Source organism: Actinomadura darangshiensis (assembly GCF_004349235.1).
Lineage (GTDB): Bacteria > Actinomycetota > Actinomycetes > Streptosporangiales > Streptosporangiaceae > Spirillospora > Spirillospora darangshiensis.
Map to the genome: position 1 here is coordinate 1 of NZ_SMKY01000016.1, position 56,289 is coordinate 56,289.

Sequence of the window (56,289 nt, forward strand, 5' to 3'; positions counted from 1 at the left end):
GGCTCCGGGGGGCGCGTCCTCGCGGCGGTGGGCGTGCTCGTGCAGCAGGCGGATGTAGGCCTCGAAGAACTCCGCCAGGCCCTCCTCCGTCATGTGGGCGAAGCCGCGGGACAGCAGCGCCCAGGCCCGGTCCCGCTCGTACTCGCCGGGCAGCCGCCGGAGCAGGTCCATGTCCTCGGCGTGCCGGATCCGGAGCAGCTCGGTGAGGACGGGCCGGTCCTCGGGCGCCAGGGCCTGCGGGGCGGGCGTCCGGACGTCGCGCGGCCCCTCGGCCACCCGCCACCAGCGCTCCCGTCCCGCGGAGCGCTCCGGGATCTCCTCGATGAACCGGTACTTCTCCAGCTGCCGCAGGTGGTAGCTGGTCGTGCCGGTTTTGGCGCCGAGCGCCTCGCCGATCGTCGTGGACGTCGCCGGGCCGTCCACCCGCAGCCGGTGCAGGATCCGGCGCCGCAGCGGGTGGCTCAGCGCCTTGATCCGGCCGGGGTCGTCCAGGATCACGGGCTCCTCGTCCTTCATGGGGAGCAGCCTAGTACTCCAGACGTATCTTTGCAGAGAACTCTTTGCAGAGACTTCTCTGTAGTTCTAGGGTCGCCGCCATGAAGACAGCGATGACCCTCCTCGTGGCGCTGCTGCTCGGCGCCCTGTGCGCGGCGCCCGCGAGCGCCGCCTCCCCCGGGCGGGGGCCGGTCCCCGCGCCGCCCGGCCTGAAGGCGACGGAAGTGAGCTTCAAGGGATCCGGCGGCCTGACGCTGCACGGCACGGTCCTGGCGCGGCCGGAGAAGGGCGCGCCGCGGCCCGGCGTCGTCCTCGTCACCGGTTCCGGCTCCGGCGTCCCGCGCGACCACCTGCTCACCGAGGCGGTCGAGTTCGCGCGGCGGGGCCTCGCCGTGCTGATCTACGACAAGCGGTCGGAGGGCTACACCGACTTCCACCGCGACTACTCCGTGCTGGCCGGCGACGCGCTCGGCGGCCTGCGGGCCCTGCGCGCGCAGCCGGGCGTCGACCCCGGGAAGGTGGGCATGTGGGGGCTGAGCGAGGGCGGCTGGGTCGTGCCGCTGGCGGCGTCCCGGTCCCCCGAGGTGGCCTTCGCGATCGTGGTCGGCGGCAACGCGATGCCGCCGATCCGCCAGCAGAACTGGAACGAGGTCTCCGACCTGCGCCGGGTGGGCGTGTCCGGCTCGCTGATCGACCGCGGCAAGCCCGCCCTCGCGCGGTTCGCCGGCGACGCCGGCCTGTTCGCCGAGGCCTACTTCGACGCGCAGGACGTCCTGGAGCGCGTCCGGCAGCCCCTGCTCGGCGTCTGGGGCGGGTACGACCTGCAGACGCCGCCCGGGGACAATCCCCCGCTGTTCGCGAAGGCGCTGCGGAAGGGCGGCAACACCCACTACACGTTCCGGTTCTTCCCCGACGCGGACCACGCCGCGCACCGGACACCGGACGGCGGCATCACCCGCGGCCCCGAACTCGCCCCCGGCTACGCCGACCTCGTCGGCACATGGGTGCACGACGTCACGAGCGGGAAGCTGCCCGAGGCGGACACCGCGGCGCCCCCGCACCAGGAGCACGCCAGCACCGAGGTGCCGCCGCTGCCGTGGTGGGAGTCCCTCTGGGTGCACCTCGGTGCGGCCGTGCTGTTCCTCGTGGCCTTCACCGCGTACCCGCTCGTGGCGCTGGCGCGCAGGCTGCGCGGGCGGAGGGTGCGCCCGGCGACCCGCTGGGCCCGGTTGCTGGCCGGCGCCGGGTTCGTCGCCGCGTTCGGGCCGTTCTTCTACCTCTTCTACCTGGTGGCGGGCAGTCAGCCCGACCCCGGTCCCGTCCTCGGCGGCAGGCCGCTGCCCTGGCTGATCCTGCAGGCGCTCGCCGTGGCGACCGTCGTCGCGGCGATCGGGACGGCGGTGGAGTGGCGGCGCGCCGCGGCGGCGGTCGCCCGGACCGAGCGCGTCCGGCTCGGCCTGCTGGTCGCCGCCGGCGTCGTGTTCGTCCCGTGGGCCGTGCACTGGGGCGTCCTGATGCCGTGACCGCGGCCCCGGAGCCTGCTTGCATGACCGGTGACACCCTCTCGCGAGTCACCGAGGAGCCCGAATGCGACGTCCCCTGATGGCCGCGCTCGCCGGCGCCGCCGCCGCGTCGGTCCTGTGGTCGGTGCCGGGCGCGGCCGCCGCCCGCCCGGCGCACGGCCCGTCCGACCCCGGCCCGCTCTACGCGCGGGTCAAGGACCGGGACACCCGGCTCCAGCTGCAGGTGCTCGGGCGGCCGGACGGCAAGGACATGCTGTACCGGATCTCCGGGTCGGTGTACGTGGACGCGCCGGGCGACACGCTCGCGCCGGAGCTGCGGCACGGGACGAGGCTGTTCGGTTTCGAGGGCTACAACATCCGGCGCCTGTACCGCGAGCCCGGCACGAACAGGCTGTACCAGCTCAGCCGCGAGGTCGTCTTCTACACCGACCCGCAGGATCCGGAGAAGGTGCTGCGGGAATGGCGCGACCCGCTGGACGGCAAGACCTATCCGCTGGTCCCCGTCAACAACGACGACGTGGACTTCGGGCCGTTCCCGATCACGCCGGAGTTCAGGCTCGGGCCGCTGAAGGACATCGGGCGCAACCTCGCCCAGGTGTCCGACATCCCGCCGCGCACCGACCTGAAGGCGCTGACCGGGGACGGCTTCGGGCTGCCCGGCGGCATCTACACCTCCTGGGAGATGTTCGACTTCTACATCGGCAAGGGGGAGGCGGCGAAGCGGGCGCACGGCATTCCGAAGGGCGCCATGGAGGTGACCAGCAGCTGGACGCGGACCAGCCCGTTCGTCCCGTCGATGTGCGTTTCGGAGCAGGACACGCGGGCCCGGCTGATGTACCACGCGCGGAGCTGGACCCTGGACTCCTGGGACGATCTGGAGCCGTGGCTGAAGACCGAGGTCGAACGGAACTACCCCGCCTACAAGAAGGCGCCCGCGGCACCGGCGCCGTCGGAGACCTCGTGGACGTCCTTCTACCGCAAGCAGCTCGGCGGAGGCGCCCTGAAATGGGCTGAATGGTGCGCGAAGAACGGCCGGTGACAGCGGCGGCCCGTGCTCTGGCGGCAGAGCACGGGCCGTGTTCGTGTCCGGTGCCGTCAGTCGCCCTTTCCCCAGAGGTAGACGCCCAGGCTCATGGCGAGGACGCTGATCCAGCCGGACACGGCCCGCACGTTGTTCCAGGCCGTCCAGCGGCCGGAGTAGTCCGACCAGAGCTTCGCCGCCTCCGCCGCGCTCCCCGGGATCGCGACACCGTCCAGGTCGTTGTTCATCGGGATGTTCACGGCGAAGCTCGGGACGAGCGCACCCGCGAAGTACACGGCCGCCGCGACGAAGAACAGGACGGCCGCCGGCTTCTGGTCCAGGGTCAGCAGCAGGACGCCGGCCGCGATGGCGACGAGCGGGACCAGGATGAACATCGCCACGAACAGCGGGTTCTGGATCTTCTGGTTGATGCCCTGCATGGCGTCGATCGCCGAGCCCGGCTTCGCCGCGTTCAGGCCCGGCATCACGCCGGTCGAGAAGCCGAAGAAGGCCCCGGCCATGCCGGCCGCCATGATGATGGAAAGGGTCACCGAGACGCCCGCTAGAGAGAACTTCATTGCCGGCTCCGATCGTTCGAATGAGGTCAGGCGTTCCAGATGCCGCTGGCGGCGGTGTCGCGCGCGTAGCCGGCGAAGTCGCGGGGCTCGCGGCCGAGTGCGCGCCGGACGCCGTCGGCGGGCCGGGCGTTGCGGCCGTCCAGGACGGTCGTGAACAGGTAGGTCAGGAGGCCGACGACCTCCTCGGGCAGGCCGTGCCGCGTGAGGGCGGCCGCGTAGTCGTCCGCGGCGACCGGGACGAAGGCGATCCCGCGGCCGGCCGCGCGGCCGATCTCGGCGACGGCCTCGGCGAAGGTGAGCGCCCGCGGGCCGGTCACCTCGTAGACCTCGCCGGCGTGCCCGTCCCGGGTGAGCGCCGCGACGGCGACGTCCGCGATGTCGTCGGCGTCCACGAACGGCTCGGGCACGTCGCCCGCCGGGAGGACGACCTCGCCGGCGCGGACGGGGTCGAGCAGGTAGTCCTCGCTGAAGTTCTGCGCGAACCAGCTCGACCGCACGACCGTCCAGGCGAGACCCGACTCCCGGACGATCCGCTCGCACTCCTGCGCCTCGGGCTCTCCGCGCCCCGAGAGCATGACCACGCGGCGGACGCCCGCCCCGGCCGCCGCGCTCGTGAACGCGCGGATGGCGTCGGGCGCACCGGGCGCGGCCACGTCCGGGTAGTAGGAGAGGTACACGTTCTCGACGTCCCGCAGGACCGGTGCCCAGGTGGCGGCGTCCTCCCAGTCGAAGGCCGGGGAGGCCGACCGCGACCCCATCCGGACCGGGACGTCCAGGGCCTCCAGCCGCTCGACGACCCGGCGGCCGGTCTTGCCGGTCCCGCCGAGGACGAGGGTGAGGCCGTTCTCGATGGTGTTCGCTGCGCTGTTCGTCATGCCCTTAAGTCAACGGCGTGGCGACCCCGACGACCATCGTTGAGAAGCTCGCCTCCATACGCGAGCGTCTACGCTGGCCTCATGGACGCTCTGGCGGATCTCCTGGACGGGCCGCGCGCGCGGGGAGCGTTCATGCTCCGCTCGACCCTGAGTCCGCCCTGGTCGATCCGGATCCAGGACGAGGCGCCGCTGACCCTGGTCTCCATGGTCGGCGACGAGGCCTGGCTGATCCCCGACGGCGGCGAGCCGCAGCGCGCCGGCCCCGGCGACATGGTGATCTTCCGCGGGCCGGACCCGTACACCGTGAGCGACGACCCGGCGACCGAGCCGCAGATCGTCATCCATCCGGGGCAGGTCTGCACGACCCCCGACGGTACGAGCCTGTCGGAGGCGATGGACCTCGGCGTCCGCGCCTGGGGCAACGACCCGGACGGCACGGCGGTCATGCTGATCGGCGCCTACCAGCTCAAGGGCGCCGTCACGCGGCGGCTGCTGTCCGCGCTGCCGGCCATGGCGGTCGTCCGCGGCGACACCTGGCGGTCACCGCTCGTCGACGTCCTCCAGGACGAGATCGGCAGGGACGAGCCCGGTCAGGACGTCGTCCTCGACCGGCTGCTCGACCTGCTGCTCATCGCGACGCTGCGCGCCTGGTTCTCCCGCCCGGACGCCGAGGCGCCCGGCTGGTACCGCGCCCACGGCGACCCGGTGGTCGGCCCCGCGCTGCGGCTCCTGCACGACGACCTGACGCACCCGTGGACGGTCGCCGGCCTGGCGGCCGGGACCGGCGTGTCCCGCGCGGCGCTCGCGCAGCGGTTCACGAAGCTGATCGGCGAGCCGCCCATGGCGTACCTGACCGGCATCCGCCTCGCGCAGGCGGCCGACCTGCTCCGCGAGAGCGACGCGACCCTCGACGCCGTGGCGCGGCAGGTCGGCTACGGCACCGCGTTCGCGCTGAGCACGGCGTTCAAGCGCGAGCACGGCGTCAGCCCGCAGGAGTACCGCACCGCCCGCCCGGCCGCCACGGCCTGACCGGGTCCTACTCGGGAACGTACAGGCGGATGTCGTCGACCTGCGCCTTTCCCTCGTAGAAGTTCATGTGCGGGTCACCGATCATGAACCGGTCCGGATAGGCGGACCCGGCGGGCCAGGTGTCGTGGTCGACGAGGGTGCCGCCCGGCCCCTCCCAGGTCCAGTCGGCGTTGAACCGGCCGTCGTACTCGTCCGGCTTCTGGTTGTAGTGCCAGATCGGCTCGCCGTCCTCGACGAACGGCCGCGTGTACCGGAACGTCGCGCGGCCCACGTGCGCGAACACGCCGGACATCTCCATCGTGTAGGCGCCGCCGCGCCGCTCGACGGCGAAGGTGTAGGGCTCCTTAGGCAGCAGCTCGGGCTTCAGGTCGACGGTCGAGACGATCGCGCCGCCCTTGCGGAACCCGCACTCGCTCTCCATCAGGTACTCGGTGCCCGGCATGGTCGGGTACCGGCGGTCGTCGGTCATGAAGATCGCGTTGACGCCGTTGCCCGTGCCGGCCGGGTACGGCTCGTACTCCCCGGTCGCCGGGTTGCAGTACAGCAGGCCGCTCCCGGTGTACTTGTAGCGGTTGTAGCCGTCCATGGCGACCTTGCGGTGGCCGTGGACGAACACGTTGTTGTGCGGGGCCACCTGCCGGTAGTCCATGATCGACATGTAGTAGAAGCCGTTGGAGTCGGTCCGGACGTCGGCCCACTCGCACTCCGGCCTGGAGTAGTCGCCGCCCGAGGCCCACGGGAAGTTGGTCTTGCAGCCCTCGGGCGAGTACCCGTTGACGCGCCCGTCCGGGTAGTCCCAGAGCCCGTTGCGCTGACCGCCGAAGTCCAGGCCGCGCAGCGTCATCTCGACGCGGTACTCGGCGGGCAGGTCGCGGGTCGAGCGGATGACGACGCCCGCCTGGTGGCCCGGCTCGTCCAGCTTCGCGACGCCCTTCCCGGACGTGAGCGACGGCGCCGCGTCGGGCCTGCCGTCCCCGTCGGCGTCGCGGGCGGCCAGCTCGGCGGTCAGCCAGCCGCGCTTCCCGAACGCGAACGACTTGCGGTAGGTCTTCATCTTCGCGAGCTGCTCGCGGAACGCGGGCCCTCCCACCGTGTCGAAGTAGGCGCCGTCGTTGTCGTAGATGTCGACGTTGTAGGGGCTGGACGGGCCGTCGCCGTCCGGCTTCCACGGCACCTTCGCGCCGTCGAGGGGCCGGTCGAACGGCTCCGCCGCGACCAGGCTCCATCCGTCGCGGGCGCCGGGCCGGGCGTCCGCCTTCGCCGGTGCCGCGGTCAACGCCGCCGGCATGAGCATCGGCAGTGCCAGCGCCACGGCGCCCCGCACGAGCTTCCTCATCTCGCCGCCTTCCTCGCCGCGCGCTCCCACGCGGCCTAGACACGGGCAGGACGATCTTCCGCGACGGTAGGCCGGACCACCCCGCCGTGACCACGGCAAACATCGCCAAAGTGGTATTGACCAGTCGCCACAATGGGACATACCGTGTGCCACGACAGGAACAGCGTCGCAGGAGGTGACAGGCGTGCCATCCGCCGGTGAGGCCCGCTCCGGGAGCACGAAACGGCAGGCGGTCCGCCGGGAGCTGCTCGCGATGCTGGACGGGCTGGACGTCGGCGACGCCCTGCCGTCCGAGCGCCGGCTGGCCGCCGAACTCGGCGTGTCCAGGCCGACGCTGCGCCAGGCCATCGACGGCCTCGTCGCCGAGGGCCTGCTCGACCGGCGGCACGGGAGCGGCACCTACGTGGCCGAACCCCGGATCGCGGTGTCGCTGACCATGACCTCGTTCACCGAGGACATGATCAGGCGCGGGATGAAGCCGGGCGGCCGGGTGCTGTCGTTCCGCACCGAGGCCGCGGGGGCGCGGATCGGGCGGCGGCTGGCCCTGTCACCGGCCGAAGAGGTATTTACCATTCGCCGGCTCCGGCTGGCGGACGGGACCACCATGGCCATCGAGACCCTCTACCTGCCGCGCTCGCTGCTGCCGGGCCTGCGCCGCCACGACCTGGAGGGCGGGTCGTTCTACGACCTGCTGCGAGGCGGTGGCGTCGAGATCGCGTCGGGCACCGAGACGATCGAGCCGACCGTCACCACCGCCGAGGAGGCCGCCGAGCTGGACGTGCCGGTGCACACGCCGGCGTTCCTGTTCGAGCGGGTCACCAAGGACGTGGACGGGCGGCCCCTGGAGTACGTCCGGTCCGTCTACCGCGGCGACCGGTACCGGCTGGAACTGGACCTTCGACCACCCACCCACTGACCGCGCACGACCGTCCATCCGCGCTGACGGGGGCGACAGCGCACGACCCATCCCCCGGAGATGTGAGGCGACTTCACCATGGACGTCATCAAGGACATCCTCACGTTCCTGGCCGACAACGTGTTCGGCCAGGTCCCCATCCTCATCGGGCTCATCACCCTGATCGGGCTGATCCTCCAGCGCAAGCGGTTCGAGGACGTCTTCGCCGGCGCGCTGCGCGCCACGATCGGCGTCGTCATCCTGTTCATCGGCGTGGAGGTCTTCACCGGCGGGCTGACGAGCTTCCAGACGGTGCTCGCCAGCGCGATGGGGACCACGCCGCCGAAGGCGGACAACACCCTCGCCGACTTCCTCACCGACCAGGGCGGGACGATCGCGCTCGTGATCACGGTCGCGTTCCTCGTCCACGTGCTGGTGGTGCGGCTCTTCCCGGCGGCCCGGTACCTGTACCTGACCGGGCACCTGATGTTCTGGATCAGCACCGTCACCGTCGCGTCGCTGGTGACGATCGCACCGGGCGCCGACCAGCTCACGCTCGTGCTGTGCGGGGCCGGGTTCGTCGCCGCGTACTGGACGCTCCAGCCGCTGTGGATGCGGCCGCTGATGCGCCGCGTCATGCCGGACGACCGGTTCGGGTTCGCCCACACCAGCTCCCTCGCCTGCCTGATCACCGGGTACGCGGCCCGCCCGCTCGGCAGCCGGGACAAGCACGACACCGAGAAGCTGAAGCTGCCCCGCCAGCTGTCGTTCTTCAAGGACGTCAACGTCAGCACCGCGCTGATCATCACCGTGATCATGCTGATCGGGGTCGCCCTCGCCGACGACGGCGTGGTGGCCAAGGCCGCGGCCGAGATGGACGACAAACTGTCCCCGTGGGTGTGGGCGGTCCTGGTCGGCCTCCGGTTCGCGGGCGGCATCGCGATCCTGCTGTTCGGCGTGCGGATGTTCCTCGGCGAGATCGTCCCGGCGTTCAAGGGGTTCAGCGACCGCGTCATCCCCGGCACCCGCCCCGCGCTGGACGCGCCGACCGTGTTCCCGGTCGCGCCGACCGCCGTCATGGTCGGGTTCGTCTCCTCCACCGCGGTGTTCCTGATCTGCCTGGGGGTGTTCGCCTGGCGGGACTGGTTCACCCTCGCCCCGCCCATGATCATGCTGTTCTTCGTGGGCGGCGCGGCGGCGCTGTTCGGCAACGTGGTGGCGGGCTGGCGCGGCGCCGTCCTCGGCGGCGTGATCTCCGGGCTGGTGCTCGCGGTCGGGCAGGCCGTCACCTGGGACCTGTACGAGAAGACCGCGCCCGAGCTGGCCACCCTCGCCGACCCCGACTGGTACGCGATCGCGTGGCTGCTGAAGGCCGCGGACCCGGTCGTCGGCGGCAACTCGATCTGGCTCGTGCCCGCCGTCGCGATCGCCGCGATGATCGCCTCCCTGCTGCTGCTCGGCCGCGCCGAGAAGCGCAGGGCCGCGGTGGACGAGGACACGGCGCCCGACGGCAAGGCCGTCGCGAAGGCCTGAACCGACAACCGACGAAGAGAGAAGAACCGACATGGCACTGGACCGGCAACTGGAGATCCTCGCGGTCTGCGGCGTCGGCATGGGCTCCAGCCTGATGCTCAAGATGACCGCCGAGGACGCGCTGCGCTCGCTCGGCATCGAGGCGCGGGTGGAGAACACCGACGTGTCCACGGCGCGCGGGATGACGCCCGACGTGGTGATCGGCCAGGGCATGCACACGAGCGAGATCGCCGACCTCGCGCCCGTGGTGATCACGATCAGCGACTTCCTGGACAAGGACGGCCTGGAGGCCCAGCTCAGGGAGCGCCTGACCGAGCAGGGCTGGCTTTCATGACGGTCGTCACCGCTGCGGACGATGTCACCGCGGGCGACTGGCGGGAGGCCGTCCGCAAGGCGGCCTCCGCGCTGGTCGACGCGGGCGCGGCGGGCGGCGGCTACCCGGAGGCGTGCGTCCGGGTGGTGGAGGAGAACGGCCCGTACATCGTGCTGACGAAGGGGCTCGCGCTCGTCCATGCCCGTCCCGAGGAGGGCGGGTTGGCCGTCGGCGTCGCCGTCACGCGGCTGGCCGTGCCGGTCGAGTTCGGTCATCCCGACAACGACCCCGTCGACCTGCTGCTGGCGTTCTGCACGCCCGACCCGGACGCGCACGTCGGCACGCTGTCCCGGCTGGCACGCGCGCTGTCGGCCGGCCTCGCCGACCGGCTCCGCGCCGCGTCCGGCGGGAGCGACCTCGCCCGAGCCCTGAAGGAGGCCCTCGCAGATGACTGAAGCGGCATCCTCTGGGGGCCGGCCCCCAGACCCCCGCAGTGCGGGATCTCGCGCCGCCGGCGCGTCGCCGCGGTCGCCTGACCCGCCGCGGCTCCCCGACCGGGTGCGGGATCTGCTGGACGACCTCGACGCCGCCTCGGGCGGGGCGGCCGGTGACGCCGCCGCCCTGCTGCTGGGGGCGATCGAGGCCGACGGGATCGTGCACGTCGCCGGGGCGGGGCATTCCCTGGCGATGGTGTGCGAGACGTTCTACCGGGCGGGCGGGCTCGCCGCCGTCCGGCCGATCTGGGACCCGGCCGTGCTCCCGCTCGACGACGCGCTGCGCAGCACCCATGCCGAGCGGCAGGCCGGGCTCGGACGCGCCGTGGCCGGGAAGGCGGCGCCCGCCCCGCCCGACGTGGCGGTGGTGTTCTCCACCAGCGGCCGGAACCCTTATCCGGTGGAGGTCGCGGAGGAGTGCGCGGCGCGGGGCGTGCCGGTCATCGCGGTCACGTCGGCGCGCGCGTCGCGGGGCGCGGCGGCGCGGACCGACACGACCCTCGCCGACCACGCGGCGATCGTGCTGGACACGTGCGTCCCGCCCGGCGACGTCCTGCATCCGGCGGACGCGCCGCGCACCGCGGCGGTCTCCACGGTCCTGGCCGCGTACGCCTGGGCGCGGGTGCTCGCCGACCTCGACGACCTGGCGGCGGCGCGCGGCCTGGACCTGCCGCGCTGGACGAGCGCGAACGTCCCCGGCGGCGACGAGGTGAACGCCGCGCTGCTGGAGCGCTACCGGCACCGCGTCCCGGAGCTTGCGGGCGGCTAGGAACCGGGCGGCCCACCGCGGCGTTTCTCCTATGGGCTCAAGATCCCGCTGCCATGACATGATGCGGGGCTACATCGGACCTGAGCGAGGAGCGAGATGACGACGAGACCGACCGAGGACGACCTGCTCTCCGTGTTCACGCGCGCGGACCTCGGCGGCGACGAGAAGCTCGACCTGATGGAGTTCACGCTCGTCCTGGAGGCGCTGGGCCTGTCCTGGACGCGGGCCGAGACGCAGGACCGGTTCGAGAAGGCCGACAGCAACCTCGACGGGTTCATCTCCTACGAGGAGTTCCGCGCCATACTGGACTCCCAGGGCTGGGCCGAGGGCCCGCTGCCGGGCGCCCGCGCCTAGCCGCACGCCTGACGTCACGCGCAAGGGCCCGCCGGAACGCTCCGGCGGGCCCTTTGCCTGTGCTCAGACCGCCCGTGCTCGGACTGCCTGTGCTCGGACTGCCCGTGCTCAGGTCGCGTGCGCTCAGACCCGGCGGCCGCGCAGTTCGCGGTACCGGCGGACGAGCGCCGCGGTGGACGGGTCGGGCGCCTGCGAGGACGGCTCCTGCGAGGTGAGCGCGGGCGCCAGGTCCATCGCCATGACCTTGCCGAGCTCGACGCCCCACTGGTCGAAGGAGTCGATGCCCCAGACCGTCCCCTCGACGAACACGATGTGCTCGTAGAGCGCGACGAGCGACCCGAGCGCCTTCGGGGTCAGCCTCGGCGCGAGGATCGTGCTGGTCGGCCGGTTGCCCGGCATGACCTTGTGCGGGACGACCGCGGCGGGCGTCCCCTCGGCGGCGATCTCCTCGGCGGTCTTGCCGAACGCGAGCGCCGACGTCTGCGCGAGCATGTTCGCGGTGAGCAGGTCGTGCATGCCCGCCGGCCCGTCGACGGCGGGGTCCTCGAACGGCTCGGCGAACCCGATGAAGTCGGCGGGGACGAGCCGGGTGCCCTGGTGCAGCAGCTGGTAGAAGGCGTGCTGGCCGTTGGTTCCGGGCTCGCCCCAGAAGATCTCACCGGTCTGCGCGACGACGGGCGCGCCGTCGGCCCGCACCGACTTGCCGTTGGACTCCATCGTGAGCTGCTGGAGGTAGGCGGGGAACCGGGAAAGGCGCTGGCTGTAGGGAAGGACGGCCCTGGTCTGCGCACCGAAGAAGTCGGTGTACCAGACGCCGAGCAACCCCATCAGCACCGGCATGTTCGCCTCGAACGGCGCGCTGCGGAAGTGCTCGTCGATCTCGCGGAACCCGGCGAGCATCTCGCGGAACGCCTCGCCGCCGACCGCGATCATCAGGGACAGCCCGATGGCGCCGTCGAAGGAGTAGCGTCCGCCGACCCAGTCCCAGAACCCGAACATGTTGGCGGTGTCGATGCCGAACTCGGCGACCCGCTCGGCGTTGGTCGACACCGCGACGAAGTGCCGGGACACGGCCTTCCCGTCGCCGAGCCCGTCGATGAGCCACTGCCGCGCGACCTTGGCGTTGGTGAGCGTCTCCAGCGTCCCGAACGTCTTGGAGCTGATGACGAACAGCGTCTGCTCGGGGTCGAGCCCGGCGAGCTTGCCGAGGATGTCGGCCGGGTCGATGTTGGAGACGAAGCGGCAGGAGATCCCCGCGTCGGCGAAGTCGTGGAGGGCCTCGTAGGCCATCGCCGGGCCGAGGTCGGAGCCGCCGATGCCGATGTTCACGACGGTCGTGATGCGCTTGCCGGTGAAGCCGGTCCACTCCCCCGACCGGACGCGTCCGGCGAAGCCGGCCATCTTGTCCAGGACGGCGTGCACGTCTCCGGCGACGTCCTGCCCGTCCACCGTCAGCGCCTCGCCCGGCGGGAGCCGCAGCGCGGTGTGCAGGACGGCGCGGTCCTCGCTGACGTTGATGTGCTCCCCGGTGAACATCGCCTCGATCCGGCCGCGCAGCCCGGCCCGCTCGGCGAGGGCCGTCAGCAGCGTCAGGGTCTCGCCGGTGACGCGGTGCTTGGAGTAGTCCAGGTACAGGTCCCCCGCGGTCACGGTCATCCGGCCGGCGCGGTCCGGATCGTCCGCGAACAGGTCGCGCAGGTGCCGCCCGGCGAGCACCGTCTGGTGCTCGGCCAGCGCGGACCACTCGGGCGACTCGGTGATATCAGCCATTGCCTCTCTCATCTTCCTCGCCGGGCGAGGTCGTCTCCTCGCGGGGCGGGCGCCGCACGTCCCCCGTGCGCCCCGCCGCTTCCCCATCGGCGATCATAGGTCGACCGCGCGTGACCGTATCAGGGGCGTCCCCGGCCGCGCAGCGATCCACCCCGGTTGCCCGGGCCCGCCGCGGCCGCGAGTAGGGTCTCCGCAGGCTGGAGGAGATACCGGATGAACGCGCCGTACGACATCACGCGGATGTTCGACCTGACGCCGCTCGGCGAGGACTCCTTCACGGCCACCTCGCCCTCGGTGGGGCGGCCCCGGCTGTTCGGCGGCCAGGTCGCGGGGCAGAGCCTGCGCGCCGCGTGCCTGACGGCCGGCGGGCGCCCGCCGCACTCGCTGCACGCCTACTTCATCCGCCCTGGCACGCCGGACGAGCCGCTGGCCTTCGACGTGGCGCGTACCCGGGACGGCCGGTCGTTCTCGACCCGGCACGTGACCGCGAGCCAGGGCGGCAAGCCGATCCTGGAGCTGATCGCCTCGTTCCACGCCCCGGAGGACGGGTTCGACTGGCAGGCCGGCCCGCCGTCCGGGATGCCCGGCCCCGAGGGGCTGGCCGAGCCGGCGCTGCCGGCGTTCTTCAGGCATCCGGCCGGCTTCGACATCAGGGTCGTGAACCCGCCCGGCGAAGGCGAGTTCCCGATGCCGCACCCGTTCTGGATCAGGGCCTCCGCACCGGTCGGGGACGACCCGGCGCTGCACGCGTGCCTGCTCGCCTACCTGTCGGACATGGCGGTCGTCAGCAGCTCCCGCGCGCCCGGCTCCCCGAGGCGCCTCGCCACCGCCGTCACCCTGGACCACGCGATGTGGTTCCACCGGCCGCCCCGCGTGGACCAGTGGCTCCTGTACTCGGTGGACCCGGTGACGAACCACGGCGCCCGCGGCCTGGCGCGCGGCACGCTCCACACCGTGGACGGGACGCTGCTGGCGTCCATCGCCCAGGAGGCCCTGCTGCGCCCCGCCACCCCCTGAGCGCCGCGGAAAACCGGTAGGGGCGCCGCGCCCGCGGGGCTAAGGTCCCCGGACATGGGAGCCCGCGCGAATTTCGCACTGATCGACGAAGACGGCCTGCGGCTGCATTACTCCCACTGGGGTGCCGACCGGGTGTGCTCGGCGCTGGCCGCGGGTCCCGCGGCGGCCGGGCGCTTCATCGCCGCGCAGCATCGCTGCGACGACCCGGCCCGGGACTGGCTGAACGACGTCTGGGCCGAGGGCGGCGCGCTCGTCGACGAGACGACCCGGACCCTGTGGTTCTACGGCGGCCAGCTCCTGCTCGACCTCCCCTTCAAACGGGCCTTCCTGGCCCTCCTCGAGCTGACCTGGCCGGACTGGACGGTGCGGTGGGCCTACGACGGCGTCGGGGACCTCGCCGCGGCGGCCGGGATCGACCGGTCGGCGGTGCGAAGTCCCGACGCGGACGAGCGCGCGATGCCGCGCGAGTCGGATCCCTTGGTGGAGTGGCGCGTCCATCTCCTCACCGTCCGCGCGGACGGTGAGACCACGGCCTACCCCCTGTCCGAGGAGGCCCACACCGCGTGGCAGGGCCCGGAACTGCTCGGCATGCTGCCCGCCGGAGGGCACCCGCGCCTGGATCTGGAGGAGATCCCCGTCAGCGGGCTGCACATGGACGTCGCCGCCCGGACCGCGGGTGTGTGGCTGGGGCACACCAGCAGGGGCCTGTTTCCGGAGGTGGCCGCGCTGTGGCCCGGATGGCGGGTGGAATTCTGGGAGGACCGGTACGAGGAGCAGCTGGCCCGCTGCGGCGGCGCGATCACCGTGCCGGACATGGACCCGGCCGCCGCGCTGGAGGAGGTGCTCTCCCGGATCGCCCGCGAGCGCGGGCACGACCCGGTACCGGGGATGCTGGACCTCGTCCGCCGGCACGCCGGGGACGGCGAAGTGAGACTCAACCCGTACTTCACCGCGCACCACCAGGTCGACTCCACCGACGCCGAGTGGGAGACCGTCCTCCAAGCGGCCGCGAACCTGCGCGACCGCCTCGCCGCCGAGACCTGACGGGACGCGCCCCGGACGTGGTGAGGACCGGAGGTTAGGCTCGTTCTCGGCCGTCCACGGACGGGTGGATCGCGTTTCGGAGGGAGTCCCGGTGAGCGAGCGGGCGTTCTGGGTGGGCACGTACACCGGTCCGGCGGGCGGCGGCGCCGGGATCTACCGGGTGACGCGGCGGGCGGACGGCTCGCTGGACGCGCCCGTGCTCGCCGCCGAGGCCGTCTGCCCGTCGTACCTGGCCGTCCACCCGTCGGCGAACGTCCTCTACGCGGTGCGGGAGGAGGACGAGGGCGGCGTGACCTCCTACGCGGTGACCGGCTCGCGCCTCCGGGAGATCGGGACGCGCGCGGCGGGCGCGCTGCCGTGCCACCTGTCCGTGACGCCCGGCGGCGGCCACCTGCTCGTCGCCGACTACGGGTCCGGGACGGTCCGGGCCGTCCCGCTGGGCCCGGACGGCGGTTTCGCGGGCGGGCCGGCCGTGGCCGAGGGGCACGGGAGCGGGCCGAGGGCCGACCGGCAGGAGGGCCCGCACGCGCACGCGACGGCGCACGCCCCGGACGGCACCGTGCTGTCCACCGACCTGGGAGCCGACCTCGTCCGGTCGTTCCGGATCGAGGACGGCGTCCTGCGCCTCGCCGGGGAGACGCCGCTGCCGGCCGGGTACGGGCCGCGGCACCTGGTCGTCCATCCGGGCGGGTACGTGCACGTGATCACCGAGCTGGCGGCGGCCGTGCTGGTGCTGCGGCCGGCCGGCGGGTACGCGAGGCTGGAGATCGCCGGCGAATCGCCCGCGACGGCGGACGCGGCGGGCGACCGCGCCCAGGGCGCGGCGATCAAACTCGGGACCGGCGGCCGGTACGTCTACACGTCCATGCGCGGCACGGACGTGGTGACGGCCCACCGGGTGCTGGACGGCGGGGCCGCGCTCAAGCCGGTCGCCGACGTCCCCTCCGGCGGGCACTGGCCTCGCGACCTGCACGTGGACGGCGAGTGGATGCACGTGGCCGACGAGCGGAGCGACACGATCGCGACGTTCCGGATCGGCCCGGACGGTGTCCCGGTCCCTGCCGGCACGCCCCTGCGCATCCCTTCGCCGGTGTGCGTGGTACCCGCCTGACCGGCGTTTCCTGCCGTCCGCGTCGGGCACGTCCGGGGAGAACAGGACGGATAAGCAGGGAGCATCCCGACATGACGACGATCGCCACGACCAACCCGGCGACGGGCGAGGTCGAGAAGACCTTCGACGCGCTGACCGACGAGGAGGTCGACCGGCGCATCGCACGGGCGGCGGACACCTTCGCCTCGTACCGGAACACTCCGCTGGAGCGGCGGGCGGAGTGGATGAACGCGGCGGCGGACATCCTGGACCGGGAGGCAGACCAGATCGGCGCCATGCTCACCACGGAGATGGGCAAGACGCTGAAGGCCGCCGGGGCGGAGGCGCAGAAGTGCGCGAAGGCGTGCCGGTTCTACGCCGAGCACGCGGCCGGGTTCCTCGCCGACCGGCGCCCGGCCGATGCCGAGGACGTCGGGGCGCGGGACGCCTACGTCCGCTACCAGCCGCTCGGCCCGGTGCTGGCGGTCATGCCGTGGAACTTCCCGCTCTGGCAGGTGATCAGGTTCGCGGCGCCGGGGCTGATGGCGGGGAACGTCGGGCTGCTGAAGCACTCCTCCAACGTCCCGCAGACGGCCCTGTTCCTGGAGGACCTGTTCCGCCGCGCCGGGTTCCCCGAGGGCGCGTTCCAGACGCTGCTGATCGGCTCGTCCGAGGTCGAGCGGGTGCTGCGCGACCCGCGGGTGAAGGCGGCGACGCTCACTGGCAGCGAGCCCGCGGGGCGGTCCGTCGCGTCCATCGCCGGAGACGAGATCAAGCCGACCGTGCTGGAACTCGGCGGCAGCGACCCGTTCGTGGTGATGCCGTCCGCCGACATCGAGGCGGCGGCGCGGACGGCGGCGGAGTCCCGGTGCCTCAACAACGGGCAGAGCTGCATCTCGGCGAAGCGCTTCATCGTCGACATCGGCTGCGCGGACGAGTTCGAGCGGCTCTTCGTCGAGCACATGCGCGCCAAGAAGGTCGGCGACCCGATGGACGACTCCACCGACGTCGGCCCCCTCGTCAGCGAGGAGGGGCGTGCCGAGGCGGAGGAGCTGGTCGCCGACGCGGTGGGCAAGGGCGCGGCGGTGCTGTGCGGCGGCGAGCGCCCGGACGGGTCCGGCTGGTTCTACCCTCCGACGGTGGTCTCCGGGGTGACGCCCGAGATGCGGATGTACTACGAGGAGGTCTTCGCGCCGGTGGCGTCGGTGTTCCGGGTCCGCGGGGTGTCGGAGGCGGTCGAGGTCGCGAACGCGACGGGCTTCGGCCTCGGCTCCAACGCCTGGACGCGGGACGACGCCGAGCGCGAGCGGTTCGTGCGCGAGCTGGACGCCGGGCAGGTCTTCATCAACGGGATGGTGACGTCCTACCCGCAGCTGCCGTTCGGCGGCGTCAAGCGCTCCGGCTACGGGCGGGAGCTGTCCGCGGAGGGCATGCACGCGTTCTGCAACGCCAAGACCGTCTGGGCCGGCTGACCGCGCGGCCGGTACCGACCACCCGCCGATTACGCGTCCGGGAAGGGGCCCCGCCAGGGTGTAAGCGAGACGAAATCCCCGTTCATTACGTTGCCTGGCAGGCTCCCAAGCTCGGGAAGGCGACTCATGTCGGGGAATCAGGCGCCGGTCCGTTTCGACGTCCTGGGGCCGCTGCGAGCGCGCAGCGGCCCCAGGACGGTCCATGTCGGCACACCGAAGACGCGGGGTCTGCTCGCGGTCCTGCTGTGCGGGGCGAACCGCTCGGTGTCGCTGGAGACGCTGGTGGACGCGCTGTGGGGGCAGGGGCCCCCGAAGTCGGCGACCAAGAACGTCCAGTCGTACGTGCACCGGCTGCGGCGCACGCTCGGGGACCCGGAGCGGATCGTCCGCACCGGCCCCGGCTACCTGCTGCGGGTCCGGCCGGGCGAGCTGGACGCGCACGTGTTCGAGCGGCTCGTGCGGGAGGCCGCCGCGGCGGCCTCCCGCGGCGACGACGTCCGCGCGGCGCGGCTGCTGCGCCTGGCCGCCGGGCGGTGGCGCGGCGAGCACGCCTACGCCGGGGTGCCGGACGTCCCGCTCGTGCGGGCCGAGGCGCAGCGGCTCGCGGAGGCCCGGTTCGGGGCGGTGCGCGACCGGATCGACGCCGGCCTGCGCCTCGGGCGGCATGCCGCGCTCGTGCCGGAGCTGTGCGCGCTGACCGGCCGGCATCCGCTGCGCGAGGAGCTGTGGGCGCGGCTGATGACGGCGCTGTACCGGTCGGGGCGGCAGGCCGACGCGCTGCGCGCCTTCGCGGACGCGCGCCGCGTGCTGGCCGAGGAGGCCGGGCTCGACCCGGGGCCGGCGCTGCGGGAGCTGCAGCGGGCGGTCCTCGCGTGCGATCCGGCGCTCGCGTCGCCGGCCCGGCCGGGCGACGTGCTGGACCGGTTCCTGCGCGCCCTGGACGCCGGCGTGCCCGCCGGGGACGGCGACCGCGCCGCGCTGTCCGCCAGCATCCGCGCCGGCCGGCGGCTGATCGCCGATCTGGACGACGCCGCCGGCCGGCTGCTGCGCGTCCTGCACGCGGACGCCGGCTGAGCCCGGTCAGCGGACGGCCTGCGGGACCTTCCACGGGTTGCCGTCGCGCAGCGGCGGCGGCAGGAGGTCCTGCGGCCAGCCCTGGTAGGCGACGGGCCGCAGGAACCGCTCGATCGCGGCGGTGCCGACCGAGGTGGTGGCGGGCGCCGTCGTCGCCGGATAGGGGCCGCCGTGCTGCATCGCGTGCGTGACGGACACGCCGGTGGGCCACTGGTTCCACAGGACGCGGCCGCTGCGTCCGGCGAGGACGGCGGCGAGTTCGGCGAGGCCGCCGGTCTCGTCCGGCTCGGCGTGCAGCGAGGTGGTGAGCTGGCCGGGCATGTCCGCCAGGACGTCCGCGACGCCGGCGAGGCGGTCGTAGGTGACGACGAGGCCGAGCGGCCCGAAGCACTCCTCCCCCGCCGCGTCGATGTCGGCCTCGAACGCCGCCAGGTCCATGGTGAGCAGGCGCGGCGCGAGCGACGTCGCGTCGTCCGGCCAGACCAGGCGCCGGACGCCGGGCCGGGCGCCGAGGGCGGTCGCCGCCGACAGGTAGCCGGTCGTGATGCGCTCGTTCAGCATGGGGGCCCCGGCGGTCTCGCGGAGGTGCCCGGTGATGCCGTCCAGCAGCGCGGCGGGCGCGAACAGGATGCCGGGGTTGGTGCAGAACTGGCCGGCGCCCAGGGTGAGGGACGCCGCGTAGCCCTTGGCGATCTCCCCGGCGCGCGCCCGCGCGGCCCCGGGCGTCACCACGGCCGGGTTGACGCTGCCCATCTCGCCGAAGAACGGGATCGGCTCCGGGCGGTCCGCCGCGATCTTCGCGAGGGCGAGGCCGCCGCGCTGGGAGCCGGTGAAGGCGGCGGCGGCGAGGCCCGGGTGCCGCAGCGCCTCGACGCCCTCGTCGTCGCCCTCGATCAGGGCGAACACGCCGTCCGGGAGGCCGGCGCCGCCGATCGCCTCGGCCGTCCGGCGCGACAGCCGGGGATGCCCGGGGTGCGCCTTGACCACGACGGGGCAGCCCGCCGCCCACGCCGACGCGGTGTCGCCGCCGGCGACGCTGAACGCGAACGGGAAGTTGCTCGCCGCGAACACCAGCACCGGGCCGGCCGCCGTCCGGTAGCGGCGCAGGTCGGGGCGGGGGCCGGTCGGCCAGTCCGGGTCGGGCCGGTCGATGCGGGCGTCGTAGAAGGCGCCCTCGCGGACCTGGCCGGCGAACAGCTTCAGCTGGAACGTGGTGCGGGTCAGTTCGCCGTTCAGCCGGGGCGCGCCGAGGTGGCTCTCCTCGTCTGCGAGCGCGACGAGTTCGCCGCGGGCGGCCTCCAGCGCGTCCGCGACGGCGGTCAGGTGGCCGGCGCGCTCCGCGGGCGGCATCGCCGCCCAGCCGGGGGCGGCGGACACCGCGGCGGTGACGGCCTGGTCCGGTGTCATCTCGTGTTCCTTCCGTTCTCCACCGAGTTCCGGTATCCGTACAAGGCGTACACGACGAGCCCGAGCAGCATCCAGACGACGAACCGTACCCAGGTGACCCAGTCGAGGTTGGCGATCAGCCAGATCGAGAAGGCGATGCCGACCAGCGGCACCAGCGGCACCCAGGGGGTGCGGAACGAGCGCGGCAGGTCGGGGCGGGTCCGGCGCATCACCATGACGGCGACGGCGACCACGATGAACGCCATCAGGATGCCGATGTTGGTGAGGTCGGCCGCCTCCTTGATCGGCAGGAAGCCCGCGATGACCGCCGAGCCGATCCCGACGAGCCGGATGACGCGGGTCGGCACCTGCCGCTTGGCGTGGTTCCTGGCGAAGTAGGCGGGCAGCAGGCCGTCCCGGCTCATCGAGAACCAGACGCGGGTGACGGCCAGCATGTTCGCCAGCGCGGACGTGGTGATGCCGACGACGGCGCCGACCGCGACGACGGTGCCGAGGCCGGTCAGGCCCACCGACGCCAGCGCGCTGGAGAACGGGCTCTTGACGTCGATGTGCCGGTAGTCCTGCATGCCGAGCAGGACGACGCACACCAGCAGGTAGATGACCGCGGCGATGGCCAGCGAGATGACGATCGCCTTCGGCAGCACCTTCTTGGCCTCGGCGCTCTCCTCCGCCGCCGCGCTCATCGCGTCGTACCCGTACACGGCGAAGAACGTGGTGGCGGCGCCCGCGACGGCGCCGCCGATGCCGAACGGCAGGAACGGGCTGAAGTTGCCGGCGGAGACGTGGAACGCGCCCGCGACGATCACCAGCGCGACGATGCCGAGCTTGACCACGACGAGGATCGTCTCGAAGCGCGCGGACTCCTTCGTCCCGCGCGACAGCACGAACGCCAGCAGCAGGCACAGCAGCGCCGCGAACAGGTCGATCTTGTGCCCGGCGCCGGTGCCGGGTGCGCCGAGCGCCCAGTCGGGGATGTCGAGGCCGACCTGCTCGACGATGTAGGACAGGTAGCCGGAGATGGCGATCGCGACGACGGCGACGATCGCGGTGTACTCCAGCAGCAGGTCCCATCCGATCGCCCAGCCGATCGCCTCGCCGAGCGCCGCGTAGGAGTAGGTGTAGGCGGAGCCCGCCTTGGGGATCGTCCCGGCGAACTCGGCGTAGCAGAGCGCGGCGGCGGCGCTGGCGACGATGGCGATCAGGAACGAGATCATCACGCCGGGCCCGGCGTCGTCGTGCGCCACGACGCCGGCGAGCGAGAACACGCCCGCGCCGACGAGCCCGCCGAGGCTGAGCGCGACGAGCTGCCACAGCCCCATGGTCCGGCGCAGGCCGCCCTCGGTCTCCTCCTCGGAGGAGTCGACGGGTTTCAGGCGGAAGATGCCCGCCCGCGTGAACAGCCCGGATCCGGCCGGGCCGCCCGGCGGTCGTGTTTTGCGCATGGCTTGGGACATGAAGGTCCCTCCGAGAGGGTGCAGGGGATTACCCGATGTGGTGAACGCGGCGGTCAGGAGCCGCCGGAACGGGCTCGCGGGGAGCCGGCCGGCCCTTCTAGAGGACGAAGCCCTCGGGGAAGGGGTCGGCGGGGTCGAGCAGGTAGGTGGCGTTGCCGGTGATCCAGGCCCGCCCGGTGAACTCCGGGATCACCGCGGGGAGGCCGCCGGCCTCGGCGGTCCCGACGAGCCGGCCGGTGAAGCGGGTGCCGATGAACGACTCGTTGACGAACTCGGTGTGCAGCGGCAGCTCGCCGCGGGCGTGCAGCTGCGCCATCCGGGCGGACGTGCCGGTGCCGCACGGCGACCGGTCGAACCAGCCGGGGTGGATCGCCATGGCGTTGCGGGAGTGCGCCGCGTCCGAGCCGGGCGCGAGGAACTGGACATGCTTGCAGCCTCCGATCAGCGGGTCGCCCGGGTGGACGGGACGGTCGGTCTCGTCGATCGCCGCCATGATCGCGAGCCCGGCGGCGAGGATGTCGTCCTTGCGGGCCCGGTCGAACGGCAGGCCGAGCGGTTCGAGGTCGGTGATGGCGTAGAAGTTGCCGCCGTAGGCCATGTCGTAGCGGACGTCGCCGAGCCCCGGGACGGTGACGGCGGCGTCCTGCCGGAGCGCGAACGAGGCGATGTTGCGGAGCGTCACGTTCTCGGCGGCGCCGTCGCGGACGGCGACGCGGGCCTCGACGAGGCCGGCCGGGGTGTCCAGCCGCACGACCGTCTCCGGCTCGGTCACCTCCACCATCCCGGTCTCGACCAGGACGGTCGCGACGCCGATGGTGCCGTGCCCGCACATCGGCAGGAACCCGCTGACCTCGATGTAGACCACGCCCCAGTCGGCGTCCGGCCGGGTCGGCGGCTGCAGCAGCGCGCCGCTCATCGCGGGGTGGCCGCGCGGCTCGTCCACCAGGAAGCGGCGGAGCCCGTCCAGGTGCTCGACCGCGTACCGGCGCCGCTCGGCCATCGTGCCGCCCGGGATGGGCGCGACACCGCCGGTGACCACGCGGGTCGGCATGCCCTCGGTGTGCGAGTCGACCGCCGTGATCGACCGGGCCGAGCGCATCAGGCGGCCTGCCGCTGCGCGAGGGCCTCGATGGCGCGGGCCATGTCGGCGGTGACGCCGGCGCGGTGCGCGGGGACGAGCGGGCCGCGCGGCGGGCGGCAGGGGCCGCCGTACCGGCCGACCTGCTCCATGCCGAGCTTGATGGCCTGCACGAACTCGGTCCGCGAGTCCCAGCGGAACGCGGCGACGAGCGGCTCGTACAGGGCGCGCGCCTCCGCGAGCCTCCCGGTGGTCGCCAGCTCGTAGAGCAGCGCCGACTCGGCGGGGAACACGTTGGGGAAGCCCGCGAACCAGCCGGTGGCGCCCATCAGCAGCGCTTCGAGCGTGACGTCGTCGGCGCCGGCGACGACCTCCAGGCCGGGCGCCCTCTCCTTGATCTCCAGGACGCGGCGGACGTCGCCGGAGAACTCCTTGACCGCCACCACGCCGTCGATCTGGGCGATCTCGGCGAGCAGGCCGGGGGTGAGGTCGACCTTGGTGTCGATCGGGTTGTTGTAGACCATGACGGGCAGGCCGGCGGACGCGACGGCCTCGTAGTGCGCGATGACCTCGCCGCGGTTGGCCCGGTACATCGTCGGGGGCAGGCACAGGACGCCGTCGGCGCCGTCCTCGGCGGCGATCTCGGCCCAGTGCCTGGCCTGGTGGGAGCCGGGGCCGTGCACGCCGACCACGACGACGCCGTCCTCGCCGACCGCCTCGACGGCGGTCCGCGCGACGCGGCGGCGCTCGTCGTCGGTCAGCGAGGAGTACTCGCCGAGGGAGCCGTTCGGGCCGACGCCGCGGCAGCCGTTGTCGACGAGCCAGCGGCAGTGCTCGGCGTAGCGGGTGTAGTCGACGGCGAGCCCGGCGGGGGCGGACGCGTCCTCCTGGTAGGGCAGCGCCGTCGCCACGATGACGCCGCCGAGGCTCTGGAGCTTGCTGTCGCTCATCGGGCGCTCTCTTTCCTTCCGGGGTTCTCAACTGGTGGTTTCGCGAGTTCGCCGAGCCGGATGGGCTGGGCGACGGGCCGGTGGTGGGGGTTTCCGGCGGGCAGCAGCTCGGCGACCGCGGGGCCGCAGATCCGGGCCTGGCAGGGCCCGAGGCCGGCGCGGGTCGCGAGCTTCACCGCGTGCGCGGAGTCGTCCGCGGCCGTGCTCCGGAGGGTGCCGTAGGTGGTGTCCTCGCAGCGGCAGACGATCGTGCCGGGACGCAGCCAGCCGGGCCAGGCCGCGCCGATCGGGTGGGCGGCGGCGAGCCGCGCCGCGAAGGCGCGGGCCCGGTCGCGGCGGCGGCGCACGGCCACCGCCTCGGGGGCGTCCGGGGGGCCGCCGCCGGCGATCCAGCCGGCGAGGAGGCCCTCGGTCCGGGCGGCCGGCGCGCCGGCGATGCCGGTGATCTCCCCCGCGGCGTACACGGCGGGGGCGGTGGTGCGCTGGTCCGCGTCGACGTCGGCGAACGCGCCCGCGCGCAGCCGGCATCCGGCCGCGACCGGCAGTTCGAGGCGGGGGCTGAACCCGTGGGTGACGCACAGCGCGTCCACCGCGGCGACCTGCTCGGTGCCGGGGACGACCGACCAGTCGGGGCGGAGCCGCGCCGTGACCGCCTCTTCGACCCGCCCGTCGCCCCGGGCCTCGATCACGGCACGGCCCGTCCGGTACGGGACGCGGTGCCGGGCGAGCAGCGCGGCGTACCCCGCCAGCTCGGCGGCCTTGCCGGTCTGGGACGCCAGCTCCCAGGGGCGGCGCGTCCAGCCGCGCGCCACGGTCGCGGCGGGGTTGGCCTCCAGCACCGCCTGGACGCGCGAACCGGCCTCCAGGAGGGACGCGGCGACCGGCAGGAGGAACGGGCCGGAGCCGGCGATCAGCGTCCGGTCCCCCAGGGCCAGGCCCTCCCCTTTCACGAAGGCCTGTGCCGCCCCGCCCGTGGAGACGCCGGGCAGTTCCCACCCGGGGAACGGCAGGACGCGGTCGTGCGCGCCCGGCGCGAGGACCAGCGCGTCGGGCCGCAGGACGTGCCGGTCCCGTCCGGCCGCGTCGATCTCGCCTCGCAGCACGTGGACGCGGGGTGCGCCGGCCCCGGCGCGTTCGATCGACCAGACCGAGGTCTCCGGCCACCAGCCGCAGCGCGGGTGCCCGAGCACATGGTCGCGGAGCCGCTCGAAGCCGGGCCAGGCGCGGATCTGGCCGCCGGGGTCCTCGGCGGCGTCGAGCAGCGTCACCTCCGCGCCCGCGCGCAATGCTCCCGCCGCTGCGCACAGACCCGCGGGCCCGGCCCCGACGACCACGACGCGCCGGCTCATCGGGCCTCCTCCCCCGCACGGGACTGGGTGGTGACGGCGTCGCCGTCGCGGGCGCGGCGCCGGCACGCCCGCACGTCCCGGACGCCGTTCACGGTGACCAGGCAGTCGAAGCACACGCCGATCCCGCAGAAGACACCGCGCGGCGCGCCGGACGGGCTCTCCCGCCAGGACCGGCGGCCGGAGGCCAGCAGCACGCCGGCGATCGTCTGGCCGTCACGACCGGTGAAGGGCTCACCGTCCAGGGTGATGCGCACCGGGCTCATGGGGCCTCTCCCTCGGACTGGGCGGCGGGGCGGTCCGCGCGGAACGGGGTCGCGTCGATGGCCGGGGCGCGGCCGAGCATCAGGTCGCGCAGGACGGCGGCGGTGCCGGTGGACAGGCCGATCCCGGCGCCCTCGTGCCCGGTGGCGTGCCAGAGGCCGTCCAGGTGCGGGTCGGCGCCGATGACCGGCAGATGGTCGGCGACGAACGGGCGGAACCCGCCGTAGGCGCGCATCACCGGCACCCCCGCCAGGGACGGGAACAGCCGCAGCGCCTTCGCCGCGATGACCGACAGGACCTCGGGGCGGATCCGGTCGTCGAACCCGGCGCGGCGGCGCGAGGAGCCGAGCAGGATCGTCCCGGCCCGGGTCGACTCGACGACGGCGGAGGCCTGCAGCTCCCCCGCGCCGCTGCCGACCGCGCCCACGTAGTCGGCGTCGTAGACCTTGTGGAAGACGGTCGGCGGCATCGGCGCGCTCACCAGGACCTCGCCGCGGCGGGGCCGGACGCCGAGCCGGGCGCCGAGCCGCATGGCGACGCGCCCCGACCAGGGACCGGCCGCGTTGACGAACGCGTCGCCGCCGATCGTCCCGCCGGAGGTCCGGACGCCGGTGACGCGGCCGCCGCGCCGGACGGCGCCGAGCACCTCGCATCCGGTGCGCACGACGGCACCGGCGCGCACGGCGGCGGCGAGCAGGGCGGTGGCGGCGCCGGCGGGCTGGACCTGCGCGTCCTCGGGGTAGTGGACGGCCTTGGTGAAGTCCCTGGTGAGGTGGGGTTCGGCGGCGGCGAGGGCGGCGGCGTCCAGGTCCTCGGCGGCGACGCCCGCCTTGCGCTGGCCGCCGGCGAACTCCGTCAGGGCCCGCGCGCCGGCCGCGGTGGTCGCGACGACGATGCCGCCCTTGGCGTCCCATTCGACGCCGGCGGCGTCCGGGTCGCCGTCCAGGACCGCGGGCCACAGCTCGCGGGACAGCTTCGCCAGTTCCAGCTCGGGGCCGGGCCCCTTGTCGGAGACGAGGACGTTGCCCTCGCCGTGGGCGGTCGTCCCGGCGGCGGGGCGGCCGCGGTCGACGACGGTGACCGCGCAGCCCGCCAGGGCCAGCTCGCGGGCGCAGGCCGCGCCGATGATCCCGGCGCCCAGCACCACGACCCGCATACGTCCCTCCCCGGTCACCGTTCGTTAAACCGAACGATTCCGAGCGTAAGCGCGTGCCGCGCGCGATGTCAACGCATGGGCGAAGCCGGATTCAGGGTGTTTCGACCAGATGCGACGGAGCGCCGGGCGAGGCGTGAAGCCGCTGGTCAGCGTCGTACTGCAGGAGCAGGACGGAGCGGACGGTCCCTTCGACGGCGGTGTAGGCGTGCGGGAGCCGCGCGTCGAAGCTGACGTAGTCGCCGGGCCCGAGCTCCACGTCCCGGTCGTCCACCCGAACGGCGAGCCGCCCGGCCTGGACGACCGTGTGCTCGGTCCCGACGTGGCCGAGCGAGTCCTGCCGGCGGCCGGCCCTGACCTGCTGGTCGTACACCTCGAACATGGCGCCGCCGGACTCGATGCCGCGCAGCGGCCGCAGGTCGACGCCCTCGCCGCGCAGCACCTCCACCTCGGCGGCGCGGACGACGGTGAGCCCGGACGGCTCCTGGTGGTCCAGCAGGTCGGAGATGGGGACCTCCAGCGCGCGGGACAGGCTGAACACCGTCTCGATCGTGGGGTTCCCGGCGCCGGCCTCAAGCTGGGACAGCGTGGCCTTGCCGATCTTCGACCGGCGGGACAGCTCGGACAGCGACAGGCCGAGCTCCAGCCGGGCGCGGCGCAGGTTGCCGGCCAGCACGTCCCGCACCGAATCCCCTGACGCGCCCACGCTTCCCCGCCCCTCGTCCCGACTCGCCCGCGTACGTTCGCTGTATCGAACGGCCAGTGTACCGGGCGGCCCGCGCGGGGTCAGAGGTCCACGAGCCTGCCGGCGCCCGCCTCGCGGGCGCGCTCGACGATGACCGAGGCCGCCGCCGTGTCCTGCACGCCGACGCCGACGCTGTTGTAGAAGACGATGTCGGCGGCGGATCCGCGCCCGGCGGCGAGGCCGGCGGCGATCGGGCCGAGCGGGCGCACGTCGCCCGGGTCCAGCAGGCCGTCGCGGACGGCGGCCACCACGGGGCCGGCGTGCTCCAGCGCGGTCGTCACCTCGTCCACCACCACGGACGCGGCGCGGGTGAGGGTCTCGCCGTCCACCTCCGCCCGGTCCGGCGCGAACGAGCCGACGCTCACGACCGTGCAGCCGGCGTCGAGCCACGCGCCGAGGACGACCGGTTCGACGCTGGTGGTGGCGGTGACGACGATCTGCGCGCCCTCGACGGCCGCGCGGGCGGACGCCGCCGCCTCGACCGGCAGCTCCAGTTCGCCCGAGAGCTCGGAGGCGGCGGTACAGGTGTCCGGGTGGCGGCAGGTCATCGCCACCCGCTCGATCGGGCGGACCGCCGCCATCGCCCGGACGTGCGCGCGGCCCTGCACGCCGCAGCCGACGACCGCGAGCCGGGACGCGTGCGGCACCGCGAGATGGTCGGCGGCGACCGCGCTCGCCGCCGAGGTGCGCAGCGTCGTCACCGCCTCGCCCTCGATGATCGCGACGGGCCGGCCGTCGGCCGGGTCCTGGACGGTGACGAGCGCGGCCACGGTGGGCAGGCCGCGCGCCGCGTTCGCCGGGGTGACGCTGCCGAACTTGGCGACGGCGCCGGTGCCGGGCAGCCGGGAGACGTAGCTGAACGCGACGTCGCCGTCCGGGCCGTCCAGCAGCACCCGCGGCGCGAGCCGCGCCTCGCCGCGGCCGAGCGCGCCGAACGCGGCCCGCTGCGAGGCGATCGCGGCGGGCAGGTCGAACACCGCGCGCACGTCGGCCGCGGAAAGCAGCAGGACACCGGCCATGGGGAGATCCTCGCGAGCCCGCCGCCGCGCTGTCGAGGGGGAAAGGGCAAGCGGTGCTTACCGATCACTACATGAGATCGCATGCTTGCCCGTCTCGACGCCCCGGCCTCGACGTTTCAGGCTTTCACCATCCCGATCCCGGGCCACGAGCGACCCCGGACCACGAGCGACGGAGATGCGCCGATGACCCCACTCACCCGGCGGGACCGCGGACGCCGGTCCCGGCTGCTCAGCGCGGCGGGCGCCGGCCTGCTGCTCGTCCCGCTCGCCGCGGCCTGCGGCTCCGGCGACTCCGGCGGCTCCGGCGGCTCCGGCGCGATCAAGATCGGGGTGCCCGCCCCGCTGAGCGGCGACTCGGCCTCGGCCGGGCAGGACATCCTCGCCGCGGCCAAGGTCGCCGCCGACGAGGTCAACAAGGCCGGCGGGGTGGACGGCCGCAAGATCGAGATCGTCGAGGCCGACGACCAGTGCAGCGCCCAGCAGGGCGCGCAGGCCGCGCAGAAGCTGCTGAACAGCAAGGTCGTGGCGGTCGCCGGCGGCTACTGCTCGGGCGCCGCGGTGCCCGCGATCCCGATCTACGGGCGGCGCAGCGTCCCGTTCGTGATGGACGCCTCCACCAACCCGTCCCTCACCGACACCGGCAAGGGCAAGGTGTTCCGCACCTGCGGCCGCGACGACAACCAGGGCCTGGTGGCGGCCAAGTTCATGACCGGGCCGCTCGGCGCGAAGCGGATCGCGCTGCTGCACGACAACACGACCTACGCCAAGGGCCTCGCGGACGCGGCGGCGAAGTCGGTGAAGCAGGCGGGCGGGCAGGTCGTCTACGAGGACGCGCTGCAGCCCGGCCAGTCCGACTACAGCCCCGTCCTCACCAAGGTGGCCTCGACCAAGCCGGACGTCCTGTACTTCACCGGCTACTTCGCCGAGGCGGGGCTGCTGATGAAGCAGCGCAAGTCGCTCGGGCTGAAGTTCACGCTGATGGGCGGGGACGCGACGACCGACTCGACCGTCCTGAAGACGGCGGGCTCGGCGGCCGACGGCTACATCGCCACCACCGCGCCGCTCGCCAAGGACCTGCCCGCGGCGGCGAAGTTCGTGTCGGCGTACAAGGCCGCGAACAACGCCGACCCCGGCCCGTTCTCGGTGTACGAGTACGACGCGGTCAAGGTCGTCGCGAAGGCCATCGACGACGCCGGGTCCACGAAGGGCGCGGCGATCACCGGCGCGCTGCACAAGATCAAGGACTTCCCGGGCATCACCGGGCCCATCACCTTCGACGACAAGGGCGACCGGACCGACCCGCTCTACATCACCGTCCAGGTGAAGGACGGCGCGTTCACCGCCTACAAGAAGCTCGACAAGAGCGGCGCCACCTGGGTGGACGCCAAGACCTCCTGATCAGCGGCGCCGAGCCGAACGGGGATCAATGAGCGAATTCGTCCAGTACCTCGTGAACGGCCTGACGATCGGGGCGTTCCTCGCGCTGATCGCGCTGGGCTACTCGATGATCTACGGGGTGGTCCGGCTGATCAACTTCGCGCACGGCGACGTGTTCATGATCGGGGCGTTCGCCGGGTTCGGGACGCTGACCACGGTCGGCGTGTCCGGCGGGATGGCGGTGCCCGCCATGATCGCCGCGGTGGCGGTCGGCGCCCTGACGACCGGCATCGTCGGCACCGGGATCGCCAAGGCCGCCTACGTCCCGCTGCTGTCCTCCCCGCGGCTGGCGCTGCTGATCGCGGCGATCGGGGTGTCGCTGGCGCTGGAGGAGGGCGTGAAGGTGCTGACCGACGCCCGGTTCAAGTCGTACCCGACCGCGCTGGACGGCGGCCGGATCTTCAGCGGCGCCGTCCGCGTCACCTGGGGGCAGCTCGCGCTGGTCGTGATCTCGGTGGCGCTGATGGCGGCGCTGTGGCTGTTCGTCACGCGCACGGTCACGGGGACGGCGATGCGCGCCCTCGCGATGGACCGGGACGCCGCCCGGCTGCAGGGCATCAACGTGGAGCGGCTCATCCTCACGACGTTCTTCATCGGCTCGATGCTGGCGGGCGCCGCCGGCGTCATGTACGGGCTGTACTACGTGCAGATCAGCTTCGGCATGGGATTCCTCATCGGGCTGCGCGCGTTCACCGCCGCGGTGCTCGGCGGCATCGGCAACCTGCCGGGGACGATGGTCGCGGGCGTGTGCATCGGGCTCGTCCAGTCGTTCTCGGCCGGGTACGTCTCGTCCCGCTGGACGGACGTCATCATCTTCGGGCTGCTGATCGCGGTCCTGGCGCTGAGACCCACCGGCCTGTTCGGCGAGCGCGTCGTGGAGCGCGCATGAAGGCGCGGGTGCCCGGCCTCGGGCGCGGTGAGACGGCCGTCCGGTACGGCGGCTGGCCGCTGCTCATCGCGGTGGCGCTGGTGGCGGGCCAGACCCTCGACGACTACGCGCTGACCGTCGCCGGGACGATCCTGATCTACGCGATCCTCGGGCTCGGCATCAACATCGTCGTCGGGTACGCGGGGCTGCTGGACCTCGGGTTTGCGGCGTTCTTCGCGATCGGCGCCTACACCTCCGGGCTGCTGATGCTGAAGCTGGAGTGGAACTTCTGGCTGACGCTGCCGGCGGCGGTGGCCGCCGCCGGGGTCGCCGGGGTCGTCATCGGGTATCCGACGCTGCGGCTGCGCAGCGACTACCTCGCCATCGTCACGCTCGGCTTCGGCGAGATCATCCGGATCACGGTGGTGAACCTGGAGGTGACCGGCGGGCCGAACGGCCTGACCGGGATCCCGCCGGTGTCGATCGGCGGCCGGGACCTCGTCCTGCCGAAGGACTTCTTCTACCTGGCGCTCGCGTTCTTCGTCGTCGTGCTGGCCGCGACGGCGCTGCTGGCCCGGTCGCGGCTCGCCTACGCGTGGCGGGCCATCCGGTCCGACGACACCGCCGCCGAGGCGGTGGGCGTGCCCGCGCGGCGGGTGAAGCTGCTCGCGTACGTGCTCGGCGCGATGTCCGGCGCGGTCGCGGGCCCGCTGAACGCCGCGCAGCTCGGCACCGTGGACCCGTCCAGCTTCACCTTCCTGACCTCGCTGATGATCCTGCTCGTGGTGATCATCGGCGGGATGGGCAGCCGGCCCGGCGTGATGATCGGCGCCGTGGTGATCGTCGCGCTGCCGGAGGTGCTGCGGACCGTCCAGGAGTACCGGGGCCTGTTCTTCGCGCTGCTGCTCATCCTGATCGTGATCCTGCGGCCGCAGGGCGTGTGGCCGTACCGGCCGCGCCGGTTCAGGCTCGCCGCGACGGCCGGGCCCGCGCCGGAGCTCCCGGCCGCGCGGGGCACCCTGCTGGAGGTGGACGGCCTGTCCCGGACGTTCGGCGGCGTCACGGCCGTGGACGGGCTCGGGCTCCGCGCGGACGCCGGCCAGGTCGTGAGCGTGATCGGCCCGAACGGCGCGGGCAAGACCACCGCGTTCAACTGCATCACCGGGATGATCGCGCCGTCGGCCGGGACGGTCGTGCTCGGCGGGCGCAGCGTGCGCGGCCTCCCCCCGCACCGGGTCGCCGCCGCCGGGCTCGCCCGCACGTTCCAGAGCATCCGGCTGTTCGAGGAGATGACCGTCGCGGAGAACGTGCTCATCGGCCGGTTCGCCCGGGACCGGGGCCTGCTGCGGCCGCTGTCGCGCGCCGACCTCGACACGGTGCGCCGCTGCCTGGACTTCGTCGGCCTCCTCGACGCGGCCGACCGCCCGGCGGGCGGGCTCGCCTACGGCGACCGGCGCCGGCTGGAGATCGCGCGGGCGCTCGCCGGCGATCCCCGCGTCCTGCTGCTGGACGAGCCCGCCGCGGGCGCGAACCCCACCGAGAAGCGGGCGCTGATGGAGCTGATCGCCCGCATCAGCGCGCTCGGCACCGCCGTGGTGCTGATCGAGCACGACGTCGCGCTCGTCATGTCGATCTCCGACCGGGTGACCGTCCTGGAGTACGGCCGGACGATCGCCATCGGCCCGCCCGCCGAGATCCAGGAGGACCAGCGGGTCATCGCCGCCTACCTCGGCGTCCCGGACGACCCGGAGACCGACCTCGTCACGGAGGTGCTGCGATGACGCTCCTGCGGGTGACGGATCTGCACAGCCGGTACGGGCAGGTCGAAGCCCTTTCCGGGATCTCGTTCGAGGTCGGCGAGGGCGAGATCGTCGCGCTGCTCGGCAGCAACGGCGCCGGGAAGACCACCACGCTCCGGACCGTCACCGGCCTGCACCGGGCCCGGTCGGGGCGGGTCGAGTTCGACGGCCGCGACATCACCCGGCTCGTCGCGCACAAGGTCGTCGCGGCCGGGCTCGGGCACGTCCCGGAGGGGCGGCGGGTGTTCCCGGCGCTGAACGTCGCCGAGAACCTGCTGCTCGGCGGCTACCTGCGGCGCCGCGACCGGGCCGCGGTCGCGGCCCGCCGGGACGAGGTGTACGAGATGTTCCCGCGCCTCGGCGAGCGCCGCGACCAGCTCGCCGGGCTGCTGTCGGGCGGCGAGCAGCAGATGCTCGCGATCGGCCGGGCGCTGATGCTGCGGCCCCGGCTCCTCGCCCTGGACGAGCCGACGATGGGGCTGGCGCCGCAGATGGCGCAGCAGGTGCTCCGGGTCGTCCGGGACATCCGCGACCAGGGCGCCACGATCCTGATCGTCGAGCAGAACGCCCACCAGACGCTCCGCCTCGCCGACCGCGCGTACGTCCTGGAGACGGGCCGGATCGTCCTGGACGGCCCCGCGTCGGCGCTCGCCCAGGACGACCGGGTGAAAGCCGCCTACCTCGGCGGCGACCCGGTCATCGAGGCCACGTGAGGAGCTTGCGCGCCGTCTCCTCGATTGCGTCCTCGGACAGGAGGACGTGGTAGGCGGCGTCTCCTAGCGGGATGAAGCTGTCCTCGCTCGCGACCCGGGCCGTCCGCCCCTGGAAGCCCGCGTCGGCGAGCGCGGTCAGCACGCCCTCGGAGACGCCGCCGGTGCGGCGCGTCTCGTCCGCCACCAGGACGGCGCCGGTGGCGCGGGCCTCGCGGAGGAGGTCCTCGACGGGCAGCGGGGCGAGCCAGCGCAGATCGAGGACCCGGCACCGGACGCCCCCGGCCTCCAGGCGGCGCGCGGCGCGCAGGCTCATGCGCAGGCCGTTGGCGAACGTCACGATGGTGAGATCGCGGCCGTCGCCGTAGGTGCGTGCACGGCCGATCGGCACCATCCCGCCGGCCGGGGCGAGCCAGCCGCCGTCGCCGTCCTCGTGCAGGTCGCGGACGTGGTAGAGCGCGATAGGCTCCAGCATCACGCACACGCGGCCGTCGTTCTCGGCGGCGTCCATGCACGCGCGCAGCATCCCCGCGGCGTCGTCGGGCCGGGACGGCGACGCGATGACGAGGCCCGGGATGTCGCGCAGCGCGGCCACGGCGTTGTCGTTGTGGAAGTGGCCGCCGAATCCCTTCTGGTAGGCGTAGCCGGCGATGCGCACCACCATCGGGTTGCGGTACCGGCCGGACGAGAAGAACGGCAGTGTCGCGGCCTCACCGCGGATCTGGTCGGCGGCGTTGTGCAGGTAGGCGAGGTACTGAATCTCGGGGACGGGCAGCATCCCGGCCGTCCCGAATCCGAGCGCGAGGCCGAGGACCGACTGCTCGTCCAGGATCGTGTCGAACACGCGGGCCGCGCCCGCCCGCTTCATCAGGCCGCGCGTGACCCCGTAGACGCCGCCCTTCCGCGCCACGTCCTCGCCGAAGACGACCATGCCGGGGCGCTCGTCCAGCAGGTCGCCGAGCGTCCGGTTGATCGCCTGCGCGACCGTGACGGCCTCCGTCCGGCCGGGCTCGGGAACGTCCGCTCCGAACGACGCGGGCACCGCCCCCGGGGTGGCGCGCGGCCGGAGCGGCGCCATCACCTCGGCGGCGGACGACAGGCGAGGCGCGCCGGCGACCTTGTCGGCCAGGGCCATGACCTCGGCGCGTTTCGCCTCGTAGAGGCTGATGGCGTTCTCGGCCGTCGCCAGCCCGCGATCGACGAGGAGGCGCGCGGTACCCAGTAGCGGGTCGCGGTCGAGGTCGGCCGCCAGCTCCGCCGGGGCCCGGTAGGACGACTCCACGTCAGAGCCCGCGTGGCCCATCAGGCGGATGGTCCGCAGGTGCAGGAACGCGGGGCGGCGGTGCTCGCGGACCCAGTCGGCGGCCTGCGTCGACACGGCGTAGGCGTCGGCGAGGTCGCAGCCGTCCGCGTGGAAGTAGGCGAGGCCGGGGCGGGACCCGTAGGCGGCGTGGATCCAGCCTGGGGAGGTGCGGACGCTGATGCCAATCCCGTTGTCTTCGCAGACGAACAGGAGCGGCAGGGGCAGACCTTGGAAGCCGCAGTTGACCGCCGCGTTGATGGCGCCGGTGGCCGTCGAGTGGTTGGCGGAGGCGTCCCCGAAGCTGCACACGGTGACGGCGTCGCGCGGCCATGGCGAGTCCAGGCCGAGGCGGGCGGCGCGTTCGATCGCGAAGGCGACGCCGAGCGCGCGCGGCATGTGCGAAGCGATGGTGGAGGTCTGCGGGATGACGTTCAGCGGGTGGCTGCCGAACACCTTGTGGCGACCGCCCGCGATGGGCTCCTCGGCGGCGGCGACCAGGCCGAGGAGCACGTCCCGCAGCGGGTCCTGGCCGGGCACCTGGCGGGCGCGCTCCAGGAAGAACGCGCCCGACCGGTAGTGCAGGAGGGCCGGATCGCCGGGGCGGAGGGCGGCGGCGACGGCCGCGTTCCCCTCGTGGCCCGAGGAGCCGATCGTGTAGAACCCGTGGCCGTGCGCCTGGAGGTGGCGGGCCGCGAGGTCCAGGTGCCGGCTGCCGAGCTGCGCGTCGAACAGCTCCAGGCAGCGCTCGCCGCTCAGCGGGCCGGGCGCGGCGGGCGCGCCGGACGGCACGAGGGACGCGGCCGCCTCAAGGAAGTGGACGTCGGCGGGCTCGGGCATGCGGGCTCCTGCGTGGGACGGGGACGCGTGTCGAGCATCGGCCGCGGCGCCCGCCGGGGCCAAGCGCCGGGAGGCCGCGAACCGGTTGGGAGTTGGCCAAGGATCGCTTAACGACGCCCCGGGGAGAGGCTCAGCCGGGCTTGGCCTCGCGGTAAGGAAGCCGTGCTCTGCCCGATCTTGGCTCGGGCGCGGTGGTCCGTTCAGGCTGGGAATCGTGCTCTCCTCCGTCATCGGCGGCGCCCGGATCCCGGCGGGACCGCGCTCGTTCCGTTCCACCGACCCGTCCCGCACGGCCGAGACGGTCGCCGAGGTGTCCCTCGCGGACGCCGGCGACCTCGTCGCCGCGTGCCGGGCCGCCCGCGCGGCGCAGGACGCCTGGCGGGACGTGCCGGCGCCCGTCCGCGGGCAGGCCGTCGCCGCGATCGGCCGGCTCGTCGAGGCCAATAAGGCGGCCCTCGCCCGGGTCGTCACGCGGGAGGTCGGCAAGCCGTACGCCGAGGCGCTCGGCGAGGTCCAGGAGATCGCCGACACCTGCGCGTTCTTCCTCGGGGAGGGGCGGCGGCTGTACGGGCAGACCGTCCCGTCCGAGATGCCCGACAAGCAGCTGTTCACGTTCCGCGACCCGGTCGGCGTCGTCACCGTCATCACGGCGGGGAACTTCCCGGTCGCGGTGCCGTCCTGGTACATCGTCCCGGCGCTGCTGTGCGGGAACGCGGTGGTGTGGAAGCCCGCCGAGTACGCGGCGGCGTGCGCCGAGGCGTTCTACGAGCTGTTCGCGCACGCCGGGCTGCCGGACGGCGTCCTCAACGTCGTGTACGCGGACGGCCCCGAGACGTTCCGGGGCCTGGAGCGGGCCCTCGACGAGGGGCTCGTCGACAAGGTCGGCTTCACCGGCTCCACCGAGGTCGGGTCGCGGATCGGCGAGCTGTGCGGGCGCCACCTCCAGACGCCCTGCCTGGAGCTCGGCGGCAAGAACCCGATGGTCGTCACCGAGGACGCCGACCTGCCGCTCGCCGTCGAGGGCGCCCTGTTCTCGGGTTTCGGGACGGCCGGGCAGCGCTGCACGTCCCTCGGGACCGCGATCGTGCACGAGTCGGTGCACGGCGAGTTCGTGCGGCTGCTGGACGAGGCGACGCGGGCGGCAGCGGTCGGGGACCCGGCGGGCGAGGTGCTGTTCGGGCCGATGATCGGCGAGCGGTTCGCGGACGGGTTCGAGAAGGTCCTCGGCTGGATCGGGCCGGGCCACACCGTGTACGGGTCGTCCGCGACGGGGCGGATCACGGCGGGCGCGCCGCGCGCGGGCTTCGCGGGCGATCCCGAGGCCGGGCTGTTCTACCACCCGGTGATCGTGGACGGGGTCGGCCCGGGCGACGAGCTGTTCATGAACGAGACGTTCGGCCCCCTCGTCGGCGTCACCGCGTACCGGACGATGGACGAGGCGATCGCGCTCGCCAACGCCCCCGGCTACGGCCTGTCCGCGGCCATCTACACCACCGACCCGGCGAAGGTGTTCGCGTTCCGCCGCCAGATCTCGGCCGGGATGGTCAGCGTGAACAACTCCACCTCCGGCGCGGAGGCGCACCTGCCGTTCGGCGGCAACGGCCGCTCCGGCAACGGCAGCCGCCAGTCGGGCATGTGGGTGCTGGACCAGTTCACCCGCTGGCAGTCGATGAACTGGGACACCTCCGGCCGGCTGCAGAAGGCGCAGATGGACGTCCTGGAGATCGACCCCGACCTCGGCTTCCGGCTGTAGGGGGGCGGCGTGGAGACCGAGACCGGGGCCGATGTCGTCGTCATCGGCGGCGGCGTCATGGGGACGAGCATCGCGTTCCACCTGGCCGAAGCAGGTGTCCGCCGCGTGGTCCTCATTGAGCGGGACGAGCTGGGCGGCGGCTCGACGTGCAAGGCGGCGGGCGGTGTGCGCGCCCAGTTCTCCGACGAGGTCAATATCCGGCTCGGCGCACGCAGCCTGGAGGCGTTCACCCGGTTCCGCGACCGTCCCGGCCAGGAGATCGACCTCCACCAGGTCGGGTACCTGTTCCTGCTGTCGCGCCCGGAGGACGTCGCGTCGTTCGAGCGGAGCGTGGCCCTGCAGAACGAGCTGGGCGTCCCGAGCCGGATGGTCTCGGTGGCGGAGGCGCGCCGCCTCTCCCCCATGATCGGTACGGACGGGCTGCTGGCCGCCGCGTTCTCCCCCGACGACGGGCACTGCACGCCCGAGTCGGTCGTCCTCGGGTACGCGACCGCCGCGCGGCGGCACGGCGCGGTGCTCCATACCCATTGCGAGGTCACCGGCATCGAGACGGACGGCGGCGACGTGAGGGCCGTTCGGACGTCGCAGGGCCGCATCGAGACGTCCACGGTCGTCTGCACGGCCGGAGCCTGGTCGAAGGAGATCGGCGCGATGGCGGGGGTCGACCTCCCGGTGGAGCCGCTGCGGCGCCAGATCGTCTTCACCGAGCCGATCCCCGGCCTGCCGCGCCCCGTGCCGATGACGATCGACTTCGCGACGTCGTTCTACTTCCATGCCGAGGGCGAGGGCCTGATGCTCGGCATGTCCGACCCGGACGAGCGGCCCGGCTTCCTGCTGAACCGCACGGACGCATGGCTCCCCCGGCTCACCGAGGCGATCGGCGCCCGCGCGCCGCGCCTGCTCGACGCGGGCCTCACCGGCGGCTGGGCGGGCCTGTACGAGGTCACCCCGGACCACAACGCGCTCATCGGCGAGGACGAGACCGTCTCGCGGTTCCTGTACGCGACGGGCTTCTCCGGACACGGCTTCCTGCAAGGCCCGGCCGTCGGCGAGGTCGTCCGGGACCTGTACCTCGGCCGCACGCCGTTCACCGACATCACTCCCCTGCACGCCGCGCGGTTCGCCGGCGACGCCCTCCGCCCGGAGATCAACCGTGTCTGACGTGCTCGCGCTGATGGACGAGTGGGGCCCCGAACGGGTCGTCTGCGTCTCCGACACCCGGACCGGGATGCGGGGCGTCCTCGTCATCGACAACACCGCCCGCGGCATGGGCAAGGGCGGCATGCGCATGAGCCCGTCGGTGACCGTCGCGGAGGTGGCGCGGCTCGCGCGCGTCATGACCTACAAGTGGGCGGGCGTCGACCTGTTCTTCGGCGGCGCGAAGGCCGGGATCATGGCCGATCCGGGGTCGCCGGACCGGGAGGCGGTCCTGCGCGCGTTCGTGCGGGCCCTGTCGCAGGAGATCCCGCGCCGGTACGTGGCGGGTCTCGACATGGGGCTGTCGGAGCGGGACGCGGCGATCGTCCAGGACGAGCTCGACGACCGGGGCGCGGCCGTCGGCACCCCGCACGCGCTCGGCGGGATGCCCTACGACGAGCTGGGCGTGACCGGCTACGGGGTCGCGGAGGCCGCCGACGCCGCCGCCTCGCACGCCGGGACGTCCCTGCGGGGCGCGCGGGTGGCGGTGCAGGGGTTCGGTGCGGTCGGGCACGCGGCCGCCCGGCGGCTGGACGAGCTGGGCGCGACCGTCGTGGCCGTCTCGACCGTCCACGGCGCGCTGCACGACCCGGACGGCCTGGACGTCGGGCGGCTCCTCGCCCTGCGCGCCGAGGCCGGCGACGCGGTCGTGAAGGAGTACGGCGGGAGGCTCCTGGAGACGGGCGCGGAGCTGCTCGTGCCGGCCGACATCCTCGTCCCGGCCGCGCTGCAGGACGTCATCGACGAGGACGTGGCGGCGGACGTCCAGGCGAAGATCGTGGTCGAGGGCGCGAACCTGCCCACCGGGCGCGCCGCCCAGCGTGTCCTCGCCGAGCGCGGCGTGACGGTCGTGCCGGACTTCGTCGCCAACGCGGGCGGCGTCGTCGCGGCCGGTTTCGCGATGGACGCCCGCTACTCGGCGTTCCGCCCCGATCCGGGGGCGGTGTTCGCGGCGGTGTCGGCGAAGATGCGGGAGAACACCGAGCGGGTCCTCGACGCCGCCCGCGCGCAGGGCACCACCACCCACCGGGCCGCGGTCGCGCTGGCGCAGGAGCGCGTCCGCGCGGCGATGGAGCTCAAGGGCCGGTTGCGCCGCTGATCTCCGCCTCGACGCAGCGGGCGATCTCGATGAGGCCGCGCATGGCGTCCTTGACCAGCGGGTTCGTGTTGGTGGTGCGGCGCAGCACGGTGACGTGCCGCTGCGGGCTGCGGCGGCTGAGCCGCAGGAGCTTCACGCCCGGCGCCGGGACGCAGCCGAGCGCCGGGACGAGCGCGATGCCGAGCCCGCAGCCGACGAGCCCGCACACCACGGCGTAGTCGTTGCTGCGGAACGCGATGTTCGGGGTGAACCCGGCGGTGCTGCACAGCCGCAGCAACGCCTGCGCGCCCGAGCTCTCGGGGCGGCTCGCGATCCACGTCTCCGCCCGCAGGTCCCGCAGCCGGACGGTGCGCCCCCCGGCGAGGGGATGCTCCTCGGGCACGCACAGCACCAGGTTCTCGTCCATCACCGACGTCTCCACGATCTGGTCGGGCCAGGTGCGCGGGAACAGGTCGTACCGGTAGACGAGCTGGAGGTCGAGGTCGCCGTCGAGCAGCTCGGGCAGCAGCTCGTCCGGCTCGCCCTCCGACAGCGTGATCTCGATGCCGGGCCGGACCCGGGACAGCTCCGCCAGCACCCGCGGCAGGATGCGGGCGCTGGCGGTGGGGAAGCTGCCGAGCTGCAGCGCGCCGCGCTCCCCGCTGGCGACCGTGCGCATCTCGCGTTCGAGGGTGTCGAGCGCCGACAGCACGTCGTTGCCCTTGCTGACCATGAGGAACGCGGCGCTGGTCGGCCGCACGCTGCGGGCCCGGCGCTCGAACAGCACCAGGCCGCAGGCGCGCTCCAGGGCGGCGATCTGCTGGGAGACGGCGGACGCGGTGTACCCGAGGTTGCGGGCCGCGTCCGCGAACGAGCCGGTGCGCACGACCTCGCGCACCGTCTGGATGTGCAAGGGACTGATCATGGGCGCACCCCGTTCACCGCTGAACGTGACCGTCTCCCCGCAGACGTCCTCCCTACTAATAGTCAGCCATGCCGCGGTCGTTTCGCCACCAGCGTCAGCACGTCGTATTTGGCGACCGACGCCCCCTCCTGGTTCGTGACGTCGGTGTCCCAGCGGACCTCGCCGTAGTCGGCGCCCTCGCGCGGCGTGATCTGCTTGGCGGTGAGGGTGACGGTCAGCTCGTCGCCCGGCTTGACCGGGGTGAGGAACCGCAGGTTCTCCAGGCCGTAGTTCGCCAGGACGGGCCCGGGCGCGGGCTCCACGAACAGGCCGGCCGCGAACGAGACGACGAGGTAGCCGTGCGCGACGCGCCCGCCGAAGAACGGGTTCGCCCTCGCGGCCTCCTCGTCGGTGTGGGCGTAGAAGGTGTCGCCGGTGAACTCGGCGAAGTGCTCGACGTCATTGAGCGTGACGACGCGGGGGCCGCCGACCGCGGTGTCGCCGACGCACAGGTCCTCCAGGTGCTTGCGGAACGGGTGCTCGTCGGTGACGGTCCGGTCGGTGCCGGGCACCCACCGCCCGGTGATCGAGGTGAGCATCGCGGGCCCGGCCTGGACGGCGGTGCGCCGCATGTGGTGCACGACCCCGCGGATCCCGCCCATCTCCTCGCCGCCGCCGGCGCGCCCCGGGCCGCCGTGGACCAGCGCCGGCAGCGGCGAGCCGTGCCCGGTCGACTCCTTGGCGTCCTCGGTGTTCAGCACCAGCAGGCGGCCGTGCCACGGCGCGGCGCCGAGGACGACGTGCCGGGCGAACTCGGCGTCGCCGGTCACCACCGACCCGGCGAGGCTGCCGCGCCCCCGCGCCGCCAGCGCCACGGCCTGCTCGGCGCCGTCGTAGGGGAGCAGCGTGCTGACCGGGCCGAACGCCTCGACCTCGTGCGGCTCGGCGCGGCCGGGGTCGTCGGCGGCCAGCAGGACCGGGGAGATGAACGCGCCGCGCTCGGCGTCCGCGCCCACGACCTCGACGTGCTCGGGGTCGCCGTAGACGACGCGCCCGGCGTCCATGAGGGCCTTGAGGGAGCGGCGCACCTCGTCGCGCTGGTCGAGGGTGGCGAGGGCGCCCATCCGCACGTCCGGGTCGGACGGGTCGCCGACCGTGACCTTCGACAGGCGGTCGCGGACGGCCTCGGCGACGTCGTCCATCAGCGCGGAGGGGACCAGCGCCCGGCGGATCGCCGTGCACTTCTGCCCCGCCTTCACCGTCATCTCGGCGACGAGCTGCTTGACGTAGAGGTCGAACTCCTTCGTGCCGGGCGTCGCGTCCGGGCCGAGGATCGAGCAGTTCAGCGAGTCGGCCTCGGCGTTGAACCGCACCGCGTTTCCCACGATCACCGGATGCGTGCGGAGCAGCCGGGCCGTGGACGCCGACCCGGTGAACCCGACGATGTCCTGCTCGGTAAGATGGTCGAGCAGGTCGCGCGGGTCGCCGCACACCATCTGCACGGCGCCCGCGGGCAGGATCCCCGACTCGACGATCAGCTCGGCCAGCCGGGCGGTCAGGTACGCGGTCTGGCTCGCCGGCTTGATCAGGCTCGGCACCCCGGCGAGGAACGCGGGGGCGAGCTTCTCCAGCGGCCCCCACACCGGGAAGTTGAACGCGTTGATCTGCACCGAGACGCCGTGCGACGGCGTGCACAGGTGCTGCGCGACGAACGTGCCGCCCTTGCCGAGCGGTTCGACGTCCCCTTCGACCAGCACCCTGTCGTTCGGCAGCTCCCGCTTGCCCTTGCTCGCATAGCCGAACAGGACGCCGATGCCGCCGTCCACGTCGAACTTCGAGTCGCCGAGCGTCGCCCCCGTCCTGGCCGACAACGCGTACAACTCCTCGCGGTGCTCTCTCAGATGGGACGCGAGCGCTTTCAGCAGGGCCGCGCGCTGGTGGAACGTCAGCTCCCGCAGTACCGGCCCGCCCACCGACCGCCCGTACTCCAGGGCGGCGCCCATGTCGACCCCCGCCGAGGAGATCCGGGCGACCTCCTCCCCCGTGACGGCGTCGTGCAGCGGCGCCCCCTCGTCGTCCGGGGCACGCCATGAACCCGACACATAATTGCGCAGCACGACCACTGGGACCTCCTCGTCCATAACCTCTGACCATTCTTGCCTCCTACGAGCTTCCTTCACGCCTCGCAGAGATGACAGCCGGGGCCGGGATCCTTTGTGTACTCGCGCGCAGGGCAGTGAGACAGTTCTTGTGGATGTGTCCCACGGCCGCCTACGCTTCCGGCATGCCCGCCCGTACCCGGATCACCGCCGAGCTGACCGGGCTGCGCGCCGCCGTCCGCGCCGGGATGGTCGGCCCGCTGCCCCCGAGGGCCCTCGCCGCGACCGTCCGCGCCCTGCGCGCGTACGGGCCGCTCGGCGCCGCGACCGCCCTGCCCGCCTACCGCTTCCCCAGGCGGACCGGCCTCGTCGACGAGCGCGGCGGCCTCACCTTCGCCGAACTCGACCGGCGCTGCAACGCCCTCGCCAACGCCCTGCGGGAACGCGGCATCGGCACCGGCGACACCGTCGGCATCCTGTGCCGCAACCACCGCGGCCTGATCGAGGCGATGTCGGGCGCGGCGAAGACCGGCGCGTCCGTGCTGTTCCTGAACACCGACTTCGCCGCGCCGCAGCTGCGGGACGCCCTGGACCGCGAGGGCGTCACCGCTCTCGTGCACGACGACGAGTTCGCCTCCCTCACCGACGGCCTCGGCGTGCCGTGCTTCACCGAGTCCGAGGTGGAGGATCTCATCGGCGGTGCGGACGGCGCCCCGCCGCCCGCACCGTCCCGGCCGGGCCGGATGGTGATCCTCACCAGCGGAACGTCCGGGCGGCCGAAGGGCGCGCCCCGCTCGCAGCCCCGGTCGCTGGCGCTGCCGGGCGGGATCCTGTCGAAGGTGCCGTTCCGGGGCGGGGAGGCGATGTTCGTCGCGCCGCCCCTGTTCCACGGCCTCGGCCTGACCTCCGCCCTGCTCGCGCTGGGCCTCGGGTCGACGCTCGTCCTGCGCCGCCGCTTCGACGCCGCGCAGGTATTGGACGACCTGGAGGCGCACCGCTGCACGTCGCTGATCGCCGTCCCGGTGATGCTCGGCCGGATCCTCGCCACCCCCGGCCTGGAGACGCGCGACCTGTCCCGCCTCAAGGTCGTCATGACGGGCGGGGCCCGGCTGGACACCGGGCTCGGCGGCCGGGTGCTGGCGGCGCTCGGGCCGTCCCTCTACAACTTCTACGGCTCGACCGAGGCGTCCTGCATCACGATCGCCACCCCCGACGACCTGGCCGCCGCGCCCGGCTGCGTGGGCCGCCCGCCCGCCGGAACGACCGTCGCGATCCTCGGGGAGGACGGCCGCCCCGTCCCGCCCGGCGCCACCGGCCGCGTCTTCGTCGACTCCCCCGCCCGGTTCGGCGGCTACACCGGAGGCGGCGGCAAGGAGGAGATCGGCGGCCTGATGGCCGTCGGCGACCTCGGCCACCTCGACGCGGGCGGACGGCTGCACGTCGACGGCCGCGCCGACGACATGATCGTGTCCGGCGGCGAGAACGTCCACCCGGGCGAGGTCGAGGACCTCCTCGCCGCCCACCCCGCCATCGACGAGGCCGTCGTCACCGGCGTCCCCGACGAGGAGTTCGGCCAGCGGCTCCGCGCCTACGTGGTCGCCCGCGGCCTCGGCGAGGACGACGTCAAGCGGCACGTCTCGGCGAACCTCGCCCGCCACAAGGTGCCCCGCGAGGTCGTCTTCCTCGACACGCTCCCGCGCAACCCGGCCGGCAAGGTCCGCAAGCACGCTCTTCCGGACCCCGCCCCGCTCAGTGATCAGGGATGACGTCCCACGCGGCCTGGCGGACCTCCAGATGCGGCGATTCGCGCAAGCCGTCCAGGAGGCCCCGCCACTCGAGGGGCCACAGGGCGGCCGGGCCGGCCAGCCCTACGACGCGGGCCGCGAGGAGGTGCGCCGCGGCGTCCTCCCGTCCGGCGAGCAGCCGCGCGGCGGGCAGCAGCCGGGCGGGACCGCCTCCCCTGCGCAGGCTGTACCCGCCGATCGCGTAGGCCAGCCGATCTTCGACGATCTTTCCGGTCAGCGCGGGACGGTCGCGGAGCAGGTCCGCGAGGCCCGCGAGGAACTCCGCGACCCGTTCCGCGGTGACGCCGTCCGCGGTCAGGTGCGCCGAGTCGAGCGCGACGCCGACGGCCTGGGCCAGGTAGAGCGGATGCTCGGCGAGCATCCGGACCACACGGCCGGCGAGCGGCGCGTGCCGGTGCTCGCGGGGCAGGTTCGCGATCGTCGACGCGATGGACGTCGCCCGCGCCCGCGCCCGGTCTCCCGGGCCGGAGGCCAGCAGGGCGCCGAGGACGTCCAGGGCCTCCTCCCCCGCGGTTCCCGTACGCACCAGGGCGCGCACGACGGGGATCTCGTCGTCCCCTGCGGGGTCGTCGGGATCGGCCACGGCGGCGAAGATGTCGTCCAGACCATCGGCGTACCAGGGCGCCCACGCGCCGAAGGCCTTCGACGCCCGGAACCGGACGCCGGGGCCGTCCGCCGCCCTCCCCAGGCGCCGGACCAGTGCGGCGTACGCGGGACGGTGCGCGGGTGCGTACTCCGACGGCTTCGCCTGGAAGAGCGTGCGGAGCATCAGCTCGCTCGCATAGGGCCCTGCGGCATCGTCCAGCGCCGGGATGGCCCGAGGGTCGCCGGGCATCCGCCGCAATGCCGAAGCGACGGCGACCCGGACATCCTGATGCAGGTCAGGGTCGTTCCACGCGCGGAGCAGAACGTCGGCCGCGTCCGGAAGGCGAAGCCTCTCCAGGAGGCGGGCGGCCTGCTTGCGGGTGGTCACCTTGCCGTCCTGGCCGGTCAGCGCCTCCGCGATGACGGGCCCGAGCAGCGATGGCCGGACCGACGCGCAGCAGGATCTCAGGGCGGCGGTCGCCACCGGGGACCGGTCTCCCCGCGCATGCCGCAGGAGGACGGGCAGGGCATCGGCGGGACGGTCCACGACCGCCATCGCCGCCAGGGCCGCCTCGGCGAGAACCGTGCCGTCCTCCTGGTCGGCCACGGGAAGGAGGTCGGCGAACCCGCCCGGCAGCAGGCCGAGCGACATCACCGCCTCGATCCGGACGCCCACCGGGAGACGGTCGTCCCCCACGGCCGAGACGACCAGGGCGCGCACGCGCTCGACCTGGGCCGGCGTCCAGCGGCCCGCGTCCTGCGGCCAGACCTCCGGCACCCATTCCGCCGTCTCGAACCGTCCCCCGCGGCCGCCGTCGAGGACGGCGAGGAGCAGGTCCGTGCGGCGGCAGGCGACGATCTGCCAGACATCGGGCAGGACGACCGCGGACGCGTCGGCGGCCAGCAGCTCCACCGCCCGGTCCTCGCGGTGGGCCGGGTCGGCGAGCCACAGGCCGGCGGCCTCGCGGGCGAGGTCTTCGGGCGCGTCCAGGATCGCGGCGCGCAGACCCTCCTGGAGGTCCGGCAGCGCGAACGCCCGCCGTCCGAGCGCGCCCGCGAGCGCCACGACCGGCTCGTGGCCCCGCAGGCGGGGACGCAGGACCTCCATCAGGCCGCGCTCCGCACCGCGCGGCAGCACGCGGTCAAGGCGGTGGCCGTCCAGCGCCTCCGCCCCGTACCTGGCGACGAGGCGGGCGTAGACGCCGAGCGCCCAGCCGGTGAGCGCCGGCGACCCGGCATGGGCGAGGACGCGGTCCGCCAGCCCCCGCAGCCTCCGCCGCGTCGGCTCCGACGAGTCGCGCGCGTCGGCCACGGCGGCGGCGAGATCGGCGAACGCGTCCGCGAGCCCGTCGTGCAGGAGCCCGACCGGCACGGTCGCCAGGGCGGCGACCAGGAGTCCGCGGTGCGGGTCGCGCTCGTTCCGCGTGCGCCGCACCAGCTCGGCGACCAGGTCGCGCAGGAGGGCGGGGTCACCGGTGCGGACGGTCAGGTCGATGAGCAGGACGCGGGCGAGCCCGCGCCGCCGCGGCTCTCCGCCGAACGCCGCCTTCCGGACCGGCCCGACGGCCTCCGCGTAGGGGAGGTGGGCCGTGAGCTTCAGCGGGATCTCCGGATCGTCCAGCCGCGACCGCGCGGAGTGCCACACCGAGCCGTGCCATTCGAGCATCCGGCGCGCCTCGGCGGCCGCCCGGTCCGGCGGCAGGAGGGCCAGCAGGGGGAAGGCCCGCATCCCCCGGTACCGGTCGGCGTGGCGTTCCTTCGCGTCGTCGTACACCTCGGCCCGGCGCCCCGGCGGCATGTACCAGAGGAAGTCCCGCAGCCCGGAGGGGTCGGCCGGGAGGAACTCGCGGAGATCCCGCAACGGCAGCCCGCTGACGTTCTCGAAGTACGCGCGCGGAAAGCGGCCCCGGCGCCCGAGATGCCGGGCCACCCGGGCGGCCCGGACCACGTCCACCCGGAACAGGGACGGGACGATCTCGCGCGGGAGCCGCCTCACCGCCCACGGGGCGCCCTTCTCCTCCAGCAGTTCCAGCAGCCCGGCCGGGTCATGGCGGGCCAGCGCCAGGAGCCCCGCCTTGCACTGCCCCCAGAACGACCACTCCGAGCCCCGCTCACGGGCTCGGGCGAGGAACGGCCGGGGATGGCGGCCGGCGAGGGCCCGCCAGGCGGTGACCGCGTGCTCCAGCTCGGGCAGGAGCCGCTCGACCGCCTCACCGGTGCACGCGGGCAGGAGGGCGGCGGCCTCCCGGTCGCCCCAGCGGGCGCGGACGTCCGGCAGGAGCCGGTCGGCGAGCGCGGACCGCCGGGAGTGGCGCAGCATCTTGTAGAAGGCGCGGCGCAGGCCGGCCGGTGCGTCGTCCAGCACCGCCGCGGCGGCGTCATCGGAGACGGGCAGCGTCCGGACGGCCCGCAGCGCCGCGCGCCGCAACGCCATGTCGGGGCCTGCGAGTACACGCTCGATGTACGGGAGGTCGCGGGCCGCCATGGCCATGTGCAGGGCGATGCGGCGTTCGTACGGTCCGCGCGCGGACAGGCTCGCCAAAAGTTCTACGAGTTGGGGCGTCCCGGCGAGGTTCCGGGCGTGCGATGCCAGTTCCCGCATGCGCAGCGGGTGGGGCAGGGATTCGACGGCCGGTTCCCAGACCGGCTCGATGGGGCTCAACGGCCCGGGCGGAGACCGCCCTTCCTGGAGATCATGGGTCGATCATGGCGGATCCCGGACGTGCCCGGCAACCGCCCCGGCCCTGAAATACTCGTGACCATGACCTATGTGGCGGACGGTGCACGATACGAGCGGACCCCCTACCGGCGGTGCGGGCGCAGCGGGCTGCGGCTCCCGGCGATCGCGCTCGGCCTGTGGCACAACTTCGGCGACGACCGGCCGATCGACGTCCAGCGCGCCATCCTGCGGCGCGCGTTCGACCTCGGCGTCACGCACTTCGACCTGGCCAACAACTACGGGCCGCCGTACGGCTCCGCGGAGACCAACTTCGGCCGGCTCATGCGCGAGGACCTCGCCCCCTACCGGGACGAGATCATCATCTCGACGAAGGCCGGGTACGACATGTGGCCCGGCCCGTACGGGGAGTGGGGATCGCGCAAGTACCTGCTGTCCAGCCTCGACCAGTCGCTGCGCCGGATGGGCGTCGACTACGTCGACATCTTCTACAGCCACCGGTTCGACCCGGACACTCCGCTGGAGGAGACGATGGGCGCGCTGGACCGGGCCGTCCGGTCCGGGAAGGCCCTGTACGCGGGCATCTCGTCCTACTCCCCCGAGCGCACCGCCGAGGCGGCGGCGATCCTGCGGGAGATGGGCACGCCGCTGCTGATCCACCAGCCGTCCTACTCGATGCTCAACCGCTGGATCGAGGGCGGGCTGCTCGACACCCTCGGCGGGGAGGGCGTCGGCTGCATCGCGTTCTCGCCGCTGGCGCAGGGGATGCTGTCCGACAAGTACCTCGCCGGGATCCCGGAGGGGTCCCGGGCCAGCAAGGGCACCTCGTTCTCGTCGAGCCTGCTCACCGAGGAGAACCTGCGGCACGTCCGGACGCTGAACGAGATCGCCGAGGCGCGCGGCCAGTCGCTCGCCCAGATGGCCCTGGCCTGGGCGCTGCGGGACGGGCGGGTCACCTCCGCGCTGATCGGCGCGAGCAGCGTCGCGCAGCTGGAGGAGAACCTCGCGGCCCTCGACCGGCTCGACTTCACCGCGGACGAACTCGCCGCGATCGACCGCGACGCCGTCGAGGCGGGCATCAACATCTGGGCGCCCTCCAGCGCGGAGTGACCGCCCGCCGGCGCATTGACCAGCTGCTACCGGGCATGGGCAGCGCATGGAGGACAGGCCGGGGCCGGGCGCCCGCGGACCCCGCCGGCAGCCGAGCGGCGACGAGCCGCTGACCGCCCGCAGCCCGCTGCGGCTGCGGGCGGTCCTCTCCGCGGTCGCGCTGGTCGGGGCGGTGGCCGCCGCGATCGTGTTCGCCGTGAGCGCGCAGGGCGACGGGTCCTGGGCCGCGGCGGGCATCTGCGCGGCGGTCGCCGTCATCGCCGCGGCGGACCTGGTCGTGATCGCCCGGCGCGCCCGGACCTGACCCTCAGTGCCGGTGCTCGGGGGCGGCGGCCTCCGGGTTGGCGAGCAGCCAGGCGATCCGGTCGCGGCTCCCCTGGTCGGTCGCCGCGCAGGCGACGAGCCGCGCGCCCGGGGACGCGGTGAGGTCCATGTTCGTGGCGCGGGTGCGGATCTCCCCGACCGCGCGGTGCCGGAACACCTTGACGCTCTCCCCCGGCAGCGCGACGTCATGGGACGCCCACAGCCGCGCGAACTCGGGGCTGGCGGCCTGCAGCCGCCGGACGAGGTCCTTCCAGCCGGGCTCGTCGAGGTGCCGGCTGTAGCGGTGCCGGAAGACGGCGACCTGGCCGGCCGCCACCTCCTCCAGGTTCACGATGGGGTTGCAGCACGGCGGCAGCGTGAACGCCATCCACATCGAGTTGCGCTCGCACGGCCGGGCCGTCTCCACCTGGGGGAAGATCGCCGCGTAGGCGGAGTTCCAGGCGAGGATGTCGGACCGGGCGTTGGCGACCGACGCGGGAATCGGCACGAGGGCGTCCAGGATCATCTGGACGTCCTCGGGCAGGCTCCCGGCCTCCTCGCCGGCCGCGGCGTCGGGGACGTCGGCCAGCCGGTACAGGTGCTCGCGCTCGGCGGTGTCCAGCCGCAGGGTGCGGGCCACCGCGTCCAGCACCTGCGTGCTGGCGTTGATCGGACGGCCCTGCTCCAGCCACGTGTACCAGGTGACGCCGACCCCGGCGAGCTGGGCGACCTCCTCGCGGCGCAGGCCGGGCGTGCGGCGCCGCGGCCCCGGCGGCATCCCCACGTCCTCCGGTGTGATCCGCCCACGCCTGCTGCGCAGGAACGCCGCCAGCTCGGTCCGGCGGCGCTGCCCCGTCCCGCCCCGGCGGGTGGTACCCGTGCTCTGCGCGGTGCTGGTCCCCGTGGTGGTCATCGTCACTCCCCCAGCCTGCCCCTGGACGGCGTCCGGTGCCAGGTGCTGTCAGTACCAGTATGCGCAGGCTCTCGTTACCGGTACCGGATGGCCCGCAAGCTCGTACCCATGACACAGACAACCGATCTGCGGGGAGCCGCTTCCGGCCGGGGGTCGCGGAACGGGTCCGGCGGCCTCGCGCTCGCCGTCATCCTGCTCGGCCAGTTCATGGCCATCCTCGACGTGAACATCGTCAACGTCGCCCTCCCGACGATGCGCGCGGACCTGCACGCCTCCGGCGCCGGGCTGCAGCTCGTCGTGGCCGGCTACATCGTCGCCTACGCCGTGCTGCTGATCACGGGAGCGCGGCTCGGCGACATCGCGGGCCACCGCCGCATGTTCCACCTCGGCCTCGCATCGTTCACCGTCGCGTCCCTGGCCTGCGGGCTGGCGCCGGGCACGGGGGCGGTGGTGGTGTTCCGCCTCCTGCAGGGCGCGGGCGCCGCGCTGCTGACGCCCCAGGTCATGTCGATGATCCAGCGGGACTTCACCGGCGCGGCCCGCATGCGGGCGCTCGGGCTCTACTCGGTCGTGATCGCGGGCGGCGTCGTCGTCGGGCAGGCCGCCGGGGGCCTGCTGGTCAGCGCGGACCTGTTCGGCGCGGGCTGGCGGACGGTCTTCCTCGTCAACGTGCCCATCGGCGTCGCGCTGCTGATCGCGGGACCGCGCCTCCTGCACCGCGACGGGGAACCGCGCCGCACCGCCGGGGCGCGGGCCGACCTGGACCTCCCGGGCCTGCTCACGCTGGCCGCCGCGGTGCTGCTGTTCGTCGTGCCGCTGATCATGGGGCACGAGCTGGGCTGGCCGGCGTGGGGCTGGGTGTCGCTCGCCGCGAGCGCGGTGTTCATGGCCGCGTTCGCCGCCGTGGAGCGGCGCGTCGCGACCACCGGCGGACGGCCGCTGATCTCGCCGCGGGTGCTGCGCGCGCCGCTGCTGGTCCCGGCCTGCGTCGCGCTCGCGCTCGGGCCGGGCAGCTGGGGGTCGTTCCTCTTCACCACGACCCTGCACCTGCAGGGCGACCTGAAGATGTCGCCGCTTCAGTCCGGGCTGGCGTTCGTCCCGAGCGTCACCGTGTTCGGGCTGGTCGGGCTCAACTGGCGGCGGCTGCCCGCCCGCTGGCACCGCTGGCTCATCCCGGCCGGGTTCGCGATCGCGGCGGCGGGCTACCTCTTCGTCGGCCCCCTCGCCGGCGGCGGGGTGCCCTACGAGGCGCTCACCGTCGTCATCGGGATCGGCCTCGGCGTGATGCCGATCATCATGACGACCGCGCTGCAGCACGTCCCGGCCGAGGACGCCGCCGACGCCAGCGGGCTGCTGCTCACCGTGATGCAGCTGGCCCAGGTGATCGGCATCGCCACCGTCGGGACGGTGTTCCTCACGCTGGCCGAGTCCAGCGGCTCGACCCGGCACGCCGAGTACGGGACCGGCTGGATGCTGGCGGGCGCGGCGCTGGTCGGCGCCCTGAGCGCGCTGTCCCTGACCCGCAGCCGCCCCCCGGGCCGAACCTGAGCCGCCGGAACGGCGGCCGGGACGGCGGCCGGGACGGCGGCCGGGACGGCGGCCGGGACGGCGGCCGGGACGGGGACGCCTGGCGCTGGCGAGCGCGGGTCCCGGCAGCCACGGCGGCCCCGTCCTGCGACGCATGCGACGGCGCGGAGCGACTGCCGCCGGTCCGCGGGTGATGACGACGACACTGAAGCGCGTGAACCGGCCAGTACCCGCCGTTTCCGCTCCATGTGCGCGGATGCCACATGACCCGCTACTTCGGCTACCAGCGGCTTTTCTGACTTCAGAGTTTAGGTCCACGGTTCCCGGCAATGTCGCATCACCTATAGGGATTTCGTCCCGGCAAGCTCGCCCGGGACCGATGCCTACGACGACGGCATCACCCATCAGTCGGCGGCTGCGCTGAAACGGGGCTATATGCACGTGCTCGGAATCAACGCGATTTTTCACGACCCCGCAGCCGCACTGGTGCCGGACGGGCCCGCCCGCATCCACGTCCCCGAGCCGGCCGCCGACCTCGCGCTGCGCGCCCTCAACGCGGGCCACGGGCTCGTCCTCGGCGATCGGCAAATCACGCACCCGGTGCTTCCGGCCGGGTTCTGGGCGTCGGTGCGCGCCGAGGCGGGCAACGCCGACGACATCCTCATGTGGCGCATGCACGGCCCGTCCTGGCGCAACCGCGCCGGCGAGGGCCGCGGCCTGATCCGCCGCCACGTCCTCACCACGGCCGCCGGGCTCCTCGCCCTGACCGCCGCGCTCCGCCGCCGCGGCACCGCCGCCGCGGTCGATCTGGTCCTCGGCGGAAGGCGGCGCCCGTGAGGGTCCTCGTCGCACGCCAGGACAACATCGGCGACGTGCTGCTCGCCGGGCCCGCCGTGCGGGCGGTCGCCGCACGCGCCGACGAGGTCGTGCTGCTGTGCGGGCCGCGCGGACGCGCCGCCGCCGACCTGCTGCCGGGCGTCGACCGCGTCATCGAGTGGCGCGCCCCCTGGATCGACCCCGACCACGTGCCGGTCGAGCAGGCCGCGATCGACGGGCTCATCCGCAGCCTCAGGGGGTTCGACCGGGCGCTGATCCTGACCTCGTTCCACCAGTCGCCGCTCCCGCTGGCGCTGCTGCTGCGGCTCGCCGGGACGCCGTGGATCGGCGGCATCGGCGAGGACTACCCGGGTTCACTGCTCGACCTGCGGCACCGCCCGGACACCGACGTCCCCGAGCCGCTGCGGATGCTCGCGCTCGCCGAGGACGCCGGGTTCCCGGCCCCGGCCGACACACGCCTGCGGGTCGGGGGCCCGCTTCCCGACGTCGACCACCTCACCGGCGGCCCCGGGTACGCGGTGGTCCATCCGGGGACGTCGGTCCCCGCGCGCGCCTGGCCGCCGGGGCACTGCGCCGAGGCGGTGCGGCTGCTGACCGCGGCCGGGCACCGGGTGGTCGTGACCGGCCGCGGCGAGGAGAAGGAGCTGACCGCGCTGGTCGCCGGCGAGGACGGCCTCGACCTCGGCGGGCGCACGAGCCTGCCGGAGCTGGCGTCGGTGCTGGCGGGCGCGTGCGCGGTCGTCGCCGGCAACACCGGCCCCGCGCACCTGGCGGCCGCGGTCGGCACGCCGGTCGTGTCGCTGTTCGCGCCGACCGTGCCGGCGGCGCGGTGGGCGCCGTTCGGCGTCCCGCTGGCGCTGCTCGGCGACCAGCGGGCGCCCTGCAAGGACAGCCGCGCCCGCGAGTGCCCCGTCGACGGGCATCCGTGCCTGTCGTCGGTCAGTGCGGACGAGGTCGCCGCGGCCGTCGAGATCGTCGCCAAGGCCCCGCCGGTCACCGGCGAGGTGCCCGCCCGATGAGAGTCCTGATGCGGCGCGTGCACGGATCGTGGGCGATGTCGTTCGTCCACGGCCCGCAGACCACGCTCGTCCCCGTCGTCCCGGACCGGGGCCCGGACGGTAAGGGCCGGCCCGACACCTTCCACTGGCCGGACCGCGCGGTCGAGGTGCCGCCGGAACAGCTCCGCGACGAGGACGTCGTCGTCCTGCAGCGCCCCCACGAGCCGCGGCTCGCCGAGCAAAGGCTCGGACGGCGCTTCGGACGGGACATCCCCCCTACGTCGAGCACGACACCCCGGACCGCACCCCGTCCGACGCGGGGACGCCCGAGGAGGTACACCGCGGACATGCCACGCGCGTCGGCATCGCCCCCGAGTCGCTGCGGACGTTCGAGGACCTCCCGCAGGCGAGGATGCACGAGGAGCTCGCCCGCCGCCTGGGCAAGGAGGCGCGGGCCGACGGTCATGTTCGACGACGACACCCCGGCACCGCTGCTGAAGCGGCTGCGCCCCGACGTGTGGGTCAAGGGCGCCGACTACACCGGGACGATCCTGTCCGGGGACGAGACGATCCGGGCCTACGAGGGGCGCTCCACCACGCGCCTGCTGTCCACGACGAAGGGAAACGCGTCATGAACGTCCTCATCACCGGCGGTGCCTCCGGGCTCGGCGCGGCGGTCGCACGCAAGATCGCCGACGACGGCGGGCGGCCCCTGGTCCTCGACCGGCACCCTCCGAAGGACGACTTCGAGCACATGCAGGCCGACCTCGCCGACCGCCGCTGCGCCGAACGCGCCGTGCACGGCCTGGCGCGCGCCGCCGGCGGGCTGAACGCCGTCGTCACCGCCGCCGGCATCGACGCGTGCGGCACGCTGTGCGACGTGCCCGCCGAGGACTGGGAGCGGGTCGTGCAGGTGAACCTGCTCGGCACCGCCGCGGTCGTCCGCGCCGCGCTCCCCTATCTCGAGAACGAGCCGCACGGGCGCGTCGTCACCGTCGCGTCCACGCTGGGGTTCAAGGCGGTCGGCGACGCGACGGCGTACTGCGCGTCCAAGTTCGGCGTCGTCGGGTTCACCCGGGCGCTCGCCGCCGAGATGGCCGGGAAGGTCGCCGTCACGATGGTCGTGCCGGGCGGCATGGACACCGCGTTCTTCGACGACCGCGCCGAGCAGTACAAGCCGGGCCCGGACGCCAAGCTGAACCGCCCCGAGGACGTGGCGGCGACCATCGCGTTCGCGCTCTCCCAGCCGGCCGGCTGCGAGGTGCGCGAGCTGGTCGTCTGCCCCTCGGACGAACCGTCATGGCCGTGATCTCCTCGCGGGGCTCGTCCTGCGGGCACTCGGCCTAGGCGACCTGCTGACCGCCGTCCCGGCGGGCCAGGCGAGACGTCCCTCGCGCAGCTCGCGACCGCCTTCCGCACGCCGTCCCGGGCGACATCGGCAGCCCCTGGCGCCTCCGGATCCCGGTCGAGGACGGCCTGCGCGACACGATCGAGTGGTTCGGCCGGGAGCCGGCGGTCTCGCCTTTGTTTGGCGGCCGCGGGCGGGGTAGAAGTACCGCGCCCCGCGGGGCCTGAACACCGCCCGCTCGTGTTCCGGCCCCGCAGTCTTCTTTCGGGGATCAGGCCGCTAGCGCGCGCCGAGGACGTCCATCAGCTCACCGAGCATCGCGCCGTCCGCCGGCTGCGCCACGGCTCGCCCGCCGCCGTCCGGCGACAGGCACCACGTCCACCAGCGGTCGAGTTCCGCGAGGTCCAGCACGGGCTCGTCCCGTCCTTCCCGCGACGGCGCGGGCACGGTGACGACGGCGGGCCACGACCACGCCCGCGCCTGCGCCGCCACCTTGGCGCCGCCGCCCACCGGGTCGACGGCCAGCACGGGAACGCCGCTCTTCAACGCCAGGACGAGGCCGTGCAGGCGCGTCGTGACCACCACATCGAGCCGGCGCAGCACCGACTCCAGTTCGGCCGCCGTCGTGAACAGCCGCCAGTCGCGGGGATCGAGCCGGGTGTCCAGCGGCAGCCGGGCGCATCCGCGGCCGGCGAGCCAGTCCGTCAGCTCGTGCTCCACCCGGGCGTGGCGGCGCCGCCCGCCGTACTCGGCCTGGCCGGGCGCGAGCACCACCCCGGCGACGGGCACGGACGGCGTCGCGGGCAGCGCCGCCAGGTCCTGCCGCGGCGCCTCGACCGGCGCGTCCCGTGCGAGGACGGCGTCGAACCCGGTGACCGCCGGGTCGTCCGGATCGATGACCGAAACTCCGACCGCCACCCGGGTGCAGCGGGCGTAGCGGCGGTGCAGCTCCTCGATCTGCCGGCCGTGCAGCGGCCCGCAGGCGAACACCAGATGCGTGTAGAAGGCGGGATCGGCGCGTTCGAGGTCCAGGGCGCCGGGCCGGAAGACCGGGCTCCACGCCAGGTGGCACTCGACTCCCGCATCGGCCAGCGCTGCTTGGACGGCCTCCATCGCGAGGACGTCGCCCGCCGTCGCCTCGCCGTGCCGGAAGCTCGGCCATCCCGTCACCAGCACACGCATCCGCTCAGCTGCCTTCCGCCTTGGTCCTCCCGGGCGAAGGGGCGTCCTGCCTGTCTGCTACCCGCCGTGGTCCGTCCCATGTCCGGGTCCCGCGGGCGTCCCCGGGACGGGACGGAGCGCTCCCCGCGCGGTGACACTTCAGACACCTACCCGTTTACGGACAGGTCCGGTTGGGGACAGTCATCTCGCGGCCCACTCGCGAGGTCGGAGCCAAGTGCCCCGAACTGCGAGCCTGGGCCGCGCCACGCGTCCGGCACCCATGCGAAGACAGGCAGGGAGGCGTTCAGCCGGTACGGGAACGGGCTGCTCGGCAGATCGACATCGGGGTCGACGGGGCGTCCGGTCACGGGACCCGGGCACTGTCAGGGCTCGGGACGGTCCGCCTGGCCGCGCCGGGCGCCGGTCTGGACGCCGCGGGACTCGATGAAGGTCTTGAAGCGGCGCAGATCGCCCTTGACGCGGTGGGTGAGGGCGCCGATGCGGTCGCCCGCCTTCTCCGCCAAGCCCTCCGAGTCGATCTCCAGCTGGGCCGTGACGCGGGTGGTGGTCTCGTCCAGCCGGTGGAAGGTCACCACGCCGGCGTGCGTGGGGCCGTCCAGCGACTTCCAGGCGACGCGCTCGTCGGGGAGCTGCTCGGTGATCCGGGCGTCGAACCGGCGGGTGACGCCGGCGATGCGGGTCGTCCAGCGCAGGGTGGTGTCGTCGAGCCGGCGGATCTCCTCGACCCCGTCCATGAACCGCGGGAACGTCTCGAACCGCGTCCACTGGTCGTAGGCGGCCCGGATCGGGACGGTCACGTTGACCGACTCGGTGATCGTGCTCACGGCTCCACCTCCTGCCTCATCCGGCCGGTACCCGCGGGCGCCGCCTTTATCCCGCGCCGCTGGACGCCGGGAACCCCCGTGTGATGGGGCAATCCTC

General features: G+C 74.0%; 50 protein-coding genes. 29 read left to right on the forward strand and 21 right to left on the reverse strand.

The window, feature by feature from the left end; all coding sequences use genetic code 11:
* Positions 1-516 (reverse strand): helix-turn-helix domain-containing protein (locus E1293_RS05895; RefSeq protein ID WP_132194627.1); only part of this gene is annotated, 516 nt, incomplete at its 3' end.
* An 80-nt stretch (positions 517-596) separates the two neighbouring features.
* On the opposite strand from E1293_RS05895, the gene E1293_RS05900 reads away from it, so the two are divergent.
* The gene (locus E1293_RS05900) at positions 597-2,018 is read left to right on the forward strand and encodes an alpha/beta hydrolase family protein (RefSeq protein WP_207938690.1); all 1,422 of its coding nucleotides are present in this window, start codon (positions 597-599) and stop codon (positions 2,016-2,018) included.
* A gap of 64 nt (positions 2,019-2,082) precedes the next feature.
* Positions 2,083-3,057 (forward strand): DUF1838 family protein, encoded by a 975-nt coding sequence (locus E1293_RS05905; protein ID WP_243716045.1) that lies wholly within the window; start codon positions 2,083-2,085, stop codon positions 3,055-3,057.
* A gap of 56 nt (positions 3,058-3,113) precedes the next feature.
* On the opposite strand, the gene E1293_RS05910 is transcribed toward E1293_RS05905, so the two are convergent.
* Both E1293_RS05910 and E1293_RS05915 read right to left on the reverse strand, forming a co-directional pair.
* Entirely contained in the window at positions 3,114-3,617 is a 504-nt protein-coding gene (locus E1293_RS05910) for an anthrone oxygenase family protein (protein WP_132194629.1), read from the reverse strand.
* A 26-nt stretch (positions 3,618-3,643) separates the two neighbouring features.
* Positions 3,644-4,492 (reverse strand): Rossmann-fold NAD(P)-binding domain-containing protein, encoded by an 849-nt coding sequence (locus tag E1293_RS05915; protein ID WP_132194631.1) that lies wholly within the window; start codon positions 4,490-4,492, stop codon positions 3,644-3,646.
* Between the two features lie 81 nt (positions 4,493-4,573).
* On the opposite strand from E1293_RS05915, the gene E1293_RS05920 reads away from it, so the two are divergent.
* Positions 4,574-5,521 (forward strand): AraC family transcriptional regulator, encoded by a 948-nt coding sequence (locus E1293_RS05920; RefSeq protein WP_132194633.1) that lies wholly within the window; start codon positions 4,574-4,576, stop codon positions 5,519-5,521.
* Positions 5,522-5,528: 7 nt separating this feature from the next.
* Here the strand turns inward: E1293_RS05920 and E1293_RS05925 are convergent, their stop codons facing one another.
* Positions 5,529-6,857 carry a hypothetical protein gene (locus E1293_RS05925; RefSeq protein ID WP_132194635.1) on the reverse strand — a complete coding sequence of 443 codons (1,329 nt, stop codon included), beginning with the start codon at positions 6,855-6,857 and terminating at the stop codon, positions 5,529-5,531.
* Positions 6,858-7,041: 184 nt separating this feature from the next.
* Between E1293_RS05925 and E1293_RS05930 the strand changes: the two genes are divergently transcribed.
* The 6 genes from E1293_RS05930 to E1293_RS05955 all read left to right on the forward strand — a co-directional run bounded on the left by E1293_RS05930 (position 7,042) and on the right by E1293_RS05955 (position 11,215).
* A complete protein-coding gene (locus E1293_RS05930; protein WP_243716046.1) occupies positions 7,042-7,773 on the forward strand; it encodes a GntR family transcriptional regulator in 732 nt (243 codons plus the stop codon).
* Between the two features lie 78 nt (positions 7,774-7,851).
* Positions 7,852-9,285: a PTS ascorbate transporter subunit IIC gene (locus tag E1293_RS05935; protein WP_132194637.1), complete on the forward strand. Its 1,434-nt coding sequence runs from the start codon at positions 7,852-7,854 to the stop codon at positions 9,283-9,285.
* 31 nt (positions 9,286-9,316) lie between these two features.
* Positions 9,317-9,619 (forward strand): PTS sugar transporter subunit IIB, encoded by a 303-nt coding sequence (locus tag E1293_RS05940; protein ID WP_165978096.1) that lies wholly within the window; start codon positions 9,317-9,319, stop codon positions 9,617-9,619.
* A complete protein-coding gene (locus E1293_RS05945; protein ID WP_132194639.1) occupies positions 9,616-10,053 on the forward strand; it encodes a PTS sugar transporter subunit IIA in 438 nt (145 codons plus the stop codon). Before E1293_RS05940 ends, E1293_RS05945 begins: the two co-directional genes overlap by 4 nt.
* On the forward strand, positions 10,046-10,861 hold the full coding sequence (locus E1293_RS05950; RefSeq protein WP_132194641.1) for a sugar isomerase domain-containing protein: 816 nt from the start codon (positions 10,046-10,048) through the stop codon (positions 10,859-10,861). Before E1293_RS05945 ends, E1293_RS05950 begins: the two co-directional genes overlap by 8 nt.
* 96 nt (positions 10,862-10,957) lie before the next feature.
* Positions 10,958-11,215 carry an EF-hand domain-containing protein gene (locus E1293_RS05955; protein WP_132194643.1) on the forward strand — a complete coding sequence of 86 codons (258 nt, stop codon included), beginning with the start codon at positions 10,958-10,960 and terminating at the stop codon, positions 11,213-11,215.
* 123 nt (positions 11,216-11,338) lie between these two features.
* On the opposite strand, the gene pgi is transcribed toward E1293_RS05955, so the two are convergent.
* A complete protein-coding gene (gene pgi, locus E1293_RS05960; RefSeq protein ID WP_132194645.1) occupies positions 11,339-12,985 on the reverse strand; it encodes a glucose-6-phosphate isomerase in 1,647 nt (548 codons plus the stop codon).
* 213 nt (positions 12,986-13,198) lie between these two features.
* On the opposite strand from pgi, the gene E1293_RS05965 reads away from it, so the two are divergent.
* The 5 genes from E1293_RS05965 to E1293_RS05985 all read left to right on the forward strand — a co-directional run bounded on the left by E1293_RS05965 (position 13,199) and on the right by E1293_RS05985 (position 18,682).
* Positions 13,199-14,002, forward strand: coding sequence for an acyl-CoA thioesterase (locus E1293_RS05965; protein WP_132194647.1), 804 nt, complete (start codon positions 13,199-13,201; stop codon positions 14,000-14,002).
* A 54-nt stretch (positions 14,003-14,056) separates the two neighbouring features.
* Positions 14,057-15,046, forward strand: coding sequence for a hypothetical protein (locus E1293_RS05970; protein WP_132194649.1), 990 nt, complete (start codon positions 14,057-14,059; stop codon positions 15,044-15,046).
* Between the two features lie 91 nt (positions 15,047-15,137).
* Entirely contained in the window at positions 15,138-16,157 is a 1,020-nt protein-coding gene (locus E1293_RS05975) for a lactonase family protein (protein ID WP_132194651.1), read from the forward strand.
* Between the two features lie 71 nt (positions 16,158-16,228).
* Complete coding sequence (locus E1293_RS05980) at positions 16,229-17,608, forward strand: NADP-dependent succinic semialdehyde dehydrogenase (RefSeq protein ID WP_132194653.1); 1,380 nt, start codon at positions 16,229-16,231, stop codon at positions 17,606-17,608.
* 126 nt (positions 17,609-17,734) lie between these two features.
* A complete protein-coding gene (locus E1293_RS05985; RefSeq protein ID WP_132194655.1) occupies positions 17,735-18,682 on the forward strand; it encodes an AfsR/SARP family transcriptional regulator in 948 nt (315 codons plus the stop codon).
* A 6-nt stretch (positions 18,683-18,688) separates the two neighbouring features.
* Here the strand turns inward: E1293_RS05985 and E1293_RS05990 are convergent, their stop codons facing one another.
* The 9 genes from E1293_RS05990 to E1293_RS06030 form a co-directional block, all read right to left on the reverse strand.
* A complete protein-coding gene (locus tag E1293_RS05990; RefSeq protein ID WP_132194657.1) occupies positions 18,689-20,089 on the reverse strand; it encodes an aldehyde dehydrogenase (NADP(+)) in 1,401 nt (466 codons plus the stop codon).
* Complete coding sequence (locus E1293_RS05995) at positions 20,086-21,531, reverse strand: amino acid permease (RefSeq protein WP_132194659.1); 1,446 nt, start codon at positions 21,529-21,531, stop codon at positions 20,086-20,088. The genes E1293_RS05990 and E1293_RS05995 overlap by 4 nt, the downstream gene beginning before the upstream one ends.
* A 109-nt stretch (positions 21,532-21,640) precedes the next feature.
* Positions 21,641-22,642: a proline racemase family protein gene (locus tag E1293_RS06000; protein ID WP_132194661.1), complete on the reverse strand. Its 1,002-nt coding sequence runs from the start codon at positions 22,640-22,642 to the stop codon at positions 21,641-21,643.
* Positions 22,642-23,571 (reverse strand): dihydrodipicolinate synthase family protein, encoded by a 930-nt coding sequence (locus E1293_RS06005; protein WP_132194663.1) that lies wholly within the window; start codon positions 23,569-23,571, stop codon positions 22,642-22,644. Before E1293_RS06005 ends, E1293_RS06000 begins: the two co-directional genes overlap by 1 nt.
* On the reverse strand, positions 23,568-24,920 hold the full coding sequence (locus E1293_RS06010) for an FAD/NAD(P)-dependent oxidoreductase (RefSeq protein ID WP_132194665.1): 1,353 nt from the start codon (positions 24,918-24,920) through the stop codon (positions 23,568-23,570). The genes E1293_RS06005 and E1293_RS06010 overlap by 4 nt, the downstream gene beginning before the upstream one ends.
* Positions 24,917-25,183 carry a (2Fe-2S)-binding protein gene (locus E1293_RS06015; RefSeq protein ID WP_132194667.1) on the reverse strand — a complete coding sequence of 89 codons (267 nt, stop codon included), beginning with the start codon at positions 25,181-25,183 and terminating at the stop codon, positions 24,917-24,919. The genes E1293_RS06010 and E1293_RS06015 overlap by 4 nt, the downstream gene beginning before the upstream one ends.
* Positions 25,180-26,337: an NAD(P)/FAD-dependent oxidoreductase gene (locus E1293_RS06020; protein WP_132194669.1), complete on the reverse strand. Its 1,158-nt coding sequence runs from the start codon at positions 26,335-26,337 to the stop codon at positions 25,180-25,182. The genes E1293_RS06015 and E1293_RS06020 overlap by 4 nt, the downstream gene beginning before the upstream one ends.
* A gap of 91 nt (positions 26,338-26,428) precedes the next feature.
* Positions 26,429-27,019, reverse strand: a complete 591-nt coding sequence (locus E1293_RS06025) for a helix-turn-helix domain-containing protein (RefSeq protein ID WP_207938691.1) — start codon at positions 27,017-27,019, stop codon at positions 26,429-26,431.
* 101 nt (positions 27,020-27,120) lie between these two features.
* Positions 27,121-28,098 (reverse strand): ornithine cyclodeaminase family protein, encoded by a 978-nt coding sequence (locus tag E1293_RS06030; protein ID WP_132194673.1) that lies wholly within the window; start codon positions 28,096-28,098, stop codon positions 27,121-27,123.
* A gap of 183 nt (positions 28,099-28,281) precedes the next feature.
* Between E1293_RS06030 and E1293_RS06035 the strand changes: the two genes are divergently transcribed.
* From E1293_RS06035 to E1293_RS06050, 4 genes are read left to right on the forward strand one after another with little or no spacing between them, the layout of a single operon-like run.
* Complete coding sequence (locus E1293_RS06035; RefSeq protein ID WP_165978097.1) at positions 28,282-29,496, forward strand: branched-chain amino acid ABC transporter substrate-binding protein; 1,215 nt, start codon at positions 28,282-28,284, stop codon at positions 29,494-29,496.
* A gap of 28 nt (positions 29,497-29,524) precedes the next feature.
* Positions 29,525-30,424, forward strand: a complete 900-nt coding sequence (locus tag E1293_RS06040; RefSeq protein ID WP_132194677.1) for a branched-chain amino acid ABC transporter permease — start codon at positions 29,525-29,527, stop codon at positions 30,422-30,424.
* Positions 30,421-32,184 (forward strand): branched-chain amino acid ABC transporter ATP-binding protein/permease, encoded by a 1,764-nt coding sequence (locus E1293_RS49275; RefSeq protein ID WP_132194679.1) that lies wholly within the window; start codon positions 30,421-30,423, stop codon positions 32,182-32,184. Before E1293_RS06040 ends, E1293_RS49275 begins: the two co-directional genes overlap by 4 nt.
* Complete coding sequence (locus E1293_RS06050; RefSeq protein WP_132194681.1) at positions 32,181-32,915, forward strand: ABC transporter ATP-binding protein; 735 nt, start codon at positions 32,181-32,183, stop codon at positions 32,913-32,915. The genes E1293_RS49275 and E1293_RS06050 overlap by 4 nt, the downstream gene beginning before the upstream one ends.
* Here the strand turns inward: E1293_RS06050 and E1293_RS06055 are convergent.
* Positions 32,899-35,052 carry a thiamine pyrophosphate-dependent enzyme gene (locus tag E1293_RS06055; RefSeq protein WP_132194683.1) on the reverse strand — a complete coding sequence of 718 codons (2,154 nt, stop codon included), beginning with the start codon at positions 35,050-35,052 and terminating at the stop codon, positions 32,899-32,901. The two genes, E1293_RS06050 and E1293_RS06055, sit on opposite strands and share 17 nt — an antisense overlap.
* A gap of 214 nt (positions 35,053-35,266) precedes the next feature.
* Here E1293_RS06055 and E1293_RS06060 point away from each other — a divergent pair, with 214 nt between their 5' ends.
* From E1293_RS06060 to E1293_RS06070, 3 genes are read left to right on the forward strand one after another with little or no spacing between them, the layout of a single operon-like run.
* Positions 35,267-36,805 (forward strand): aldehyde dehydrogenase family protein, encoded by a 1,539-nt coding sequence (locus E1293_RS06060; RefSeq protein WP_243716047.1) that lies wholly within the window; start codon positions 35,267-35,269, stop codon positions 36,803-36,805.
* Between the two features lie 9 nt (positions 36,806-36,814).
* A complete protein-coding gene (locus tag E1293_RS06065) occupies positions 36,815-37,966 on the forward strand; it encodes an NAD(P)/FAD-dependent oxidoreductase (protein ID WP_243716048.1) in 1,152 nt (383 codons plus the stop codon).
* Complete coding sequence (locus tag E1293_RS06070; RefSeq protein ID WP_132194687.1) at positions 37,959-39,101, forward strand: Glu/Leu/Phe/Val family dehydrogenase; 1,143 nt, start codon at positions 37,959-37,961, stop codon at positions 39,099-39,101. The genes E1293_RS06065 and E1293_RS06070 overlap by 8 nt, the downstream gene beginning before the upstream one ends.
* On the opposite strand, the gene E1293_RS06075 is transcribed toward E1293_RS06070, so the two are convergent.
* The gene (locus E1293_RS06075; RefSeq protein ID WP_132194689.1) at positions 39,079-40,005 is read right to left on the reverse strand and encodes a LysR family transcriptional regulator; all 927 of its coding nucleotides are present in this window, start codon (positions 40,003-40,005) and stop codon (positions 39,079-39,081) included. The genes E1293_RS06070 and E1293_RS06075 overlap by 23 nt on opposite strands.
* A gap of 62 nt (positions 40,006-40,067) precedes the next feature.
* A complete protein-coding gene (gene paaZ, locus E1293_RS06080) occupies positions 40,068-42,125 on the reverse strand; it encodes a phenylacetic acid degradation bifunctional protein PaaZ (RefSeq protein WP_207938692.1) in 2,058 nt (685 codons plus the stop codon).
* A gap of 143 nt (positions 42,126-42,268) precedes the next feature.
* Here paaZ and E1293_RS06085 point away from each other — a divergent pair, with 143 nt between their 5' ends.
* Complete coding sequence (locus E1293_RS06085) at positions 42,269-43,849, forward strand: AMP-binding protein (RefSeq protein ID WP_132194691.1); 1,581 nt, start codon at positions 42,269-42,271, stop codon at positions 43,847-43,849.
* Here the strand turns inward: E1293_RS06085 and E1293_RS06090 are convergent.
* A complete protein-coding gene (locus E1293_RS06090; RefSeq protein WP_132194693.1) occupies positions 43,833-47,135 on the reverse strand; it encodes a HEAT repeat domain-containing protein in 3,303 nt (1,100 codons plus the stop codon). The genes E1293_RS06085 and E1293_RS06090 overlap by 17 nt on opposite strands.
* 99 nt (positions 47,136-47,234) lie before the next feature.
* Between E1293_RS06090 and mgrA the strand changes: the two genes are divergently transcribed.
* Complete coding sequence (gene mgrA, locus E1293_RS06095) at positions 47,235-48,260, forward strand: L-glyceraldehyde 3-phosphate reductase (RefSeq protein ID WP_132194695.1); 1,026 nt, start codon at positions 47,235-47,237, stop codon at positions 48,258-48,260.
* Positions 48,261-48,306: 46 nt separating this feature from the next.
* Positions 48,307-48,564, forward strand: coding sequence for a DUF6343 family protein (locus tag E1293_RS06100; protein ID WP_132194697.1), 258 nt, complete (start codon positions 48,307-48,309; stop codon positions 48,562-48,564).
* A 3-nt stretch (positions 48,565-48,567) separates the two neighbouring features.
* Here the strand turns inward: E1293_RS06100 and E1293_RS06105 are convergent, their stop codons facing one another.
* Positions 48,568-49,476, reverse strand: a complete 909-nt coding sequence (locus E1293_RS06105; protein ID WP_132194699.1) for a helix-turn-helix transcriptional regulator — start codon at positions 49,474-49,476, stop codon at positions 48,568-48,570.
* Positions 49,477-49,584: 108 nt separating this feature from the next.
* Between E1293_RS06105 and E1293_RS06110 the strand changes: the two genes are divergently transcribed.
* The 5 genes from E1293_RS06110 to E1293_RS06135 all read left to right on the forward strand — a co-directional run bounded on the left by E1293_RS06110 (position 49,585) and on the right by E1293_RS06135 (position 54,147).
* Positions 49,585-51,024: an MFS transporter gene (locus tag E1293_RS06110; RefSeq protein ID WP_132194701.1), complete on the forward strand. Its 1,440-nt coding sequence runs from the start codon at positions 49,585-49,587 to the stop codon at positions 51,022-51,024.
* 414 nt (positions 51,025-51,438) lie between these two features.
* The gene (locus E1293_RS06120; protein ID WP_132194703.1) at positions 51,439-51,840 is read left to right on the forward strand and encodes a hypothetical protein; all 402 of its coding nucleotides are present in this window, start codon (positions 51,439-51,441) and stop codon (positions 51,838-51,840) included.
* A complete protein-coding gene (locus E1293_RS06125) occupies positions 51,837-52,859 on the forward strand; it encodes a glycosyltransferase family 9 protein (protein WP_132194705.1) in 1,023 nt (340 codons plus the stop codon). Before E1293_RS06120 ends, E1293_RS06125 begins: the two co-directional genes overlap by 4 nt.
* Entirely contained in the window at positions 52,856-53,473 is a 618-nt protein-coding gene (locus tag E1293_RS06130) for a nucleotidyl transferase family protein (protein ID WP_132194707.1), read from the forward strand. Before E1293_RS06125 ends, E1293_RS06130 begins: the two co-directional genes overlap by 4 nt.
* Positions 53,470-54,147, forward strand: a complete 678-nt coding sequence (locus tag E1293_RS06135; RefSeq protein WP_132194709.1) for an SDR family oxidoreductase — start codon at positions 53,470-53,472, stop codon at positions 54,145-54,147. The genes E1293_RS06130 and E1293_RS06135 overlap by 4 nt, the downstream gene beginning before the upstream one ends.
* Positions 54,148-54,465: 318 nt before the next feature.
* Here E1293_RS06135 and E1293_RS06140 read toward each other — a convergent pair whose 3' ends face one another.
* Together E1293_RS06140 and E1293_RS06145 are read right to left on the reverse strand one after the other, a co-directional pair.
* Positions 54,466-55,368, reverse strand: a complete 903-nt coding sequence (locus E1293_RS06140; protein ID WP_132194711.1) for a polysaccharide pyruvyl transferase family protein — start codon at positions 55,366-55,368, stop codon at positions 54,466-54,468.
* Positions 55,369-55,730: 362 nt separating this feature from the next.
* Positions 55,731-56,192 (reverse strand): SRPBCC family protein, encoded by a 462-nt coding sequence (locus tag E1293_RS06145; protein ID WP_132194713.1) that lies wholly within the window; start codon positions 56,190-56,192, stop codon positions 55,731-55,733.
* Positions 56,193-56,289: the final 97 nt, after the last annotated feature.

Bases quoted from the DNA above. Each gene is read 5' to 3' on its own strand.
- E1293_RS05900 (WP_207938690.1), top strand. From the start codon at position 597: ATGAAGACAGCGATGACCCTCCTCGTGGCGCTGCTGCTCGGCGCCCTG.
- E1293_RS05905 (WP_243716045.1), top strand. From the start codon at position 2,083: ATGCGACGTCCCCTGATGGCCGCGCTCGCCGGCGCCGCCGCCGCGTCG.
- E1293_RS05910 (WP_132194629.1), bottom strand. From the start codon at position 3,617: ATGAAGTTCTCTCTAGCGGGCGTCTCGGTGACCCTTTCCATCATCATG.
- E1293_RS05915 (WP_132194631.1), bottom strand. From the start codon at position 4,492: ATGACGAACAGCGCAGCGAACACCATCGAGAACGGCCTCACCCTCGTC.
- E1293_RS05920 (WP_132194633.1), top strand. From the start codon at position 4,574: ATGGACGCTCTGGCGGATCTCCTGGACGGGCCGCGCGCGCGGGGAGCG.
- E1293_RS05925 (WP_132194635.1), bottom strand. From the start codon at position 6,857: ATGAGGAAGCTCGTGCGGGGCGCCGTGGCGCTGGCACTGCCGATGCTC.
- E1293_RS05935 (WP_132194637.1), top strand. From the start codon at position 7,852: ATGGACGTCATCAAGGACATCCTCACGTTCCTGGCCGACAACGTGTTC.
- E1293_RS05940 (WP_165978096.1), top strand. From the start codon at position 9,317: ATGGCACTGGACCGGCAACTGGAGATCCTCGCGGTCTGCGGCGTCGGC.
- E1293_RS05945 (WP_132194639.1), top strand. From the start codon at position 9,616: ATGACGGTCGTCACCGCTGCGGACGATGTCACCGCGGGCGACTGGCGG.
- E1293_RS05950 (WP_132194641.1), top strand. From the start codon at position 10,046: ATGACTGAAGCGGCATCCTCTGGGGGCCGGCCCCCAGACCCCCGCAGT.
- E1293_RS05955 (WP_132194643.1), top strand. From the start codon at position 10,958: ATGACGACGAGACCGACCGAGGACGACCTGCTCTCCGTGTTCACGCGC.
- pgi (WP_132194645.1), bottom strand. From the start codon at position 12,985: ATGGCTGATATCACCGAGTCGCCCGAGTGGTCCGCGCTGGCCGAGCAC.
- E1293_RS05965 (WP_132194647.1), top strand. From the start codon at position 13,199: ATGAACGCGCCGTACGACATCACGCGGATGTTCGACCTGACGCCGCTC.
- E1293_RS05970 (WP_132194649.1), top strand. From the start codon at position 14,057: ATGGGAGCCCGCGCGAATTTCGCACTGATCGACGAAGACGGCCTGCGG.
- E1293_RS05980 (WP_132194653.1), top strand. From the start codon at position 16,229: ATGACGACGATCGCCACGACCAACCCGGCGACGGGCGAGGTCGAGAAG.
- E1293_RS05985 (WP_132194655.1), top strand. From the start codon at position 17,735: ATGTCGGGGAATCAGGCGCCGGTCCGTTTCGACGTCCTGGGGCCGCTG.
- E1293_RS05990 (WP_132194657.1), bottom strand. From the start codon at position 20,089: ATGACACCGGACCAGGCCGTCACCGCCGCGGTGTCCGCCGCCCCCGGC.
- E1293_RS05995 (WP_132194659.1), bottom strand. From the start codon at position 21,531: ATGCGCAAAACACGACCGCCGGGCGGCCCGGCCGGATCCGGGCTGTTC.
- E1293_RS06000 (WP_132194661.1), bottom strand. From the start codon at position 22,642: ATGCGCTCGGCCCGGTCGATCACGGCGGTCGACTCGCACACCGAGGGC.
- E1293_RS06005 (WP_132194663.1), bottom strand. From the start codon at position 23,571: ATGAGCGACAGCAAGCTCCAGAGCCTCGGCGGCGTCATCGTGGCGACG.
- E1293_RS06010 (WP_132194665.1), bottom strand. From the start codon at position 24,920: ATGAGCCGGCGCGTCGTGGTCGTCGGGGCCGGGCCCGCGGGTCTGTGC.
- E1293_RS06015 (WP_132194667.1), bottom strand. From the start codon at position 25,183: ATGAGCCCGGTGCGCATCACCCTGGACGGTGAGCCCTTCACCGGTCGT.
- E1293_RS06020 (WP_132194669.1), bottom strand. From the start codon at position 26,337: ATGCGGGTCGTGGTGCTGGGCGCCGGGATCATCGGCGCGGCCTGCGCC.
- E1293_RS06030 (WP_132194673.1), bottom strand. From the start codon at position 28,098: ATGGCCGGTGTCCTGCTGCTTTCCGCGGCCGACGTGCGCGCGGTGTTC.
- E1293_RS06035 (WP_165978097.1), top strand. From the start codon at position 28,282: ATGACCCCACTCACCCGGCGGGACCGCGGACGCCGGTCCCGGCTGCTC.
- E1293_RS06040 (WP_132194677.1), top strand. From the start codon at position 29,525: ATGAGCGAATTCGTCCAGTACCTCGTGAACGGCCTGACGATCGGGGCG.
- E1293_RS49275 (WP_132194679.1), top strand. From the start codon at position 30,421: ATGAAGGCGCGGGTGCCCGGCCTCGGGCGCGGTGAGACGGCCGTCCGG.
- E1293_RS06050 (WP_132194681.1), top strand. From the start codon at position 32,181: ATGACGCTCCTGCGGGTGACGGATCTGCACAGCCGGTACGGGCAGGTC.
- E1293_RS06055 (WP_132194683.1), bottom strand. From the start codon at position 35,052: ATGCCCGAGCCCGCCGACGTCCACTTCCTTGAGGCGGCCGCGTCCCTC.
- E1293_RS06075 (WP_132194689.1), bottom strand. From the start codon at position 40,005: ATGATCAGTCCCTTGCACATCCAGACGGTGCGCGAGGTCGTGCGCACC.
- paaZ (WP_207938692.1), bottom strand. From the start codon at position 42,125: ATGGACGAGGAGGTCCCAGTGGTCGTGCTGCGCAATTATGTGTCGGGT.
- E1293_RS06085 (WP_132194691.1), top strand. From the start codon at position 42,269: ATGCCCGCCCGTACCCGGATCACCGCCGAGCTGACCGGGCTGCGCGCC.
- mgrA (WP_132194695.1), top strand. From the start codon at position 47,235: ATGACCTATGTGGCGGACGGTGCACGATACGAGCGGACCCCCTACCGG.
- E1293_RS06100 (WP_132194697.1), top strand. From the start codon at position 48,307: ATGGAGGACAGGCCGGGGCCGGGCGCCCGCGGACCCCGCCGGCAGCCG.
- E1293_RS06105 (WP_132194699.1), bottom strand. From the start codon at position 49,476: ATGACCACCACGGGGACCAGCACCGCGCAGAGCACGGGTACCACCCGC.
- E1293_RS06110 (WP_132194701.1), top strand. From the start codon at position 49,585: ATGACACAGACAACCGATCTGCGGGGAGCCGCTTCCGGCCGGGGGTCG.
- E1293_RS06120 (WP_132194703.1), top strand. From the start codon at position 51,439: ATGCACGTGCTCGGAATCAACGCGATTTTTCACGACCCCGCAGCCGCA.
- E1293_RS06130 (WP_132194707.1), top strand. From the start codon at position 52,856: ATGAGAGTCCTGATGCGGCGCGTGCACGGATCGTGGGCGATGTCGTTC.
- E1293_RS06135 (WP_132194709.1), top strand. From the start codon at position 53,470: ATGAACGTCCTCATCACCGGCGGTGCCTCCGGGCTCGGCGCGGCGGTC.
- E1293_RS06140 (WP_132194711.1), bottom strand. From the start codon at position 55,368: ATGCGTGTGCTGGTGACGGGATGGCCGAGCTTCCGGCACGGCGAGGCG.